We start from the raw sequence: 56,274 nt of genomic DNA, 5'->3' as shown, positions 1-56,274 counted from the left end.
TGGATTAACAGTGGTCCGCAATCGTTTTGGGAGCAACAAGGTATGGTATCTTGCCGACGCTTCGCTTAGTCGCGCCAATGGAGTAGGCCATTGGGATCTTGGGAGAGTTGTTGGGTAAGCCGTACATATCCTTGCCGGCTCTCACCGCGAATGAAAAGTGCTGCCAAGAAACCGTGTCATGCTCATTCAGAAAATCGAGCGTCATCCCAGCTGAAATCAGCGCGTTCACCACGTCGCTGATCGGATGAATCCACTCATAATAGCGAGAATGCTTCAAAATGCGGTCGTCGCCAGTATAGGTCCGTTCCTCGTTCCATGTGAGCGGCAGAGCTGTAGGCGTTCGCCAATCGTGCTTAAACTCCAGCGCCGCGGCCTTGCGATCACATTGAAACATCAACGGATGGCCCTCGGCCATATAGAGCCTGCCGCCGGGTCGCAGGAGATCAGCAACAACCCGCGCCCAGCGGAACACGTCGTCCAGCCAGTTTACCGAGCCCCAGGTAACATAAACGACGTCGAAGGTCCGGCCGAGTGCTTCAACTGCCTCGAACAGTGGCGCCTCGACGAAGCGCACCTCAGTGCCTGCCTTCGCAGCGAAATCCCGCGCAGCGGCGATCGCCGTCGGTGAAAAGTCGAGACCGGTCACGCTGCCCGCGCCGAGATTCTTCAAGCTGATCGTGTCGAGCCCAATATGACATTGCAAATGGACGATGTCTTTGCCGACAATATCACCGACCTCCTCCGTCTCCAGTTCATAAAGATTGGATCCGCCTGCCAGCACATTTTCGATGTGATAGCTGCCTGTTGTGTCGGTCGAATGCAGTTCGGCCCGATCATCCCAATTGAGGCGGTTCGTACCCAGAAACGGTTCCAAATTCCCCCCAAGTTCCCAGCGGTGACTGGCGCCTGGTAAACAAATCGTTAATATATCCTTGCAGCGAAAGGGTCGCGCGTCAATGCGCCGGTTGGTAATGGGTCGGTTTGAAATTCAGCCATTTAATTGAGCCAGGCAGGAAACGGGCGGCGGCTTTACCCGCCAACGGTCAACTCCACCGATATGGCCCGCCGCCCGGGGTCGAGCAGGCCTGTCTCGGAGCACCGGACACTCTGATTGCGGCGTGTTGGGAGGGAAAGCAGGAAGCCGCACACTCGAACCGGCATTCCCTGGTCGATCTTCCAAAAGAAAACCCGTCGACCGAAATCGACGGGCTACCTTCCTCATATCTGCCCCTAGTTCCCAGACGGTCCACCGTGCCCAGGAAACCCCTACGCAAAGATCTTGTAGACTAAAACCAGGTATTGCGCTGTAACCCCGGGGCAACACTGGCCTTAGATGTGTCTCGTTTTGGGACCGAAGGGCCGGCATCCGGCTTGCACGGAAGATGCTGTCGGTATCGAAACCAGGCGATCTCGGCTTGCGGTGCGCAATCCAGAAGGACTGCGCTCGCTCGCGTGCGAGTGCAACAAGGCCGTCAGCCGCCATTTCAATGATGTTTTGGAGGGTGTCTATCCGGCGGGGAAAACGGGTTAGCGGTGCGGCGGGCGTCTCGCCGAGGAAACGACAATAAAGCCCCAGCGGTCTTCGCCACCCGGTCTTGACCTCCACTTTTGCGCCGAAGCCGGGCATGATCACCAATGGCATGGACCGGCGGAACAAACTCGGGAGGCGCCGGTTAGGGCGTCCGGCGGAGGGCGGCACCCGGCCGTGCCTTGAAGTTGCATCACGGGAAGAGGTCAGATGGAAAGCGCGAAGAACGCGCGCCCCAAGGACGCGTCCTCTCCAGGATTGCTGGGCGAGCCAGTGTTGTTGCCATCCAGCCCCAAGCCGGGGCGGCAACTGCTCTGGGTCCCGGCAATCGCATTCTTCCCCGGCTGCGCGGGAGGTGTGCTCGACCCGCAAGGACCCATTGGCTCGGGCAACCGCACGATCCTCTTGAACTCACTGGCGGTGATGCTGGTGATCGTTGTCCCGACGCTTGTTGCGCTCCTGGCCTTCGCATGGAAATTCCGCGCCTCGAACAGCAACGCGCGCTATGACCCGGAGTTCACCTATTCGGGGCGCATCGAGTTGATCGTCTGGTCGATCCCGACGCTCACCATCTTTTTCCTTGGCGGGCTGATCTATTACGGATCGTACCAGCTCGATCCGCGCAAGCCGATCCCTTCCGCGCAGCCGCCGCTTGACATCCAGGTGGTGGCGCTCGACTGGAAATGGCTATTCCTCTATCCCGAGCAGGGCGTGGGCGCGGTCAATCAATTGGTCATCCCCGCCGGCGTTCCAGTGCATTTCAAGCTGACCTCGGCCAGCGTGATGAACACGTTCTTCGTGCCCCAGCTTGGCAGCATGGTTTACGTCATGAACGGCATGCAGACCGAGTTGCATCTGCAGGCCGACCGCGAGGGCAGCTTTTACGGCCAGTCGGCGCACTTCAGCGGCGACGGCTTCTCGGACATGAATTTCAGCGTGAGCGCAGTGTCAGCCGATGCCTTCGCCCGCTGGGCGTCGTCGCTGCGCGGCGGCGGCGGCGTGCTCAACGCCAATGCCTATCGCGAGCTCGCCCGGCAAAGCACCAACGTGGCGCCGTCCACGTTCGGCCATGTTCAGCCCGGGCTGTTCGATGCCGTCGCTCAGCAGACATTGCCCCCGGGTCCGGGGCCCGCTGAAAGTGCAGCCGGCGGCGAGCCACAGGTGAGCCCAAAGGCATTGCCCGCGGCGGCGGCGGCGACCGGGCATCATCCACAGGCAGAAGGGGCGCAATGACGATGCTGGGCAAGCTCGACTGGTTGGCCATTCCCTTCGATCAACCCATCCCGCTCGTCGCGGCTCTCGGCGTCTTTCTGGCAGCGGCCGCCGTGCTTGGCTGGATAACGGTGAAGGGCTACTGGCCCTATCTGTGGAACGAGTGGATAAGCTCGGTCGACCACAAGCGCATCGGCGTGATGTACATTGTGCTGGCGATGCTCATGCTTCTGCGTGGCTTCATCGATGCCATCATGATGCGCACGCAACAGGTGCTGGCGATCCACGGGCCGGGCTACCTGCCGCCGGAGCATTACGACCAGATCTTCTCCGCGCACGGCACGATCATGATCTTCTTCGCGGCGATGCCTTTCATGATCGGCCTGATGAATTTCGCCGTACCGCTGCAGCTTGGCATACGCGATGTAGCCTTTCCGACGCTCAACTCCGTCAGCTTCTGGCTGACGGCTTCCGGAGCCCTGCTGGTCAACATCTCGCTTGTCATCGGTGAGTTCGCGCGCACCGGCTGGCTGCCCTATGCCCCCTTGTCGGAGACAACCTACTCGCCGGGCGTCGGTGTCGATTACTATCTTTGGTCGATCCAGATCTCCGGCGTCGGCACGCTGCTTACCGGCGTCAACCTGGTGACGACCATCCTCAAGATGCGTGCGCCTGGTATGGGCTACCTGCGAATGCCGATGTTCTGCTGGACCTCGCTCGCGTCCAACCTGCTCATCGTCGCCGCCTTCCCGATCCTCACCGCCACGCTGGCGATGCTGACGCTGGACCGCTATCTCGGCTTCCATTTCTTCACCAACGAAGCCGGCGGAAATCAGATGATGTTCGTCAACCTGATCTGGGCCTGGGGCCATCCCGAGGTCTACATTCTGGTGCTTCCCGCCTTCGGCATCTTCTCCGAGGTCTTCTCGACATTCTCGTCAAAGCCGCTGTTCGGATACCGTTCGATGGTCGCGGCCACGATGTTCATCTGCATCGTCTCGTTCATGGTCTGGCTGCATCACTTCTTCACCATGGGCGCCGGAGCAGACGTCAACGCCGCCTTCGGCATTGCCACGTCGGTCATCGCCGTCGGCACCGGGGTGAAGATCTACAACTGGCTCTTCACCATGTATGGCGGGCGTATCCGCTTCGACACGCCGATGCTTTGGGCGCTGGCCTTCGTGACCACCTTCACCGTCGGCGGCATGACTGGCGTTCTGCTTGCCGTCCCACCGGCCGATTTCGTGCTGCACAATTCCCTTTTCCTCGTGGCGCATTTCCACAATGTCATCATTTCGGGCGTGCTGTTCGGCGCGTTCGCCGGCTTCACCTACTGGTTTCCCAAGGCGTTCGGCTTCCGCTTGCACGAAGGCTGGGGCAAGGCCGCATTCTGGGTCACCTTGGCCGGCTACATGCTGGTCTTCGTGCCGCTCTATATCGTCGGTCTGCTCGGCATGACGCGGCGCCTGCAACATATCGATATGGATCTGTGGGCGCCATGGCTGGTGGTGGCCGCGTTCGGCGTGCTGGTGATGATCGCCGGCGCCGCACTGCAGATCATGCAACTGGCCGTTTCGATCCGACATCGCGATAAACTTCGCGACGAGACAGGCGATCCATGGGACGGGCGTTCACTGGAATGGTCGACATCCTCCCCTCCCCCCATCTTCAACTACGCGCGGCTGCCTTACGTCGAGGATGAAGAGCCCTACTGGGGCATCAAGCAACAAGCAAGGGAGGAGAAGAGGCCCGATGCGGAGGAAGCATACGAGCCTATCGAGATGCCGCGCAACAGCCCGACAGGCTTCGTCACCGCCTTCTTCAGCACGCTGATCGGCTTCGCGCTGATCTGGCACATATGGTGGCTGGCAATCGTCGGCTTCATCGGCGCCTACGCAACCTTCGTCGTCTTCGCCTGGCGCGATCATGGGGATTATGAGATTCCCGCCGAAGAGGTCGCGCGCATCGACGAGGGCCGCAAGGCCGCGCAGTTTGCCTGGTTGCGCAGAAGGGAGCGCCCGACATGAGCGATCACGCTTTACCCGGCGACTTCGGCGCGGGCACCCAGACACGAGACCCCTATCGGCTTGGTCACGGCGGCCGGTACGGCGTGCGCTCCGCGACCGGCCACGGAGAAGGCGGCCCGGCGTCGAAATTCGTCACCGTAGCATATGGCTTCTGGATCTTTCTGCTGTCTGACATCATCATATTCTCGGCCTTCTTCGCGGCGTATGCCGTGCTTGCCAAGGCGACCGCCGGCGGACCGACCGGCAAGGAATTGTTCGAGCCCACCCGCGTTGCGGTGCAGACGGGCCTTCTGCTCACGTCGAGCTTCACCGGTGGCCTGGCAACGCTCGCGACCGATCGCAGATCGATGGCTGCCACGCAGGCTTGGCTGCTCGTCACCGGATTGCTCGGGGCAGCCTTCCTGTTTCTAGAGGTGCAGGAATTCGCGGCGATGATCGGCGAGCAGGCGGGGCCTTCGCGCAGCGCATTTCTATCAGCCTTCTTTGCCCTAGTTGGCTGCCACGGCACCCATGTCGGGCTCGGCCTGCTCTGGCTGGGCACGATGATGGCGCAGCTGTGGGTCAAGGGTTTTCGGTCGGATATTTTGCGGCGGCTCCACTGCTTCGGGCTTTTCTGGCACGCACTCGACATCATCTGGGTCGCCATCTTCACCCTGGTCTATCTGTTGGGAGCATCGCCATGACCGACATCGAGAGCGGGCCCGGCGAGATGCAGGATCGCCGCGATTCCGCACCGGGCGAGGAACGCATAACCGAGCACGAAGTGGCTGGAGGGCTGTTGGGCTATCTGATCGGCTACGGCCTGGCCATCCTGCTCACGATCGCGTCATTCCTGGCGGCTCAAACCGACCTGATTTACCAGCCGGCGGTGATCTCGGCCCTGGTGGTGCTCGCGGTCGCTCAAATGGGTGTGCATCTCGTCTTCTTTCTGCACCTGACCACCGGGCCGGACAACACCAACAACATTCTCGCCCTGGCCTTCGGCGTGCTGATCGTTGCGCTGGTGGTCCTGGGATCGGTTTGGATCATGGCCCACCTGAACGAGAACATGGCCGCCATGACGGCCCATCAAGCCGGAACGATGCCTTGAACGACCTGCACCCTCCCAAGGCACGGTCACCGAAGCCCATTTTCCTGAATCCGACAGGCCGGAGCGCCCTCCTCCAGCTCATTTGGCCGGCACTAGGGCGTCTTTCTTGCGTGCCGGCGGCCTGCGACGAGCACGCCGCTTGGCAACGGCCTTCAGCGCCACCGCAGGATCCCTCGATAGCGCTCCGGTCACCGCGGCGACCATGTCGAGCGCGATGAAATCGGCATTGATGTCATTGCCCGTTTTACCGGCTGTCTCGCCGTGATCTTCGCCGTTTCCTCCCCAGAACACCACGCCCACCCGTATCGCTGGATTGATACGTTTTATGCGGCGCACCATAAAACGTGCATGTTTGACGGAGTTGCGGTTCAGGAACCCGATCACGACAGCGTTGAGCCCTCCCAGCTCCAGCCGGCGAATGCCCGCCGGATGCAGATCTACGAAACTGGCCTTCGACGTCGCCGCGCCTTGGATCAGCAGGATCTGCGCCAGCATCGCGGCGGCCGCGTCGTCGAGTTCGCCGCGCCCGCCGGCGCAAAGCACGGTCAGGCCTGTGCCGTCTGGGAGCTCTACGTCCTGTCCGGCTTCCGCGTCGATTGCCTTCTCCTTTTCCGAGCCGGACGCCTCGCCCGGGGCGAGATCGTCCTCCTCCGCTTCCTCGTGAGCGCTGTCGTCAAGATTGGCTACCAAGGTCTGGGCGCTGGCAGCCAGCTGCCGCAGCTGGTGATCATCCATCACGCCCCTGACCCGATCCTGTTCGCCCAGCAGAAGGGCGGGAACCGCGACCTTGCCGTAGAACTCGACCAGATATTGTTCCTCGAGAATTTCCTCGGCGTGGTCCGTGGCTTCTTCTGGATCGCCGGCCAGCAGGCGCTGATACAGCCGGGCATGCGGCTCGAGCACCGGTTCGTTACCGAACAGGACGTCGAGGAACTCGAACTGCGTCACATGCCTGCCCAGCACGACAAGGCAGACCGTGAGCGGAGTAGACAAGACCAGACCGAGAGGTCCCCAGAGCCAGGTCCAGAAAATCGCTGCCACGATGACGGCCAAGGGAGAAAGCCCTGTGCGCGATCCGTAGAGCCAAGGTTCGATGACATTGCCGGTGATGACTTCCATGATCACGAACAGCGCGGCTGTCCACAGTAGGAGCGACCACCCGGGCGCCACGGCCAGGGCAAGGAACAAGGGCAGCAGTGCACCGATGACAGGACCGATATAGGGAACGAATCGCAGCGCCAATGCGAGCAAACCCCATAACAGCGCATTGGGGATCCCAAGGATCCACAGCCCGATCGAGATGGGGACGGCATACAAGATGTTCACGACCAGTTGCATGAGCAGATAGCGGCCGAGCCGTTTGCCGGCGTCCTGAAGCGCTTCGGTGGTTCTGTGAAGATCGCCGTAGCCGACCAACCGTATGAAGCGATCGCGAAGATCCTCGCGCTCAAGCAGCATGAAAATGACGACGACGATGATGAGCCCCGCCGACGCCAGCGGACTGACAAGCGGGGCGATCAAATTTTGCAGGATCTCGAGCGGCCTTTCATGTGACACGATCTCAACGGGAACCGGCTCGCGTTGAGGCTGGCTGGCTGCTGGCTGGGCCGGCTCCTGCTTGTTGATCTCCTGGCCGACGCGCTCGATCACCCCGGTCAATCTGGCGATGATGCCGCCGCCGACGCCGGTTTCCTTGAGCGACCTGACCTTGGCCAGGATATTTGTTTGGTAAAGCGAAACATTCTGCGCCAGTTCCCCGACTTGCGTAACGACAATGAAGGAGAAGAAGGCGAGCGCTGCGAAGGTACCAAGCACGCTGGAGATGACGGCGGCAAGGCGGGGAATGCCAATCCGTTTGAGCGCCGAAACCACCGGCGCAAGCGCGAAAGTCAGCAGCAGCGCGATCGCGATCGGCAGGAATACCTCGCGGCCGAAATACAACGCGGCGACCACTGTCACGACGGTCGCTACGGTGGGCAAAGCGGTGCGCGGGTGAGCCGTGGCCGCGGTGTCGATGTCCCTCAATCTAGGAACAGAGGGCTGCGCGCCGTTTAGCCGACTTATCGCCATCCAATTCTCCTGCCCAACTTCACATGATCAGACATATTCGCGCAGAGCGCAACTTGCGCTGCCCCAAGTGGCTTTCGGCACGTTGGGCGTGGAGCGGGAACATTGGTCCCAGCACCAAGTTTGGTCATAAAAGAGGATTCGCGCCTCGTTTCGTGAAGACATCATGATCGAGGTTGCCGAGATATTTCCGGCAGTCACTCACGAGAGCGGAGCCGACCGCTGAATGCCTGTCGAGGTGCCGAACTTCCCACACGATCTGGAGCCGGTAGTCCGCGCGAATCCGCCATATGCGGTGTGGCCGCAAGGCGCAGTTGACTGCAGCCGGATTCCAAGCATGCCGGAACGGGCGCGGGTTAATGTCGCGCGTGCCCGTGACCATGAGATCGCCGATGCTCACGGGTTCGGGCAAATCACGTCACCCGACTGGGCGGCGCGCACGGCGCCAAGTGCCAGGCGGACTGCATCGGCGTCCGAGGCCTGGACTGATCGCCTGAAAATCAAGCGGCCGTTTCGGTATCCAGGCCCAGCGCCTTCCTGTTGCGCCATAGGGACGCCATCGGCTTCTTACGCAAGGTGATCGCAACGGCTTCGGGGCCCACGTCGACTTTGCCGACGCCCAGTTCCGATGCTGCTATTCGCAACCTGGCTGAGCCTCTCGCTTCAGGTCAAATTGATGAAATAGCTTTTCTGATGCAGCCAAGGTGATCAGCCCACCACCCCCACGGCGCACGGTCTTTGCCACGTGTCCGCACCCGCTGGGCATCCTCGATAGGTCGGCCATCGGGCCGCAGTAAGCCGTGTCGCCTGCAGACTGTTGTTCAACTCGCCTCGGTTCTGCACCCGACCGGGGAACCATCGAAGACCCGCCGAGTTCGAGCCGCGGACAAAGTTCGGGTGCATAACATGGAAGAAATCGGCAAGGCACAACAGAAGGTCATAGCCCGTCTCATTCGTCAGTGGATTTCATCAGATGCCAGTCGTCGCCAGTTGCGCCAATTGCTGGATTTGCCAACTGATGCGGACATGCCCAGCGAGCATCGGTCACTGCTGGACGAACTCGACCGAAAGCTCAGCCAATGAGACCGGGGTCGGGACAATCAGACGCGCCGTCAAGGCGGCCATCATCTCGATCAGTCGAGTGGTTTCATGTTCGTTGAGAAGGCTGATCTGTAGATCCAGCTCCGCTCGGCGCTCACTGTGTTCGGCCATTCTGTTCTGATTGATCAGCACGAAGGTCGACAGGAAGATTGCCTCGACAGAGGCGACCATGGCCAGGATCACAAACGTTGGGTCCCAGGCTGGAAGGGTTGGTATCACGCCAAGGTTCGCAACAACCCAGGCGGCAAGAATTGCGAGATGCAGATAGACGAAAGTCATGCTTCCCGCGAAGCGCGAAATGGCACAATGCGCACCTGTGCTCCTCCTGTTGTCGCCTCTGCTCGACCAGAGCCTGTATGTTCTGGTGCAGTACCGACTGCATGTCGGCTTGATCACTCATGTTGAGAACCCCGTTTGAACGGTTCGTGCAAACGGCATCACTTGTCGCCCGCCTGGAATCTCTGCGAGGCCGGACCTGCCTCGAACTCCTCGGCACACGGCTCGAGCCGCCGCCGACGGGGCCTTTCGGACATGGCGTGCCGTCCTGCAATCGCGTGCAACATGCCGACCACGGCCTGCGGGGCGCTCTGATGAACCATATGGCCAGTGTCCGGAATGACCTCAAGGAGAGAGCCACAGATCTCCGCATGCAGGCGTCGCGCATCCCGTTCCGCGTCGAACAAGCGGTCGCCGGCTCCCGCCAGGATGCCGGTAGGCACGGCAATGTCCCTATAGCTGGCCTTCCTCGACAGAGCCGCGCCCAGCATCGACGCCGACTCGAAACAAACCGCCCGCAGTTGCGATGGCCGGCTGGCGACATCTTTTGCGAGTGCGGCGAAATCGCCCGCTATTGCCGCTGGTTGAAAGATCTTCCCCATTGCCCAAGGCCAGGCATGCCTCACCAGCAGCGGCAGCAAGGCGTGACGAAACACGGTGCCGATCACAGGCAATGCCGGCAGCGCGGCCAGTGCAAGATCCAGCCGCGGTGGCGGATAGTAGTAGCCTGAGACCAGCACGATGCCGGCGACGGATGGCGAATGCCTGCGCGCCAGATCGAGGGCGATCCAAGCTCCCCAGGAATGTCCAAGCACGAGATATTTCTCTATACCGAGCCTGTTGACGGCGGCATGTATGAGGTCGGCTTGGTCGCCAGCGGACCAGCGCCGGCGCGACCGTGAGCTTCTCCCAAAGCCGGGACGGTCGAATGCGAGTACCCGGTAGGTTTTTGCCGCCTCATCGAAGATGCCGCTCCATTTGAAATCCTCCGCCATCGATCCGTTGCCATGCAGCAGAAGCAGCGGCATGCCGGATCCGGCTTCGATAAAATGCAGGCGCAGACCACCGATCTCCATCACGCATCCGTATGCCCGGGCGGCGATCGCCCGTCTGGCGCGGACGGCGTTGTATCCCGCCAGTGCCGCCAATGCCGCGACAAGCAGTCCGGCCGCGAGTTTCGCATCCTCTCTGTCGAACGCCATGCCCGTGCCTGTTGGAACCTGTCTGCGTGCCCCCAACCTTCGGGGCCACAGCTTGTTCCGCCAGACACCGACAACGCTGCACAGCCGGTTCAACAGCTTGGAAATAAGCTCTCCATGAGCATGGGCGCGGCGGATCTGTCTGTGTTCGCATCGAAACCTTCTTGGCGATTGGTGGTTGATGCTGATTGTCAAGATGAACTCACCGAATGGAGAGCACCATGAGTGGATCGCCTCGAAGATGATCAGGGTCGCGACTTTCAATGTGAACGGCGTCAACGGGCGGTTGCCGGTTCTGCTCAAATGGCTGGGCGAGACGCAGTACGACATTGTTTGTCTTCAGGAATTAAAGACATCGGACGAGAAGTTTCCGGCCGAGGCCATCAGGAACGCCGGCTACGGAGCGATATGGCATGGGCAGAAGTCCTATAATGGCGTAGCCATTCTCGCGCGAGGCAAGCAGCCGCAGGAACGTCGCCGCGGTTTGCCGGGTGACGTCGACGATACGCACAGCCGTTACATCGAGGCGGACATCGACGGGCTTGTCGTCGGCTGTCTCTACTTGCCCAACGGCAACCCAGCACCCGGTCCGAAGTTCGATTACAAGCTCCGCTGGTTCGAGCGGCTGATCGACTACGGACGGCTCCTGATCAGGGACTCGCCTGCCAGCGTGCTCTGCGGCGACTATAATGTTGTGCCCGCGCCGATCGACGCCGCGGTGCCGGCTCGATGGCTGAGTGACGCCGTCTACTTTCCGGAGAGCCGGCAAGCTTACGCCGAGATGCTTGCCGAGGGCTGGATCGACGCAGTCAGGCTGATCCAGCCCGAAAGGGGTGTCTATACCTATTGGAACTTCTCCTACCGGGGCGGCTACGACCGCAGCTCCGGCCTTCGCATGGACCATCTTCTCGTGAGCCCCTCGCTCAGGGAGCGGCTGGGTGGCGCGGGCGTGGATGTTGCGGTGCGAGGATGGGAAAAGCCGAGCGATCACGCACCAGCCTGGATCGAGTTGGATTGGCCTCGTTGAGTTGAGACATGCGCCTCAGCTCGGGCGCTGCTGTCGGTGGCGCCATGGATCGGCACGCCTGGCCATCAAACGTCAGGCAGCGCTGCTGTGTTCCATTTTCCAATCGCCTTGCCACCGCGCACGCACGGCAACCATCAGCATGGCCGCTTCCGTCATTCCGGTCTGGAAAAGCCTGACAAGTTCCCTGGCGATGGAATGGGCCGCCGTGCTGTCCGGCAGAACGGCAAATTCCTGGCACATTGCGTCGAAAACCGCGCGAAGAGTGTCCAGGTCATTCGGGTAGAGAGCTTCCGTGTTCGTGCGAGTGGCTCGGTTAAGCATCAGCGTCTCCAAACGCGCGAGAGTGCGATCGTCGCTCCCAGGCAGCGGAGCTCGTCACATGTCCGCTGGTCCGACGTTTATGCGACGCGGCGCACCACGTGTCATTAAACTATGATGTACCCAAATAAGGATTCATGAGGGAAGACCGTCATCGGCAGAGCCGATGTGGCCAGTGTCGGGCTCGCAGCCGTCACGTCGGTCAGAACGTGCCGTCCTTTAAGGGAACTCTTGGCCGTCGACCGCATTATTCAGTCCGGGCAAAAACGGGGGCGAGATGGGGGACACTTCACGCGGTCGTCAGTCTGAACTGCAGCGCTTCGAGCTTTTGGCAGCGCTGGGCGACCGGATTCGCGAGATTACGGATCCTGCAGAACTGGCCTACGCAGCCGCGGAACTGCTGGGGCACCATTTTGGCATCAGCCGAGCCGGATACGGCACGATCGATCTTGAGAATGAAACCATCACCATCGACAGGGATTGGAACGCACCCGGCATCAAAAGCCTGGCCGGGACGCTGAATTTCAGGAACTACGGTTCGTACATCGACGATTTGAAGCGCGGCGAAACCGTCGTCTTTGAGAACGCCGAGACAGACCCGCGAACCAGCGGCCATGCGGATGCCCTCAAAGCCATCAGCGCTCAATCCGTCATCAACATGCCCGTTACCGAGCATGGCGGGTTGGTGGCGCTGCTATACCTGAACCACTCCGCGCCCAGACGTTGGGCGACCGAGGAGATCGCCCTCATCTCGGAGGTGGCGGACCGGACGCGTACCGCGATAGAGAGGCTTCGCGCCGAGAACGCCCTGCGCGAGAACGCCGAGCGTCTCGCCTTTCTGGACCGCCTCGGCAGGGAGATTGCCCTCGCGGCCGATGCCGACGCCGTCATGCGGATCACCACTCGTCTCCTCGGTGAACACCTGGGCGTCTCGATTTGCGCCTACGCCGACATGGAGCAGGACCAGGACCATTTCACTATTCGCGGCGACTGGAGCGCACCCGGCTCGCCAAGCATCAGGGGGTATTACAGTCTTGCCGATTTCGGTCGCCTGGCAGTCACCAATCTCCGCGCCAATCGGCCGCTTATCATCAACAACAACCTTGCGGAAATTGCTCCCGAGGAGGCCAAGACCTTTCAGGATATCGGCATAACGGCAACCATCTGCATGCCTCTGGTCAAACAGGGCCGGCTGACCGCCCTGATGGCCATCCATGACAAGCAGCCTCGCGTCTGGTCGCAACGCGAACTGTCCTTGCTGACCGAGGTGACGGAGAGGTCCTGGGCTCACATCGAACGCGTTCGCTCGGAACAGGCGGCCCGGGCGAGCGAGGAGCGGCTGAGGCTTGCCACCGACGCGGCCGCTATCGGCACCTGGGACTACGATCCCGTAACCAGGGTGCTGCGCTGGGACGATCGCTGCAAAGCCCTTTTTGGGCTGCCGCCGGACGCGGAGGTGACATATGAAAGCGCATTCTTGGCGGGCCTCCATCCAGAGGATCGAGCACGGGCCGACGAGGCCGTACGCCAGGCGCTCGCGCCAGGCACCTCTTCGCGCTACGACATCGAATACCGGACCATTGGCCTGCGGGACGGCAAGGAGCGCTGGATTGCCGCAACGGGGGAATCGATTTTCCAGTCCGGCCGCGCGGTTCGCTTCATCGGCACCGTCGTGGATGTCACCGAGCGAAAACGGGTGGAGCATCAGCTCCAGTTGATGAACGCCACCGCTGCCGCCGTGGCGGCCGAGCTTGACGTGGAGCGGATCGTCCAGACAGTCACCGATGCCGGCGTAGAACTGTCGGGCGCACAATTCGGAGCCTTCTTCTACAATGTGATCGACGACAAGGGCGACAGCTATATGCTCTACGCCCTGTCCGGGGCACCTCGTTCCGCATTCGAAAATTTCCCCATGCCGCGCAACACCGCGGTTTTCGAGCCCACATTCCGCGGGACAAGCGTCGTGCGCTCCGACGATATACTCGCCGATCCGCGTTACGGAAAGAACTGGCCCCGCAAGGGAATGCCGGAGGGCCATCTGCCGGTGCGTTCCTATCTTGCCGTACCGGTCGTCTCGCGTTCGGGCGAGGTGCTGGGCGGCCTCTTCTTTGGTCATTCAGAGACCGGCGTCTTCGCCGAACAGCAAGAGACGGCGTTGCTGGGGCTTGCGGGCCATGCCGCGACGGCAATCGACAACTCCCGACTGTTCAAGGCGCTGCAGACACTCAACGGCACGCTCGAACAGCGTGTCATAGACGAAGTTGCCGAACGCACCAGAGCAGAAGAGCACCTGCGCCAGGCCCAGAAGATGGAAGCTGTCGGACAGCTCACCGGTGGTATCGCGCACGACTTCAACAACATGCTGGCTGTCATCATCGGCGGCCTCAATCTTGTGCAGCGCAAGCTCAGAAACGGCGACACCAACGTCCACCAATTCGTGACCGGCGCGATAGATGGAGCACAGCGCGCGGCGGAACTTACCAAGCGGCTGCTTGCCTTTTCCCGCCAGCAGCCGCTGGCGCCGAAGCGGCTGAATCCAAATCGCCTTGTCTCCGGCATGAGCGAATTGCTGAACCGGACGCTTGGCGAGACCATCCAGATCGAGACCGTGCTCGCCGCGGGACTATGGCATGTGGAGGCCGACGCAGGGCAATTGGAAAGCGCGCTGCTCAACCTTTGCGTCAACGCACGGGATGCCATGCCTAGCGGTGGAAAGCTGACGATCGAGACATCCAACACCCACATCGACGATCGCTATGGCAGGGAGAACGCTATTCCCTCCGGCCAGTACGTAATGATAGCCGTTACGGATACCGGAACCGGCATGACTGCTGACGTTTTGGCCAGAGCCTTCGATCCGTTCTTCACCACCAAAGGGGTCGGCAAAGGCACCGGGCTGGGGCTGAGCCAAGTCTATGGGTTTGTTCGTCAGTCGGGCGGCAGCGTGAAGATCTATTCCGAGCAGGGTATCGGAACCACTTTGAAAATTTACTTGCCGCGTTCGCACGGCGGAGTGCTCGACAGCCAAACCGAGGCCGTGGCGGGCGAGCACCCCGGCAGTGCGGACGAGATCATCATGGTCGTCGAGGATGAAGATCGCGTCCGGCTGATGGCCGCGGAAGCGCTGCGGGAACTGGGCTATTCCGTGTTGGAAATGCAAGGGCCAAGGGAGGCGCTGGCGGCTGTTCAAAACGGGCAAGTGCCTTCGCTTCTGTTCACTGACGTGGTCATGCCAGAGATGTCGGGCCGCGAACTGGTCGACCAGGTCAAACAAGCGCACCCCTCGCTAAAAGTGCTCTACACCACCGGCTACACGCGCAACGCAATTGTCCACAACGGTACGCTCGATTTTGGAACGGAGCTTTTGACCAAGCCCTACACGATCGACGAATTGGCCGAGAAGATCCGCAAGGTGCTGGATCGAAAGTGAACGGGCAACGGCCAGCCTCGCTCACCGATCTCTCTTCATTTCAGCCGCGAGACCGAGCCGCGCTTGCCGCGCAAGATGGGCAATGGAACGGGCCGGAAGTCCCAGCTGTCGACACCGACATCATATTGGCGTGTCAGCGGCTTCAATTTGCCGTGCGAATGTCCGTGCAGGTTTATCGACTTCTTGCCCATCCGGTTCCACGTCCGGAACGGATAGTGGCACAACACGATGAGCTGGTCCTCGTGCATGAACTCCCTATAGTGCTGGACGCTGTTCCACCCGCCCGCAGCCGTTGTTTCGGAAGCATCATTGTTGCCGACGATGAGGTTCTTGCGGCCGTTTAGGCGGGCCAGCAGTGCTTCGACGCTCGACTTGCCGAGGCGCGCGAAATCGCCAAGGTGCCAGATTTCATCCTCGGGGCCGACAGTCTCGTTCCACCGCGCAATCAGCGCCTCGTCGTGCTCGGCCAGCGACCCGAACGGCCGGCGATCGATCCGGAGGATGCGTGGATCGTTGAAATGCGTATCGCTCGTAAAAAAGACCATTGCCTTCACGCGCTTATGGGGAGGGCCGACGACACCATCGGCTGGGATCGGTCATCGAAACAGAAAACGGGCCAGGAGTCAGCCGCTGAGGGAACAATCGTCTTGCGGGGATGTTCGGACGTTCTAACCGGAGAAATGTCCATGTTCATGCATAACAAGCGCCTGCAATACACCGTTCGCGTCTCGGAGCCCAATCCCCGCCTGGCCTGCATGATCATGGAGCAGTTCGGGGGCGCCGATGGCGAGCTTGCCGCGGCGATGCGTTATTTCACGCAGGGGCTTGGCGAAGACGATCTTGGCCGTCGCGACATGTTGCTGGATATCGCGACCGAAGAACTCAGCCACCTCGAAGTGGTGGGATCGATCGTCACCATGCTGAACAAGGGGCTCAAGGCACAACTTGCCGAGGGCCAAATGAAAGAAGCGGACCTTTACCTGATGATCGGCGCCAGCGGTACAACGGCCAAGGAATCGATTCTGTTCGGCGGCGCTCCCGCGCTTTGCGACTCAGCCGGCGTTCCCTGGACCGCCGCCTATGTCGACTCGCGCGGCGAGCCTACGGTGGACCTGCGATCCAATATCGCCGCCGAAGCGCGCGCCAAAATCGTTTACGAACGCCTCATCAACATCACCGACGACCCGGGCATCAAGGACGCGCTCGGCTTCCTGATGACGCGCGAGATTGCTCACCAGAAGTCGTTTGAGAAAGCACTCTATGCGATCGAAAACAATTTCCCGTCAGGCAAGCTCCCGGGCGTCGAAAAGTTCGCCAGCATGTACGTCAACACCTCTCAGGGCGACGGCGACGTCAATGGCCCATGGAATTCGGGCGAAGAGTGGGATCGGATCGATGATCTCGAACAGGTGATGCCCGTCGATGGCGGAGACGGCCTAGCGACCGTCAAGTTGGGCGCCAAAGACATGAAGGTGGTGGCCAAGATGGCCGAGCGTACTCTTTCCGATCCCGCTTCCGATCCGACTACAGGCGCTGACCTGGGTGCCGGTCCGGGAGCCGGTCGTACCAAGAACGTGGATTTCGGAGGCGCGGCCGACATCGAGGAAGCTCCGGCCGCGGCAGAGCGCGCCGCCAAACGCTCACGTAAGGGTTAGTTGAGAGCCGAACGTCGTTGCGGGAGCAGCGACGTTCGGCGACAAGCCTGGAACAGGTCGGTGGTGAACGCCCTCGCAAGGCAACAGCCTTGTCGCGGAGAGGCGAGTGCCTCCGCGGTCCCCGTTTTCGCGTTTCAGGTGCTCGCCGCAGGCGCCGTGAACGGCTAGCGTTCCAATCCAGCTGCACGAATTTTTCCAACGCAGGAACATAGAAGCATTCTGCGAGTTACGCACCGACCGCGTTGAACTCACCCTCCTGTTTCGGGTTTGCAGGGTGCTCTTTTGGTGTCGAACGAATGCGCAGGACGATGTGTGGCCGTCAGCTTTTGGTGCCTGTCTTTGGTCTGCTGTTGCTGATGGCTGACCTGTTCCACGCCGACAAGGCCATGGCGCAGCAGCCCTGCCCGGCCGATCACGACAAGCTGCTTACAACCCTCAAGGCCAATGTGAAGGCAAGCGGCGGACCGGCCAATGGCGGCTTTGACACCAATGAATGGGCGGCGATCATTGCCCGCGACGGCACTGTCTGCGCGGTTGCGTTCAGTGGACCTGCCGTCGATTCGCAATGGCCGGGCAGCCGGCTGATCGCAGCGGAGAAAGCCAACACGGCCAACGGCCTCAGCCTGGCTCAGATGGCGCTGTCGACGGCCAATCTCTACGCGGGAGTGCAGCCGGGCGGGCCGCTGTTTGGCTTGCAGGCGACCAATCCCGTCAACCAGGCCGCGGCTTATGCGGGCGATCCCAAAACCTTCGGAAGCGCGAGCGATCCGCTGGTCGGCAAGCCGATCGGAGGCGTCGTGGTGTTTGGCGGCGGGCTTGCCCTTTACGACGGCAAGGGCATCGTGGGCGGCCTCGGCGTTTCCGGGGACTCCTCATGCGCCGATCACAATGTCGCCTGGCGCATCCGGGCCGCGCTCGGCCTCGACAAGGTTCCCGCAGGCGTCAACCCCAATCGCAAGGACGCCATTGTCTACGATCTCGACCCCGGCGGCAAAAGCGCTTCCGGCTGGGGCCATCCGCTTTGTGCCGGCACCGAGGCCGACATTGCAGCGGAACTCGGTGCCGGCGTGGGAGGCTCGATCCATAAATGAAAGGCATGCCGCAGCTGGGACCAACGCGCGTTGACGCAGGACGACACACCCGCACGTTGGCCACCCGGAATTCCCTCGGCACGGGCATCTTTCTAGTAACGTTGCTCACCTGGCTCCCGCTCCAGGGCGCTGTCTCGGAGCCCTCTAAGACAGAAGCGATTGCACCGCCCGCCGCAGCCTCGCCACCCGATGACGGTCAATGGGCGATGCCGGCCAAGAACTATGCGTCGACGCGCTTCAGCGAACTCTCCGAGATCAACGAAGGCAACGTGAAGAACCTGCAGGTTGCGTTCACGTTCTCGACCGGCGTGAACAAGGGGCAGGAAGCAGCGCCCCTGGTCGTCGGCAACACCATGTACATCGTCACGCCATTCCCCAACTTCGTCTATGCGCTCGATCTCTCCAAGCCCGGCGCGCCGATGAAGTGGAAGTACGAGCCCAATCCCGAGCCGGCGGCACAGGGGGTGGCCTGCTGCGACGTCGTCAATCGAGGGGCGGCCTTCGCCGACGGGCGCATTTTCTTCAATACGCTGGACGGCCACACCATTGCCCTCGATGCGAACACCGGAAAGCCGATCTGGAACACGCATATCGGCAACATCAACATCGGCGAGACCATCACCATGGCGCCGCTTGTGGTGAAGGGCAAAGTGCTGGTCGGCAATTCCGGCGGCGAGATGGGCGTGCGCGGCTGGGTCAAGGCGCTCGATGTGGGAGACGGGCATGTCGTCTGGACGGCATACGGCACCGGCCCCGACAAGGACGTGCTGATAGGGCCGGACTTCAAGCCGCATTACGACGCGGACAAAGGCAAGGACCTTGGCGTAACCACTTGGCCGCCGGAAGCCTGGAAGATCGGCGGCGGCAACATGTGGGGCTGGATTTCCTATGATCCCGATCTGAACCTGATCTTCCACGGCACTGGCAATCCAGGACCATGGAATCCGGATTTGCGGCCGGGCGACAACAAATGGACGTCCGGCATTTTTGCGCGCGATCCCGACACCGGGGCGGCGAAATGGTTTTATCAGTGGAGCCCGCATGACCTCCACGACTATGACGGCATCAACGAACAGATCCTGCTCGACATGACCTGGCAGGGCAAGCCGCGCAAGGTGCTGGTCCGGCCGGAGCGCAACGGCTATCTCTACATCCTCGACCGGACCACCGGCGAGGTCCTGTCGGCAAAGCCGTTCGGCCCCGTCAACTCCAGCAAAGGTGTCGATCTCAAGACGGGCCGGCTGATCGAAAACCCGGACAAGAAGACCGGCACCGGCAAGGTCGTTCGCGATATCTGTCCGACGGCATCGGGTCTCAAGGACTGGCAGCCGTCCGCGTTCTCGCCGAAGACCGGCCTGCTCTACATCCCGCACAACAATCTGTGCATGGATGAAGAAGGCGTCGAGGTGAATTACATCGCCGGCACGCCCTATGTGGGAATGAACGTCCGCATGATCCCCGGCCCCGGCGGCAATCGCGGCGCCTTCACCGCCTGGGACATAGCCGCGGAGAAACCCGCCTGGAGCTTGAAGGAGAATTTCCCGGTGTGGAGCGGCGCGGTGGTGACCGCGGGCGATGTGGTCTTCTACGGCACGATGGAGGGCTGGTTCAAGGCGGTCAGCGCTAGGACCGGAGAGCTGCTTTGGCAGTTCAAAACATCGTCGGGCATCATCGGCCAGCCGATCACGTATCGCGGACCCGACGGGCATCAATATGTCGCCATCCTCTCCGGCGTCGGCGGCTGGGCCGGCGCCATCGTCTCCGGCGACCTCGACCCACGTGACGCCACTGCCGCGCTTGGCTTCGTCAACGCCATGAAGGATCTGAAGAACGCGACCACGGCGGGAGGCACGCTCTATGTGTTCCGGCTCCCTTGATGTGTTCGAGACAGCCGTGAGGCTGGGACGCTGGGCCCTCGTGCTGCTTGCGATCGGCATCGGCACGCTGGCCCCGATGCTTGCGGCGACAGCGGCCGATGCACGCGAGCTCAGGGTATGCGCCGATCCCAACAACATGCCCTTCTCCAATGCGGATGGTCAGGGCTTCGAGAACAAAATCGCGCAAATCGTGGCGGGCGAGCTCGGGGCAAAGCTGTCCTACACCTGGTGGGCCCAGCGGCGCGGCTTCGTGCGCAACACCCTGAAGGCCGGATTGTGCGATCTTGTTCCCGGCACCCCGGCTAATCTCCAAATGCTGCGCACCACCACGCCATATTATAGGTCGTCCTACGTTTTCGTCACGCGCCAGGACGGTCCGGACATCGGATCCTTCAACGATGCGCGCCTGCGCGAATTGCGGATCGGCGTTCAGCTCATCGGCGACGACGGCGCCAACTCGCCGCCGGTCCAGGCGCTTGGCCGCCGCGGCATCGTCGGACATCTCGTCGGCTATCCTGTCTATGGCGATTATTCCGCGCCCAATCCTCCGGCGCGCATCGTCGAAGCGGTGGCCGCGGGTCAGATCGATCTCGCCGTCGTATGGGGACCGCTTGCCGGCTATTTCGCCGCTAGGCAGAAGGTGCCGCTCCGCGTCACGCCGGTCGTGCCTCTCATAGACGGGCCACTGTTGCCGATGGTCTACGACATCTCCATGGGGGTACGCCGCGAGGACGATGCGTTGCGCGGCGAAGTGAATGCCGCGCTCGCCAAGCACAGGGCCGAGATCAACGCCGTGCTGGCCCAGTACGGCGTTCCCCGTCTCGACGCTTCCGGGAGTACGGTACGATGATGCGCGCGGTTGCCGTGCTGGTTTCGGCAACGATGATCCTGGCCGCCTGCCAACGCGAGGAGCGTGACACGCGCCCGCAATCGGCGCTCGGATCCGGCGAACAGCCGACGCCTGTGACCACGCTGGAGCCGGGCGGCCAGCGACCCTCCCCCACCGACAACAAGGCGGCGAGCTTCGCAGCCAACGCCTTCCACATGAGCGAGGGCAAGCGTCTGTTCAGCTGGTTCAACTGTTCGGGGTGCCACGCCAATGGCGGCGGCGGCATGGGGCCGGCGCTGATGGACCAGAAGTGGATCTATGGCAGCTCGATGGAAAGCATCCATGCCACGATCCGCGACGGCCGGCCGAACGGCATGCCGAGCTTTCGCGACAAGATCCCCGACGACCAGATCTGGGAGCTTGCGGCTTATGTACACTCGCTGAGCGGCAACGCGCCGTCTTCCGCCGCGCCGCAACGCAATGACGACATGATGGTGCATCCTTCCGAAAACCGCATGCCGGACGCGGCCACGCTGGGGAAGTCGCCGTGAACCGCCTCATCTCGATGGCGTTCGCCACCGCCGGCACTCTGTTGCTCCAGGGATGCGCGGGCTGGCAATCGGCCCTCGACCCGAAAGGTCCCGCCGCGAGCGAGTTGGCGTGGCTGATCTGGTTCTTCACCGGCCTCTGCGCGGTGGTGTGGGTGCTGGTGATGATCGCCCTCGCCGCGCCGCTGATGATGCGGTCGCGCGCGCAGGCGGAACCGCTCGCGATCGACGCCGGCGCCGACAGCCGGAAGTTGCGCGTGGTCCTGACCGCCGTGGGATTGACCGCCATGATCCTGATCGGGCTGACGCTGCTGAGCTTCTTCGCCAACAGGACGCTCGCCGCGATCGGCTCGGACGCCGCGCTGACCATTCGGGTCACGGGCCATCAATGGTGGTGGGAGGTACGCTATGAGGATGCCACGCCGAGCCGCATCCTGACCACGGCGAACGAGATCCATATCCCTGCAGGCGAGCCGGTGCGGCTTCTTCTGACCTCGACCGACGTCATCCATTCCTTCTGGATTCCGAGCCTTTCCGGCAAGCTCGACCTCATTCCCGGCCACGTCAACGTGCTCGACATCAAAGCCGACAAGCCCGGCGTCTACCGGGGCCAATGCGCCGAGTTCTGCGGCGCGCAGCACGCAAACATGGGCACCTTCATCATCGCCGAGCCGCGTGCAAAGTTCGACGCCTGGTGGAACGACCAGTTGCAGCCGGCCGCTGCTCCGACCGGGGACGAGGCCAAAGCCGGCGAAGATCTGTTTCTGCGGCGCCCCTGCGTGATGTGTCACAGGATAGGCGGCACGGCCGCGGGAGGAACCGTCGCCCCCGATCTCACTCATATAGCCAGTCGGCAGACGCTCGCCGCCGGAACATTGACGATGAGCCGCGGCAATCTCGCCGCCTGGATAGCCGACCCGCAAGGCATCAAGCCCGGGTCGCACATGCCGGTGGTCGATCTTAGCGGCGACGAGCTCAACGCCATCGTCGCCTATCTCGAGGGTCTGAAATGAGCAGCGCTGACCTCACAAGCCAGCGCGACCTGCCGCCGGAGCGCGAAACATCCGCCAAGGGCGATGTCGCACCCGAGCATGACGGACCGCGCGACACCGGCATGGACGATGCCAGCCTGCATCGCTGGCTGGCGCGGACATGGCGCACGCCGCCCGGCATCATCGGCGCGCTGTCGAGCGTCGATCACAAAGTCATCGCCCGGCGCTATCTGATCACCGCCTTCGTATTTCTGTGCCTGGGCGGGCTCAATGCGGTGGCCATGCGCATCCAGCTCTCAGGTCCACAGCGCGGTCTGATCGGACCGGACCTGTATAACCAGCTGTTCACCATGCACGGCGTTACCATGATGTTTCTGTTCGCGGTGCCCATCGTGCAGGCGACTGGAATTTATCTCGTGCCGCTGATGGTCGGCACCCGCAACATCGCGTTCCCTCGCCTGAACGCCTTCAGCTATTGGATCTACGTTTCGGGTGGCGTTTTCGCCTGGGTGTCTTTCGCGCTCAACATGGCGCCCGATGTCGGCTGGTTTGCTTACGTGCCGCTGTCCGGCCCCGAATTCGCACCGGGCAAGCGGGCTGACGTCTGGGCGCAGATGATCACCTATACGGAAGTGTCGTCCCTGGCCGTCGCGGTGGCGACCATCGTTACGGTGTTCAAGCAGCGGGCGCCCGGTATGTCGCTGGACAAGATCCCGCTCTATGTCTGGGCGATGCTGGTCACTTCCTTCGTCGTCGTTTTCGCGATGCCGGCGGTGATGATCACCTCCACCTTCCTGATCCTGGACCGGCTGGTCGGCACCCATATCTTCAACCCCGCGGAAGGTGGGGACGCTCTGCTGTTCCAACATCTCTTCTGGTTCTTTGGCCACCCGGAAGTCTACATCATCTTCCTGCCGGCTACCGGCATGGTGTCTTCGATCATCCCCGCCTTCGCCAGGCGGCCGACCTTCGGCCACCTCGGGCTTGTCCTGTCGCTGATCGCGGTCGGCTTCCTCTCGTTCGGGCTTTGGGTCCATCACATGTTCGCCACCGGCTTGCCGAAGCTTGGCGCCAGCTTCTTCACCGCATCCAGCATGATGATCGCCATTCCGAACGGTGTGCAGATCTTCTGCTGGCTCGCGACTTTATGGGACGGCAGACCCGTGGTTCGGACCCCATTGCTGTTCGTCTTCGGCTTCTTCTTTATCTTCGTCATCGGCGGCCTGACCGGAGTCATGCTCGCCTCGGTGCCGTTGGATCTCCAGGTCCACGATACCTACTTCGTCGTCGCGCATTTCCACTACGTGCTGATCGGCGGCTCGGTGTTCCCGCTGATTGGCGCGGCTTATTTCTGGTTCCCGAAGATCAGCGGCCGCATGATGAGCGAGCGCCTCGGACGCTGGCATTTCTGGCTGGCCTTCATCGGCTTTAACGCGACGTTTTTCCCGATGCATCTCGTCGGGCTGTGGGGCATGCCACGAAGGGTCTACACCTATCCGGCCGAGCTTGGCTGGGGAAACATCAATCTTTTCATCTCGGCCGGGGCGGTGCTCTTCTTCTTGAGCTTCGTCCTGTTCACTTTCAACCTCGCGTATAGCGCGCTGAAAGGCGCCCCGGCCGGAAACAATCCCTGGGGTGCCGGAACGTTGGAATGGGCAACGTCTTCGCCACCGCCGAGCTACAATTTTGCGCGCATTCCGATTGTCACGCATGTCGAGCCGCTCTGGGCCGAGCGCGAAGCGCTGCCCGTGGCGACCGGGTTGCGGGTCGATGCGCGCGAACTCCTCATCTCGACCGTTGCGGAGGCCCATCCAGACATTCGCGAGAAATCGGCGACACCGTCGATCTGGCCGCTGCTGGCGGCGCTCTCCGTCGGCGGCACGTTTGTCTACTCGATCTTCACGCCATGGGCGGTTGTCTGGGGCGCCGCTCCGATCGCCATCACCTTGATCGGATGGTTTTGGCCCAAGGGCGATCCGGAGGACGAGGAATGAGCCAGCGTCCTGAGCTAGATCTTTCCGGCCTGCCGACTTTTGGACATGGCCCGCGCAGCCCGACTTGGTGGGGTACGCTTGGTTTCATGGCGCTGGAGGGCACGGGCTTTGCGCTGGCCGCAGGCGCCTACCTCTATCTGACGACGGTGTGGCCCAACTGGCGTCTAAGCGCTCCGCAGCCTAACCATTGGCCGGGGACGATCGTGACCCTGCTTCTCATCGTCAGCCTAGTGCCGAACCACATCCTCAACCGGTACGCCAAGCAATGCGCGATCGGGCCGGTGCGGATCGGCATGGTGGTGATGTCGCTGCTCGGCTTGGCTCCGCTTGTCGTGCGCTGGTTCGAGTTTCCGGCGCTGAACATCTATTGGGACACCAATGCTTATGGATCCATGCTCTGGGTGCTGCTCGGGCTGCACACCACGCATCTCATAACCGATATCGGCGACACGATCGTTTTGACGGTGCTGATGTTCACACGCCACGGCTATAGCGGCCGGCGCTTCGGCGATGTCGGCGACAATGTCTTCTATTGGGATTTCGTGGTCCTGACCTGGATCCCGATCTATCTGCTCATCTACTGGATGCCGAGGCTGGGCTGATGCGCGCGTTGCGAATGGGAACGTCCTGGGGCGGTCTTCTGTCAGGGCCGATGGCTTGGGCAATCTCCACGCAGCTGAACTACGCAATCGTGCCGTGGCAGTGCAACCGTCAGGTCGAGGTGGTACTTCCCTCGGCACTGGTGCTCGTCGTGCTTTCGCTGCTCGGCGGCGCCTTGTCATGGCGGGCGGAGCGGCAGGGCGGCGCCGCCTTCAAGCCGGAGCGCACGCGCAGCACCGAGCAATTCGTCGCCAATCTCGGCATGTTGTCGGCTCTGCTGTTTGCACTTGTCATCGTCATGCAAGGCAGCGCCGCGCTTATCCTGGACGAGTGCCTGCGATGAACCTCGACGCGCTGTTCTCAACCTCGATCTGCTATGGTGCCGGCGCCCCGGAAGCCGGATGGACGCTCGCGCTGCCCATTACGCTGCCGCTTGCCATACTCGGTCTCGTCTATGTCGTGGGTGCGAGCCGGCTCTGGCGGCGCAGCGGCCGCGGTAGGACATTGCGGTTGCGCCAGGCGCTGCTGTTCACGGCCGGATGGGGCGTGTTGACAGCCGCATTGGTCAGCCCCATTCACGCTCTCGGCGAGCAGGTGTTTGCCGCGCATATGATTGAGCATGAACTGCTGATGGCCGTGGCGGCGCCGCTGTTGGTCGCGGCCTGCCCGGCCGCGGCCTTGATGTGGGGCCTCCCCACCCGCTTCCGCCACGTTCTGGGAATTGCCGGGCACGCCGGATGGTTGCAGGCGGTCTGGGCTTTCGCAACCCGGCCGCTCAGCGCGACCATCATTCACGGCATCGCCATATGGATCTGGCATATTCCGGCGCTGTTCGTGGCCGCGCTGGAGCGCGGCGTGCTGCACTATGCCCAGCATGCGAGCTTCCTTGGAACCGGCCTGCTGTTCTGGTGGGTGATCTTGCCGCGCTCCGGCCGCCAACAGAGCCATGGCGGCGCGGTCATGCATCTTTTCGTCACCTCGCTGCACACCGGCCTGCTCGGCGTCCTCCTGCTGCTCTCGCCACGGCTCTGGTACCCGGAGAATGCCGTGGGGGCGGCGCTGTGGAATTTGAGCCCCCTCGAGGACCAGCAGCTTGCCGGGCTGGTGATGTGGGTGCCGGCCGGATTGATCTATGGCGGGGCGGCATTGCTGCTGGCCGGGCTGTGGATCAGGGCGAGCGGAAGGAGGGAGGCGGCGCATGCGCTCGGGCCTGTCTAAACTGCTTGCCGCCGCCAGCGCCACGCTGCTGCTGCTCATCGCCGTTGTGGTCGGGCTGACCTGGTGGTCCGATCGGGCCGCGCGCATCCGGCACGAGGCGCAGGCCGCCACGGGCGGTGACGTTGCGCGCGCTCTGCCGATCATGACCGCGAATGGCTGCTCCGGCTGTCACACGATTACGGGCGTGCCGGGCGCGCAAGGGCAAGTCGGCCCTCGCCTCGACGCAAGCCTTGCCGACCGTGTCATTATCGGCGGCGTCATGGCCAACAATCCGGAGAACCTGGTGCGCTGGATACGATCGGCCAGGGAGATCAATCCGCACACGGCCATGCCATCGACAGGGATCACGGAGCAGCAGGCGCGCGATATCGCAGCCTACCTCTATGCCTTGAAGTGATTGGAGCAGTTTATCGTTCAGCTTCCGGGGCGCCGCGACCACAGGCCGCGACCGGGGTCATAACCGACCACGGCAGCGAGGAAGAACGCGAGCAGACAGATGAATACGACGAAGGCTGAAGCGGCATCGAACCGCAGATACAGCGCAAAGCGGATCAACTCGACCGCCGAGCTGAACGGGTTCCACGCGGCGATCGTTGCCAGGACCGGCCCCGCCTCGGCGAGACGCCACAGCGGATAGAGCGCCGTCGAAGCAAAGAACATCGGGAAGATGACGAAATTCATCACGCCGGCGAAGTTCTCCATTTGCGTCGAGACCGACGATACGAGCAATCCGAAGGCGCCAAGCATCAGGCCCGACAGCAAGAGCGCCGGAAACGCCGCGACATAGCCGAGAGCCGGCGGCCGGACGTCCCAATAGCGCGCGATAACTAGGAATAGATAGACCAGAGGCATGACGACAATGACGCTGGCCAGCAGCCGCGCGGCAAGCAGGTACCAGCGTGGCAACGGCGCCGTCAGCAACAGGCGCATGCTGCCCATCTCGCGGTCGTAGACCATGGCCAGCGAGCTCGCCATGGCGTGGAAGAGCAGCATCATGGCCGCCAGCCCGGGCACCACATACACTTCGTAGAGCACATAGGTCTGGTAGGGCGGCGTGATCGACAGGCCGAGAACGGAGCGGAAGCCGGCGGCAAAGATCGCCAGCCAGACAAGCGGCCTTACCATCGCTGAGAGCAATCGGCCGCGTTGCCGCAGCGTGCGTAGCATCTCCCTGCGCAGGATACCGTTCAGCGCCCGCACGGCGTGAGACGTTTTCATTCGGCCCCCGTCAGCAACGCGAAGGCTTCCGCCGTGCTGGCGACACCGAGATCGGCAGCGAGGCGATCGGCGCGGCCGGCCCAGCGTACTGTTCCTCGATGCAGCACCACCACATCGTCATCGGCCGTTAGTTCCTCCAGAAAATGCGTTGCCCACAGAACAGCAATGCCGCGCTCACGGCAAAGCTCCCTTACGTGCCGCTCGAGCGCGCGGCGGCCCGGCACGTCGAGCCCGGTGGTCGGCTCGTCCAGCAGCAAAAGGCGTGGGTCATGCATCAGAGCGCGTGCGATCTCGACACGGCGACGCTGCCCCCCGGAAAGCGCGCGGACAGGATCGTCGATCCTGTCGGCCACTTCGAGCCGGCTGAGCTCCTCAATGGACCGCTCTTTGCTCAACGCCTTGGAGAGCCCATGCAGGGCAGCATGGTAGCGCAGGTTCTCGCCGGCCGTCAGGTCGAGGTCAAGCGTCAGCTGTTGGAAGACAACACCCATTTGAGCAAGAGCGGTTGACGGGCTCGCCTTCATCGCATGGCCAAGGACAAGGACTGACCCGGCGCGGGCGTGATAGAGCCCGGTGACAAGCGAGAACAATGTCGTCTTGCCGGCGCCGTTGCGTCCAAGCAGAATGCACATCCCGCCCTCCGGCACCGAAAACGACACCTCGTCCAGAACCCGCCGGCTTCCGAAACTGTGGCTGAGATGCTCGACCGACAAGACGTTCATGGGCCGATCACCACGCCCCATGGACCGCGGCCTACCGGCAGCGATTTCACCACCTCCTGGTTCTCGATATCGATAAAGGAGATGTCGCCGGAATTGCCGTTGGCGCTGACCAGACGCTTCTGGTCGGCGGAGAGCGCAACGTGCCAGGGCCGTAGGCCAACAAGGTAGAGCCGACGGACCGTCAGCGTTTTCACATCGACTTCAGCCACCCTGTTGGCTGGTCCAAGCGCCACGTAGGCGGTCGCGCCGTCGCGCGAAATGGCCAAGCCGACCGCCTGCACGCCCTCGGGTCGGATACCCGGCACCGCGAACTCGATCTTGCCGGTTTGCGCGCGCGTTGCCGTGTCGAAGACGGTGACGGTGCCCCGTATCTCCGACGAGACCCACAATTGCTTACCATCCGGCGAGAATGAAGCCGCTCGCGGTCGGGTGTCGACGAGCAGATTGTCGACCAGTTCGAGCGTGCCTGCGTCGATCAGATGGACCATGCTGGTGGTCTCCGACGTGCAGGCGACATAGCGGCCATCGGCGCTGGCCGCCATGCCTTCCGGTTCGACGCCCACATCGACCGTGCCGATGACCTTGGCGGCGGCAATGTCCACTACCGACACCAGATTGTCGTTCTCGTTGGCCACGAACAGCCGCTTGCCGTCCGGATGGACCACGAAGAATTCCGGATCGGCTCCCGAGGGCAACTGCCCGACCATCCGGCGCGTCGCGACGTCGACCACGTCGATGCGGTTGTCGTCACCTTCCGCGACGAACAGCGCCTTGTTGTCGACCGAAAGCGCCAGTCCACGCGGACGTCGGCCGACGTCGATCGTCGCCAGCATGGTCATTGTCGCACCATCGACGACCGCGACAGTATTGTCCTGCTCGTTGGACACGTAGATGGTCTCGGCGGCGGCGGGAGCAGGAAGTGCGAACGACGCCAGCAACAGCGCCATCAGAACTTGCATAGGCTCTCCTCCAGGTCGATGCCTAGGGTATCGAGCGGCGTGCGCTGATGCAGGAAGCCCGGTTGCGGCGAGCTGGAAATCAGCAGGCGCGGCCCGGCGATCAAGATGGGCTGGCGCATCTGTCCATCCCAGGCACGGAAACTGAGCCCCTGCCCCTTGAAGCCGGCGAGAAGAAACGTGTCGCCGCGCATGTATCTCCCGATTGCCGCGGGATCGAGACTGTGCAGACGCGTCGCTGCCTCGCCGAGGCTGCGTACCGCGAGCCAGGCGGCGTAGTCGCTGGGCAGCATCCACCGCCCCGCCTGCCTGCGGAACCGATCCTGCAGTTGAGTTGCGCCCCACTCCTCGCTCACGGGGCTCCAGCCGGTCGCGACCAGCCCTTGCGTGCCGGCGATGATCCTCGGCAGGGCGGTGCGGCCCTCGAGGTAGGCGCCGAATTCATCCGCCTCGTCGGCGGCCACGAGCACATCATAGTCGCTGACCTGCGTGACCGCGGGTATTTCGGTTTGCAACGTGACGTGCCCGGTATCGGCGCGTCCGTTGGCGGGCCTGAACGTCCACGGCTGGTCGATCGTGATCTCGGCTCCGAAGCGAGCCGCCGCCCTTCGAAAAGCCGCCGCCATGGCCTGATCCTGCGGGTGCGGCCCCACAAGCAGGAACCAATGCTGCCACCGCTTCCAGACGAGATATTGCGCCAACCCGTCGGCGAGCATGGCGCGGCTCGGAATCGTGTGCAGCACGTTCCTGCGGCAATCCTGCTGGCGCAGCACGTCGTCCGGCGCTCGGCTGTTGAGCAACGTCATCCGCTCGGCTCCGGGCGCGGCACTGGCCTGCAGAAGCTGACCGGCATCGAGATCGGCAATGACAAAGACGATGCCGGCATTGGCGAATTGCCTTACCGCGTCGGCCGGAGGTTCAGTGGGCGCCAGGATCCTTTCCTCCAACCGAAATTTCTGCCCAAGAAACCGGCCGGTGCTGTCGTCGTCGGCAATACCGAGCCTTGCGCCTTGCAGGCCATCATCGGCGACGGTTTCGTCAAGGGGTCCCAAGGGCAGAGCCGGTTTGCGCTGCTGGCCGATATAGCCGATTAGCATCGTCTGTTCCTCGGCGGCGCCAGGGCCGGCGATCAACAGAAGACAGAGAAGGGCCAGCACCAGTCTCATTGTACCGGACTTCCCAGCCTAAAGCGCGACGATCCGGCTTCATCGCGACGTGAGATTGCCACATCGCGCACGATGCGCGCCGGCGATCCTTCCAGAACGATGACCCGGTCGCCCAGCGACGAGGCGTATGCAAGATCGTGGGTGACCAGCAGCGTGGTGGGGCGCCGCTTGGCGAAACTATCCTGCAGCAGGCGGCGCATGGCTTGCGCCGTCGCCTCGTCGAGTGATGCGAACGGCTCGTCGAGGAGCAGGAGCGCGGGCTCGACGGCGAGCGCCCGGGCGAGCGCTACGCGCCGCGCCATGCCGCCCGAGAGACGTTGCGGAAAATCCTGCTCATGACCTTTCAAGCCGACAGCGGCGAGCCACCGGGCGGCATCGGGCGCGTGGCCCGGGACGGCGAGTTCGACATTGCGCAAGGCGGTGAGCCACGGCAGCAGCCTCGGCGTCTGGAAAAGCATGCCTACTGGAAGCGCGCGGCCGCTCACGCTGCCGGAGAATTCGCCGTCGACCCCCGAAACGATCGACAGCAGCGTCGACTTGCCGACACCGGACGGGCCGGTCAGGACGCAGACCTGCCCGTCGGCTATATCGAGCGACAGCGGACAAAAGATCGTCCGGCGTTGGCCGTCGTCACCCGGGAAAGTCTTCTCCTCGATTCTGATCCTGAGCATCAGCGTCGCCATGCGAGCAGACGGCGTTCCAACGGCACAAGCAGCCCATACTCTATGGCAAGCATCACGACGCCGAAACTGATGGCATAGGCAAGGATGTGGGTGACGTCGAAGTTCTGGAAATAGACCTGCAGCTGGAACCCGACGCCGTTGGAGCGGCCGAGCAGTTCGGCGAGCAGCACGATCTTCCACGTCAGTGCCAGCCCGTTGCGCAGGGTGACCAGGAAGAAAGGCGCCAGTTGCGGCAGCACGACATACCGCAGCATCGCAGCGCGGCCGAAACGATAGAGCTCGGCCATTTCGGCAAAGTCCTTGTCTAGCCGGCCGGCGCCTTCACGGATAGTCACCACAACATTGGGGATCTTGTTGAGCGCGACGGCCAGGACAAGCGCCGTGTCGGCAAGGCCCAGCCAGATATATATCAGGATGACGGTGATCAGCGCCGGCATGTTGAGGAGTAACACGATCCAAGGCCTCATCCAGACGTCGGCCCTGCGCGAGCGGCCTGCCGCATAGCCAAGGACCGCTCCGATCAGGATTGCCGCCCCAAGGCTTGCGGCGACGCGGGCGAGCGAGATGCCGAGATGGTACAGCAGCTCGCCCCGAACCGCTTCGTGCAAGAGAACCGACACAACCTGGACCGGACCGGGAAACAGCCTATTGGCGGCAATCGATGCCGCGATCTGCCATGTAAGCACCATGGCAAGCAATGCCGCAGCGGACTGCCAACGCTGAATGTTGGTGGTAATGGCTGAGACCTCGGTCATGATCGCCAGCTCAAGCCAGTATGGGCCAGAAAACACCGGGATCCAAGCTCGTTGCCTTGCCGACCAGATCCTCGCCGCCCAATTCAGCCAGAATTGCAAACAACCGCGCCGCGCCATCACGTTCGTCTTTGCCGAAGCGACGAGGGATTCCGGCCCGATAAGCGTCGCGTAGCGCCGCCTGGAGGTGAAGATCGTCAGTGCCCAATTGCGGCGCAAGCATCCGCCATTCGTCGTCCGAGGACGCGAGCAGCGACTTCGCCGCCACAGTGGCGTTCGTGAATCGCGCGAGGGCGATCGGGTTGGCTCGGGCCCAGCTTTCATGGAAGACGTAGCCGAGCATCGGCAGTTCCCTGGATACGCCAAGCCCCTGCAGCACTTGCGCGACGCTGAGCAGAGGCCTTGCTCCCCCCGATTCGAGACGGGCGGCGAAATTCCAGAATGTCAGCAGGCCATCCAGTCGCCGCGCCAGGAATTCCTGCTCCAACAAAGGCGGCGCGCCGAACACCGGATACACCTCTTCAGCAAGATCGCGCTTCACCTGACGGAGGCCGAGCGCGCGCAACAGAATCCAGCTTTTGTCCAGCGGCCCACCCGCGATCCCCAGCCTTTTGCCCTTGAGGTCCGCAAGAGTTCGGATGGGCGAACCTTGTGGCAGTTCCAATGCGCCGACGGCACGAGAATAGGGATAGAAGACCAGATCGGCGCCTTCGCTCCGCTGGCGCATAACCCACACCCAATCCGAAACGATAACGTCGACACTGCCCGCCAACAATGCGGTCTTGCCCGCTTCGGCTCCAGCAAGCCGCTGCGCCTCGATTGATACTCCGAATGCAGTGTCCAACGCGTGCCGCCGCATGACGTCGACTTCCCAAGCAGCGGTGCCATATCCCAGCACGCCAAACCGCACGCGCGGCTGTGGCCGTGCCTCGGCTTCCGAGGAAACAGCCAGCAGCCAGCAACCGATACCTGCAAGAGCCGTCCGCCGCGAGATGTGGCCCTGTTCGTGCCGGGTGAGCCATTCGCCTGGGAGGTTCGCAGTTAACACGGAGCAGCACCGGTGTGAAGGAACTCAGCTAACGTCTTGGCGGCAGGAATGTTCCTCTACGGTGCATGGAACTAACTCGGAATTGACCTGGCGCCCATTACGAGACGGGCCTCGCTATGCCACCTCCCGCGGGATTGGTCAGGCGAACGGAAGGCGGTTGTTAGGGCCTACGGCCCCCTCTTGGGATCATCGACCTCCAGCGCGTCCATCACAGGCGCCAGATCGTCCCCTTCGGATCTCAGGCTCTGCACCGCGGCGTTCTTTATCGTTTGCTCGAAAGCATCCTCGATGTTTCCGAGTTCGTCCTCCCTTACGTCGTGCCCGTAACCAGCCACCTCGGCATCCTGTTCGAATTGCTGGGCGAGCACCGTGACGCTGACTTCCTCTCTGCCAGGAAGGGTGCCGACGTTCTCCTGTAACCAATTTTCAAAAGATTCTCTGGTCGCGCCCATCTCAGACCCTTTCGCCAGATTAAGCACGGCGGTGATCCGAAGTTCCATGACGGCTTCACTTTCCTGGTGGCGCTGTATTCACGGGATGGCAGCTACGACGTTTATGCCTCGGTTCAAGGCTCGCTCTTGTTGGGTGTCCATTCGACACCACGTGGAACAAGGTTGTTTCGCGTGGGTTGGGCGCTATGCCATGTTCTTCCGGCTCACAAATTTTTGACGTTGCTATCGTCGGCGGCGGCCCAGCAGGGCTCGCCGCAGCCACGTATTTGGCCAGGTTTCTGCGTTCGGTGATCTCATTCGACGCGGGGGATGCGCGTGCCAAGCTCATTCCAAAATGCCATAACTGTCCCGGCTTCCCCGACGGCATCAACGGGGAAGAACTGCTCGGCCGCCTACGAGCCCAAGCACGTCTATACGGGGCGAGTGTCGCCGACGGTTACGTAGCTCACGCCGAAAAACGCGAGGGATATTTTCTTCTGACGACGGCCTGCGGGATGGTCCAAGCAAGGCGCGTAATTCTGGCAACGGGCATTGTGGACAAGGCACCTTCGATTAAAGGACTGCAGCAGGCGATCGCGGATGGCATTGTCAGACTATGCCCGGTTTGCGATGCGTATGAGGCCAGGGGCAGCCGCATCGGCGTCGTTGGCCCGGAGCATCTCGCCGTCAGGGAGGCTCTGTTCCTGAAGGAATATGGCAGTCGAGTTGCCTTGCTCGCCAACCACCCGGATGATGTTTCCGAGGCTGCCCGCGACGTCGCATTGGCAGGCGGAGTAGAAATCTGGGACGCTGTCGATGACCTGATCCCTCGACGAACCGGGTTCGATGTCGTCATGGCCGAGGGCGCCCCGCTGCGCAACATTGATGTGGTGTACCCCTCCATGGGCTGCGACGTACGCTCCGAACTCGCGGTTGCGCTCGGGGCTATCCGTGACGAAGAGGGCTATGTCCTGGTCAATCGGCACCTTGAGACTTCAACGCCAGGGCTCTATGCCATCGGTGACGTGGCGGAGGGGCTCAATCAAATTGCCGTTTCGTTCGGACATGCCGCCACGGCTGCAACTCACATTCACAACGACCTGCGCGATTGCGCCAAGCCGGCGCCGAAATGTCGATGAAGTAGACCTGCAGATGCGAACGCACTCTACCGCCGGCCACTCTTCGCTGCATTGTCGCCTGGAGCTTGTTCCACCGGTGTGACACTGCTGGCTTCGGCCTTGATCAGGTTCTCTCCGGCGCGGTGGCCGGGTCTATGAAGGCGCACGCGCCGGCGAACGGCGGGAGGAAGGAATGAAAGTTCTCGTCACCGGCGCGTCGGGTCTGATTGGGGACGCGCTTTGCGCGCGCCTGACAGGTGAGGAACATGAGGTAGTTCGCGTGCTTCACCGCCCAGGTACTGGCGTCCACCCGGATATCCCAACAATTTCTCTGGATATGGCGCGGGCCTTGCGACCTGAGGATTGGACGCCCTATCTGGCCGGTGTGGACGCCGTCGTAAACTGTGCCGGCGTTCTGCAGGATAGTGCCCGGGAAAACACCCGGCATGTCCATTCGACCGGCGCCTCGGCTCTCTTCATCGCGTGTGAGCAGGCAGATGTGAACAAGGTTATCCACTTTTCCGCCATCGGGGTCGATCGCCAGCAGCCGTCCGCCTTTTCCATCAGCAAGCTCGCCGGCGATGAAGCATTGATGGCGCGCAGTCTTGACTGGGTGATCCTGCGCCCATCGGTAGTTCTGGGAAGGCCGGCTTTCGGCGCCAGTGCGCTTTTTCGCGGCCTCGCGGCTTTGCCGCTCTTGCCTGTGATGCCCGACACGGGCCGGCTCCAGGTCGTTCAGCTCGATGACGTGATCTCCACCGTTCTCTTTTTCCTCGAACCCGGCAGTCCATCGCGCCTCACACTTGATCTGGCTGGGCCCGAGGCGCTTTCGATGAGAGAGGTCGTGGGTTGCTATCGCCGCTGGTTCGGATGGAGCAGTGCTCAAGAGTTCATCTTGCCCAATTGGACCGCAGCTACCTTGTACAGGTTGGGGGATGCCGCGGCTCAGCTAGGCTGGCGCCCGCCGATGCGCACCAATGCTGCAAAAGAGATCACGCGTGGCGCTGTCGGCGATCCCCAGCCGTGGATGAGGGTGACCGCCATTCAGCCATCTAGTCTTACAGCCGCGCTACGTCTAAATCCTGCGACGGTGCAGGAGCGATGGTTCGCCGGTCTTTACTTTGTGAAGCCGGCGCTGTTTGTCGTTTTGCCGCTCTTCTGGATTTTGACCGGTATCATTTCCCTCACCGTCGGCTGGCGCAGCGGAGTTGACTTGCTGATTGGCACTGCTGCCGGCGCCTTGGCCGAACCGGCGGTCGTCGCCGGCGCGCTGGCTGACATGGTCGTGGGGGCGTTTATCGCTTGGCGTCCAACCAGCCGGCTTGGTCTTTTCGGCGCTATCGCGGTAACGCTTTTCTATGCGATCGCTGGGAGCATTCTGCGGCCGGATCTTTGGTACGAGCCACTCGGGCCGCTGTTGAAAATCTTCCCGATCCTCGTTTTGCATTTTGCAGCGCTGGCCATTCTGGAGGAACGCTGATGATGTACTTTGTGCTCAAATACCTGCACGTCATCGGTGCGGCTGTGCTGCTCGGGACTGGCGCCGGCATCGCGTTTTTCATGCTTATGGCACACCGGACCGGAAACGCCGCGACGATCGCCGCGGTCGCCCGTATTGTCGTCCTGGCTGATTTCCTGTTCACGGCTACGGCGGTTGTCGCACAACCTCTGACCGGACTAGGCCTTGCTTGGCTTGCGGGGTATTCACTGTCCGAAGGCTGGATCGTCCTCTCGATCCTGCTTTACATCGCAACCGGCGTGTTCTGGCTGCCTGTCGTGTGGATGCAGATCGAGATGCGAAATCTGGCGACACAGGCCGCCCTATCCAACCAGGCCCCGCCCGAGCGCTACAATCAACTGTTCAGACGCTGGTTTGTCTTCGGCTTCCCGGCTTTCGGCGCGGTCCTCGCCATTTTCTGGCTGATGATTGCGCACCCGGCAATCGCATGGCCAGCGTTGTAGCTAGGCACGATCGGCAACCATCATACTGTCAACTAGCCTGTCGCGCCTGGCAGGCTCATGGCGGCGCAATGTACTGCGCTCGGGAACAAGGCTCGCCGCCGCAAGTTCTTTGGGATGACCAACCATCCCGTCACCCGCGTGCTTACCTCAATCGGCACATTGACCTCTCGTCCCGCGGCATTCCTGATCTTGTTGGTCTATGCGGTGCTTTGGATGATCTTCGAGCGACAGAGCCTGGACTGGCATGGAGCGGCCACCTTGTTCACCTGGGCCATGACGCTGTTCATTCAGCGAGCAGAGCACCGCGATACCCAGGCCATCCATGCCAAACTGGACGAGATCCTGCGATCAGATCACAATGCTTCCAACATCACGCGCATCGACGATGAAGAGCCCGAGGAAATCGAAAAACACCGCCATCGCAAACAGGAGGGCGATTGATGAGCGGCGCTCCGGTTTGCGGCAGGGCTTCAATCGAGGATTTCCGAGATAAGGCCGAACTCAATGGCCTCTGCCGCCGTCAGGTAGCAGTTCGTCTTCGCCCCTTCGCGAGCAACTCTGTTTCCTGACGCGGCACGAGAACGCCCGGAGCCAGTTCGAGCATCACGCTTATGAAACGATGCAGACGGGGCGTAGAACGGCCGGCTAAGGGCTGCTGCTCTGTGCGGCACTGCGGTTCGTAACGTCATCCCGACAATGGGGGGGGGTAGCTGGGCCTTCACTATGGTTGGATTTATGCCTGTCGCCCCCATGCTTCGTGAAGGATGTTTCTTCCGGTGAGAAGCTATTCGTGGTTGCGATGCTTAGCGATTTGGGGCTCGTGCATCTATTTCTTCCGACATGTCATTGGCTGGCTGTTCTTCGCGGCCGCTGGAATGAGGAAGGCGATCCGCTAAGCCGGCAACCTCTCGCTTGTGTAGATGCTTCTGGCCGGATAGCAGATCGAATTCACAAGCTCCACGCGCTGCTTGACCACGCCGAGTGACATGATCCCATAGCGGCCCGTCGTGACGCTTGGCTGTGTGTTCAAGCGCGCCACCCCTGAACGTTCGAAAAGCTTTCATTGAGCCGGTCAAGCTGCACAGCTGGACACCTGGAGCGGGACAATGAGGTTCGACGGAAATCCGGCGAACAGCCGCATTGGGGAGGCGAATGCCGTCGGCACAAGAGCATCCCAAAAGGGCTATCGGCGGCTCCATCGTGGGAACGAAAAAAGAAGAGAAGCAGAACTTTCGTGTGCGATTTTTGCACACAGAAGCTCGTAACTAGCTGATTTTATTTATGTATCTGCCCGATCCATCATAGGGGCTATGGCAAGTTTGGGAGATAACATACCAATTTTACGATCTTTGTTATGTCTCGGTCCGTCCAATACCCCGCTGGAACGACAGACGAATTTGGCGATAGACGCCGCTGAAAGTAGCCTAATTTGTGGTTACGCCGCCGCAGCGGAAACCACTTGCCTATATCGAGGTTCTCACCGCACACATAGTGCACACGACAGCGGTTGGTCTAGTGCCCTCCAGACGTTACTGGCTTTATGCCAGACTGCGCCCGATCCGCCACTGATATGGCGGCGACGCGTCTTTGACGCCGTAACCACCAACGACGCGATCCCTGTAGATGCGCGGGGGTGTGCAGTTGGCATTCATGCGGCTATTTTCAGGAATATTTTTTTTGGCTGCGGCCATGAGCGCGACAGGTGCCTTTGCAGCAGACGTTGTCGAGCCGGTGGCATCCATGGAGCGTTTTCCTGGACAGGCTTCCGGCGGTGGCGTCGAATATGCATTGCAGTGACAAGTAGCGTATTTGCCGCCCCCCTTTCAATCTGCCTGATAACCTAGCGCCGCGCGCCAACGCACCCCCGCGCGCTATCACGACGCGAGGGCTACGCCTGTGAAGCCATGGCTCCTAACGCCGCAGCGCGTATATGTCCGCCATGTTTTCGCCGGCTACGGGCAACGCCATGTCGTCGTCCAGAAGCCGCGTGATCCGGGCAAAGCCGGTGAACGCCTTTCTTGCTTCTTCGGCTGACATCTGGCCCGACAACGCGGCCGCGCAGCAATTCAGCGCGCACTGATATACAGGCCCGCGGCGGCCTGTCGGCCATTTGCGCAAGAAAACCATCGCCTCGGCGACATTATCCACTTCTTCTACAGGATGCCCCTGCCCGCGCGAAATCCGCACGGGCGAAAAGAAATGCAGGTAGTCCATTGGTTCCTCCCGGTCGATCGCAATGCGTGCGATCGAACCGATTGAAACGCGCGGCTTGGCGGTTGGTTCCACGCGGACGGTGGAATTTTTCAAAAAACTGTCGGCCATGGTCCAGGCGCCGATGGGCGGCCGGCTATGCCGTTGGAAAGTGGCAGGCTACCTTTCGGCCCGGTCGATATTCCCTCAACTCCGGCCGCTCGGTGCGGCAACGATCCGCCGCGATCGGGCATCGCGGATGGAAACGGCACCCGGATGGCGGCTTGAGCGGGCTCGGCACGTCGCCGGTCAGGATGATGCGCTTGCGCGTCCCGCTAGGCGTCGTCTCCACGACGGGAACCGCCGAGATCAGCGCCTGGCTGTAGGGATGGGCAGGTGTTGCGAACACCTTTTCCGCCGGACCTTCCTCGACGATCGAGCCGAGATACATGACCGCGATGCGGGTCGACACCTGGCGCACCACCGACAGGTCATGGGCGATGAAGATGTAGGTGAGGTTGAGCTTCTCCTGCAGGTCGGCAAGCAGGTTGACGATCTGCGCCTGCACCGACACGTCGAGCGCCGAGACGGGCTCATCCAGCACGACCAGATCGGGGTTGAGGGCAATGGCCCGTGCAATGCCGACACGCTGGCGCTGCCCGCCGGAAAATTCGTGCGGGAACCGCATGACATGATCCGGCAACAGCCCGACGAGGTCGAACAGTTCGGCAACGCGCGCGGTGATCTCGCGAGACGAAAGCTTGCCGTGGATGCGCAGCGGCTCGGCCACCAGGTCGCCGACACGACGGCGCGGATTGAGCGAGGCGGACGGGTCCTGGAAGACCATTTGCAGGCGCCGCCGCAGCGGTCTGAGTTCGGAGAGCGACTTCGAGGTGATGTCGTCACCTTCGAACAGAAGCGTGCCGTCCGTGATGTCGTAGAGCCTTACCAGGCAGCGCGCCAGCGTGGACTTGCCGCATCCGGATTCGCCGACCAGCCCGACAGTCTCGCCGCGCCGAACCGTCAGCGAAACATTGTCGACCGCATGGACGGTTCGCCTGCCTTCCGCCGAAAACCGGGTGCCGATCGAGAAGCGCTTTCCCAGCGAACGCGTCTCGAGGATTGGCTGATCCCTGTCGGTCATCGGTTCCTTGTCGGTCGTCGATTCTTTGTCGATCATTGCTCCGCTCATGCCTGCACCGCCCGGAAGCATGCGGCGGCGTGGGCTCCAGCCCCGAGGTCGGGCTTGCCGGTCGCGCAGGGTTCGTAGTGGACCGGGCAACGCGGACCGAAAGCGCAGCCCTGCGGCAAGCGCAGCAGCGACGGCGGCGAGCCGGGAATGGCCGGCAGGCGGCGCGGTTTTTCACCGGTCAGCGGCGGGATCGAACCGAGCAACGCGCGCGTATAGGGATGGCGCGGATCGGAAAACAGTTCCATGCGGCTGCCGCGTTCCACCACGCGGCCGGCATACATGACCATGACGCGGTCGGCGAGTTCGGAGACCACGCCCATGTCATGCGTGATGAAGACCACGGCCGACTTGTGCGTCGCGCGCAGTTTGCGCACGAGATCGAGAATGCCGGCCTGCACCGTGACGTCGAGCGCGGTGGTCGGCTCGTCCGCCACCAGCAGGGCCGGATTGCACGACAGCGCCATTGCGATCACCGCCCGCTGGCGCATGCCGCCGGAAAGCTGGTGCGGGTAGCGCGACATCGCCTCGTGCGGGTTGGGAAAGTTCACCTCGGCCAGCAGTTCCTCGACGCGCTCCATCGCTTTGGATTTGCTGATATTTCGATGTGCGCGGATCTGCTCGGCGATTTGCCAGCCGATCGTGTAGACCGGCGTCAGCGCCGTCATCGGATCCTGGAAGATCATCGCGATCTCGTTGCCGCGCAGGCGCCGAAGTTCACGCGCCGGCAGTCCCACCAACTCGCGGCCCTTGTAACGGATCGAGCCCTCGATGACGGCATTGGGGTCGGTGATGAGGCCCATCACGGCCAGCAGCGATACGGTCTTGCCGGAACCGGATTCGCCGACGACGCCGAGAATCTCGCTTTCCCCAAGATCGAAGGAAACGCCGTCGATGGCCCGTACCAGGCCGTCATCGGTCCGGAAGGATACTCTGAGGTCACGCACCGACAGTATCATGACGTCCTCAGGCGGGGATCGAGAAGGATGTAGACGAAATCGACAACCGCGTTGGCGATGACCACGAACATGGAAGCATACATCACCGTTGCCATGATCATCGGCAGATCGAGATTCTGCAGCGCGTCATAGGTGAGCTTGCCGATGCCGTGCAGCCCGAACACCACCTCCGTCAGCAAGGCGGAGCCACCCACCAGCGCGCCGAAATCGAGACCGAACAGCGTGACGAATGCGATGAGCGACGTGCGCAGCGCGTGGCGCAGCAGGATGCGGGTTTCCGACAGGCCCTTGGCGCGGGCCGTGCGGATATAGTCTTCCTGCAGGGATTCGATGATCGCCGCGCGCAGCACGCGCCCATAGATGCCGATGTAGAGAATGGCCAGCGTGATCCACGGAATGACCAGCGTCAGGAACCAGCCCTTGGGATCGTCCGAGAAATTCTTGTAGCCGAGCGGCGGTACCCAGGAGAACAGCCAACTGTCGTGGTAACGGCTCTGGGTGATCAGGTTCATCACCTCGCCCAGCCAATAGACCGGCATGGAAATGCCGAGCAGTCCCAGCGCCATCAGAACCTTGTCCAGCCAGCTGTCGCGCGTGGCCGCGGCGATGATGCCGATGATGATGGACACCACCACCCACAGAATCGCCGCTCCGAACACCAGCGACAGCGTGACGGGGATGGAATCCATGACCGCCGGCACCACCTTCCAGCCGCGGTTGACGAAGGAGGTCAGATCGCCGGTGACGAAGATCTTCTCCATCATCGTCACGTACTGGACGTAGAGCGGCCGGTCGAAGCCGAAGCTGTGGCGCACCGCCTCCAGCACTTCGGGCGACGCGTTGCGGCCGGCGATGCGCGCCGCCGGATCGGCGCCCGGCGTCGCGAAGAAGATCAGGAAGACGATGACCGAGATGCCGAACATCACGAACAGCATCTGACCGAAGCGGCGCAGGATCGCGTAGATCATCAGTCGCGCCCCAGCCGAACCTTGGAGCGTGGGTCGAGCGCATCGCGCAGGCCGTCACCGAAGACGTTGAGCGCCATGACGGACACGGCGATCGCCAGGCCAGGCGCCAGCGCCACCAGCGGCCGCGTATAGAGCAATGCCTGTCCGTCCTGGATGATGGTGCCCCAGCTCGCCGCCGGCGGCTGCACGCCGATCGACAGGAAGGAGAGCGCCGATTCGGTCAGCATGTTCAGCGCCATCATCAGCGGCATGAAGACGATGAGCGTGGTGGTGATGTTGGGCAGGATGTCGCGCCACAGGATGCGCCATCCCGGCACGCCCAGATTGACCGCGGCGTGCACGAATTCGCTGCGGCGCAGCGACAGGACCTGCCCGCGTATCGGGCGTGCCACATAAGGCACGTAGACGATGCCGATGATGATGACCGGCAGCCACAGGCTGCCGGATTCGATCTCGATCGGGCCGATCGAAATGCCTTGCGCGATGGTGACGATGGAAAGCGAAATCGCCAGAAGATAGATCGGGAACGCCCACAGCACATCCAGGAAGCGCGACAGGACCGTATCGGTGATGCCGCCGAAATAGCCGGCGATCAGTCCGGCTGACGTGCCTAGGATCAGGGTGAAGATTGTGGCGGCGCCGGAGATCAACAGCGAACTCAGCCCGCCATAGAGCATCCTGGCCATGACGTCGCGCCCCTGGCTGTCGGCGCCGAGAAAGTAATTGCCGAGCCGCCAGGTCGGGCCGAGCGGCGTATAGCCAAGGCCCAGCCCCTCCGTCGACGGCTCCATCACCGCGACGTCGGCGCCATCGATCTGGATGACGGCGTCGAGCGTCGAGGCGAAAGGGTCGACTTGCGCCCAGTGCGCATAGAGAGGCGCACTGACGCAAGCCAGGACAATAAGGAGGAAGACGGCCAGGGACGCCATGGCGGCCCTGTTCCTTGCCAGCTTCGCAAACGCGACGGCCCAGGGCCCTCGCGTCTTGCGCGGCATGGCAGCGACTTGGTTCGACACGGACGCGCCCCTCTCCGCAGTTCGTTACTGCACCCAGGCCATCACTGCACCCAGGCCATCACTGCACCCAAGATTGGGTGATCATCCAGTTGAACTGCCGGTTGAACTTGAAATTGCCCACGCGCTTGCTGACGAAGTCAAGCCGCTTCGGTGTAAACAGGCCGACAGCCGGCGCCTTGTCCGTGACCTGCTTGTCGATCTCGGCCCACATCTTGTCTGCAGCCTTCTGGTCGGTCACCCCGAGATCGAGCGCCTTCTGCATCTTTGCGTCGATATCCTTGTCGCAGAAGCCGGCGATGTTGATCGAAGCGTCCGACCCTTCACGGAAGGAAGCGCAGGAGAACAGGATGTTGAGGAAGTCGGAAGCCGCCGGATAGTCCTTGTACCACTGGGTGATGGACATCTGCACTTTGTTGTTGGTGTTCTGGATGTAGGTGAACTGGATGTTGGACGAGATCGGCTTGACGTCGGCGACATAGCCGATGGTGGTCAGCACGCTCTGCAGATAGACGCCGATGGAGCGTGAGATGGCGGTGTCTTCGGCGATGATGGTCACCTTCTGGCCCTTGGTGCCGGATTCCTCGACGAGTTGCTTTGCCTTGTCGAGATCGGGCGCCGACCATTTGGCGCCAGGGTTCTTGGTGAAGGGGCAATAATCTTCGTGGCCAGGGAAGTCCGGCGGCAGGACCTGGCAGACCGGCGAGGCCAACACCTTGCCGCCGAACAGCTTGACCAGCGTGTTGCGGTCGATCGCATAGGCGACGGCCTGGCGCGCCTTTTCGTTGTCGAACGGAGCGAGACGGTTGTTCAGCGGCGCATACCACCACGCTGAAAGCGGCGAGATGTGCAGCTGGTCCATGGACTTGCTGCCAAGTTCGCCCAGGCGATCGCTCGGCAGCGCATCGAACATCCAGTCTGCTTCGCCGTTCTGGATCGCCGAGACGGCCGCTTCCTCGGACAGGCCGAAATCATATTGGACGACATCCGGATAGCCGTCCGGCTGCGCGTCCTCGCTCCACTGCTTGAAATTGGGGTTGCGCGACACCGTCATGCCCTTGTTGGGGTCGAAGGCGGAGATCATGTACGCGCCGGTGCTGGGAATGGGCTTGGAGCCCATGTCTTCGGCGGGCGTGTCCGCCGGCAGCACCACGGCGTGGGGCAAGGCGAGCTTGTAGAGGATCTCGGCGTCAGGCTTGGTGAGATTGAGGGTGACGGTGCCGGCGGCTTCGTCCCCGACAACGCCGCCTTCCAGCGTGCAGCTCTTGGTGTCGGCCAGACATTTGTCGGCGCCGACGATGCCGGCATAGAAAGTGCCGGAGGTCGGCCCGGAAACCTTGAAGATGCGCTGGAAGGACGCAACGACGTCCTTCACACTGAGATCATGGCCGTCGGAGAACTTGATGCCCTTGCGCAGCTTGAAGGTGAAGGTCTTGCCGTCATTGCTGACCTGCGGCAGCGCCTCCGCGAGGTCGGGTACGATGGTGAAGCCGTCCATGCCCTCGGCTTTGCGGAAGGCGACCAGGCCGTCATAGATCGGCTGGTACATCTGCCAGCCCTGGTCGGTGTAGTTGATGTGCGGATCGAGCGTTCCCGCCGCGGAGCGGGCCAGAAGACGGATGGTGCCGCCTCGGTGCTCTTTGAGATATTCGGCCTGCGCCGGAGCCAGCCATGCGCTGGCCAGCAATGCCGCGGCTGACGCCGCCAGAAGCAGTTTCTTCATGCTTAGTTCCCCTTTTCTCTGTTGTCGTTGTCGTCCAGGAAGTCTCCCACCACCCGCATGCATCGATCCTGCTCTTCGACATGCGGCATATGGCTGGAATGCTCGAATATCTCCCAGCGCGATCCCTTGATGCCGTCCTTGTAGGGCTGCACGGTCGCGGGCGTGGCCTCGTCATGGCGTCCGGAGATGATCAGCGTCGGAACATCGACAGCCGGCAGGCGATCGATGATGCTCCAGTTCTTCAGCGTTCCGATGACATGGAACTCGTTGGGCCCGTTCATCACATGATAGACCGTCGGATTGCGCACGACCTGGGCGAAGGTCTCGGCTACCTCGGGCGGGAAAGGCACCACCCGGCAGACATGCCGTTCGTAGAACACCATCGTCGCCGCCTGGTAGGCCGGATCGTCCGTCGTGCCGGCCTGCTCGTGGCGGGTCAGTGTTTCCTGGACATCCCCGGGCAGGTCGGCGCGCAACCGGTTGGCCTCTTCGACCCACAGCTTCATAGAAGCCGGCGAGTTGGCGATGGTCAGCGACTTCAGACCCTTCGGCCGCGTCACCGCATATTCGGCGCCCAGCATGCCGCCCCAGCTCTGGCCAAGGACATGGAAGCCGGCGCGAATGCCGAGATGGTCGACCAGGTTTTCAAGCTCGTCGATGAAGAGCCTGGGCGTCCAGAAGTCGGCGCCCTTCTCGGGCAGCAAAGTCGAATTGCCGCAACCCAACTGGTCGTAATGGATGATGGCGCGATCCCTTCGGGCAAGAAGCTTGTAGGCATCGACATAATTGTGGGCGACACCCGGACCGCCGTGCAGGATCACGATTGGAGCCTTGTCGGTATCCAGTTCGCCGGAGATTCGATACCAGGTTTCGTAGCTGCCGAAGGCGGCCCGCCCTTCCCTACTGCTGATCTCAGACGACATCCCGGCTCCTTGCATGTTTGAAAGGCATCTTGTCGTTGTCCGTGGGCGCCTAGTTCATCTTGCGGTTGGCCTGGACCCATTCTTCCAGCATCTGCACGCCGAACGCCGTGGCGCCCTCCCGGCCGAGCGGCTGATCCTTGTCGGCCATTTCCTTGCCGGCTATGTCGAGATGCACCCAGGGCCGATCCTCGGTGAAGTGGCGCAGGAACGCCGCCGCATAGGGCGCGTCGCCATCTTCCATGTCCTTGGCGTGGTGCCGGATATCGGCGAATGGCGACTGAAGCCCCTCATTGTAGGCTCGGTCGAGCGGCAACTGCCAGAAGCGCTCGCCGACCGTTTCTCCGGCCGCGATCATCTGCGTCGCGATGGCATTGTCGGTGCTGAACAGACCGGCGAATATCGATCCGAGGCCGCGCATCACCGAATAGGTCAGCGTCGCCAGATCGACGATCACCGAGGGGTTGAAGCGCGAAGCCGCATAGTAAAGGCAGTCGGCCAGGATCAGGCGCCCTTCCGCATCCGTGTCGAACACTTCCACGGTCTGTCCTGAAGCCGTCGTGATGATGTCGCGCGGCTTCAGCGCGGTGCCAGACGGCATGTTCTCGGCAATGCCCAGAATGCCGACAGCATGCACAGGGCTGCCTTGCCGGGCCAGCGCTATCAGCAGGCCGACAACGGCGGCCGCGCCACCCATGTCGGCCTTCATGTCGAACATCTGCTCGCCGCGCTTGATGCAGAGCCCGCCGGAGTCAAAGCATACGCCCTTGCCGACGAAAGCCATGGGCTGCGCAGGAGCACCCTTGCCGCGATAGCGCAGGACAGCAACGCGCGGCAGCCTTACCGACCCTGACCCGACAGCCAGGATCGCATTCATGCCGAGTTCCCCGAGCTTCGCCGTATCGAGGATCTCGACGTCGATGCCGGCTTCGCGCAGCGGCTCCAGGTGATCGTGGAAATTGTCGGGATGGAGATGGTTCGGCGGCAGGTTGACCAGCGTGCGCGCATATTCGACGCCGTCGGCAATGGCGTTGATCCGTGCCAGCGCCGGGGTTAGCTCGGCGCGACTTGCGCCGACCAGTTGCACACGCAGGGTTCGATCCGCGCCGGCGCCCTGGCGTTGGTTGCGCATGTCGAAGCGATAGCGCCGCAGCCGCATGCCGAGCGCCACGCGCGCCAGGATGTCCGCGCCCGGCAGGTCGACACCGGCGATCGGATCCAGGAGCAAGGTAGCCGCGCACTCGCTCTTGCCTTCGAGATGCGCGGCCAGCAAACCGCCGGCACGCGCCAGTGACAGCGCGGTTAGAGCCTCAGCCTTGCCCAAAGCGAGAACGATGATGCGCCGGGCCGATACGGTCTGGGGAGCGATCACATCGATGCAGGTGCCAGACTCGGCCAAAGCGTCCGGGTCGGAGCAGGCACGGGACAAAATCCCGCTTAACTCGACATCCAGCGCCGCTGCCCGTGGACCAAAGCCTGTCTGGGCAGTTTGCAGGATCACGACGACAGAGGCTTCAGCCGAAATCTCGTCGGCCGCTTCAAAGACCGGCACTGGCGATTGAGGCATAAGCAGTCATTCTCCCATTTTGCCCCGGCCTCAGCGCCGCTTTGCGCAAAGCTTCGCCCGCCAGCGGTGGAAAACCGATCAGGCCGGTCTCTGCCACTGGTGGAATGGTGCCGGGGGCCCCAAATAGTCGTTTTCTGATGGCGACTTGGTCGCTCTTGCCTTCTGGGTATCCCCGAAGGACCCTGGTGATCAAACGCCAATTTTGTCCATGTCGATTGACAAAAACTCAACTGACAATTCATGATCGGGCAATGGCCTTACCTTCACTCAATGGCATGCGCGCCTTCGAGGCCGCCGCACGTCTTGGCAGCGTCAAGGACGCGGCCGAAGAACTGCACCTGACACCCTCTGCCGTCAGCCGCCACATCCGTGCACTTGAACGGAATCTTGGCCAGGATCTGTTCGAACGCGGCTTTCGCCAGATCACGCCGACCATCAGGGGCTCCTACTATGCGCGCAGCCTCTCGGAAGCCTTCGAGGCCATCTGGCGCGCCACCGACGATGTCAGCTTCTCCGATGGCCCGAGCCACGGCCGGACCCAGCGTGTCCGGGTCTTGTGCGTGCCGGCTGTTCTCAATCTTTGGCTGGCGGACCGGCTGCCGAATTTTCGCCGGCTGCATCCGTCCGTCGATCTGGAGATCTCGAGTTCGGGCAAGCGCGCCAACTTCGATTTGGCCATCGTCGACGAATTCGTCTACAAGGCCGGCCCGGCCTTGACGCTGCTGATCCCGCTGCTGCTGACGCCGGTCTGCGCGCCCTCGTTGCTCGAAGGGCCGGTGCCGCTGCGATCGCCTGCCGATCTGGTCAATCACCACTTGATCCATGAATGCGAGACGATGAGGTGGAAGCGTTGGCTGGAGCAGGAAGGCGTTTTGGAGACATCGCCGAAATCCAGCACGACCCTGGACGATTGCACGCTGATCATGCGCGAGGCGGTCAACGGCGCTGGCATCGCGCTTGCCGACACGATGATGGCACAGGATTTTCTGCAGCAAGGCAAGCTTGTCGCCCCGTTTCGCGCCCGCCACACCTATCCGGCCGGCATCTACCTGCATCAGCGTCGCAGCATCGGCAACAAGCCGGGCACCAGCCTGTTTCAGGATTGGCTGCTTTCCGAAGTCGAGGACCATAAGCGCGCGATGGCCATCACCTAAGCGCGTCGCGTATGCATGTCGTTCTCCAAAACCGGCGACATGCATTGGACAGTCGAATCACCGATCGTTAGGGTTCAACAGCGACCCACCTTTACGATCCCTCGATAATCGCGGTTCGCATTGAATATCTTTAAGGCCAAAGCCGGCAAATTGGTTGCTTGTCGGTTCCCCTGCGTCAGGCGTAACCTCTGCGGTCAACGCGTGAGGGCGCGTTTTTGCAAAAGGGGAACATTGCAATGACGATACAGGGCGCATCGCCTGACCTATACAATGAGGACCTCGCTCCGGCCACGGTTCGAAACTGGGGACCATTCTCGATCTTCAACGTCTGGACGTCGGACGTTCACAGCCTGTGGGGTTATTATCTGGCCGCCAGCCTGTTTCTGTTCTGCGGCGGCTTCGTCAACTTCATCATCGCCATCGGCATCGGGTCGTTGATTATCTACGTGCTGATGAACATGGTCGGCTATGCCGGCGTCAAGACTGGCGTGCCCTACCCCGTGCTGGCCCGCGCCTCCTTCGGCATCTGGGGCGCCAACATACCGGCACTTGTGCGCGCCATCGTCGCCTGCTTCTGGTACGGCGCGCAAACGGCCGCCGCCTCCGGCGCGATCGTGGCGCTGCTGATCCGCTCGCAATGGTTCGCCGATTTCAATGCCAACACGCATTTCCTCGGCCATTCCGGCCTGGAAGTGATCTGCTTCGTCGTCATCTGGGCGCTGCAGCTGCTGATCATCCAGCGCGGCATGGAGACGGTGCGCCGCTTCCAGGATTGGGCGGGGCCTGCGGTCTGGGTGATGATGCTGATCCTTGCGATCTATCTCTGCGTCAAATCCGGAACCTTCGCCTTTACCAGCGACATCCCGATGGATGTGCTGAAGGAGAAGACCAAGGACGCCGGCGTGCCCGGTGAGCCGGGCTCGTGGACCTCGCTGTTCGCGGTCGCCGCGATCTGGGTGACCTACTTCTCGGCGCTCTATCTCAACTTCTGCGATTTCGCACGCTACGCGCCGGACAAGGCTGCACTGCGCAAGGGCAACATCTGGGGCCTGCCGGTCAACCTCATCCTGTTCTCGCTGGTCGCCGGCGTCACCACCATTGCCGCCTACGACGTCTATCACGAAGTGCTGCTGCACCCCGACCAGATCTCGGCAAAGTTCGACAGCTGGTTCCTGGCTGCCCTCGCCGCCTTGACCTTCGCGGTGGCGACGCTCGGCATCAATGTCGTGGCCAACTTCGTCTCGCCGGCCTTCGACTTCTCCAACGTCTTTCCCAGGCAGATCGACTTCAAGAAGGGCGGCTATATCGCAGCGCTGATCGCGCTTGTGCTCTACCCCTTCGCGCCGTGGGAAGGCAGTGCCGCCTCCTTCGTCAACGTCATCGGCGCGACGATGGGACCGATCTTCGGCGTCATGATGGTCGACTATTACCTGATCCGCAAAGGCGAGGTCGATGTCGAGGCGCTCTATCGGGAGGATGGCGAATTCCGCTTCCAGGGCGGCTGGCACGTCAATGCCTTCATCGCCGCCGGCATCGGTGCCGTCTTCTCGTCGATCCTGCCCAACTTCACCAACTGGCTGCCGTCCTGGTGGGGTGTCTATGGCTGGTTCTTCGGCGTGGGCATTGCCGGCGTCATCTACTACGTGCTGCGCACCGCAGCCGTGAGTGCCGGCGCCAAGATGGCGAAGGCTTGAAATTAGGCAGTAGGCAGTAGGGGCTAGGGAAGACAGACCGCTTGCCTACTGCCTACTGCCTACTGCCTACTGCCAACCATCTCGGCCAGCTTGCGCACCGTGTTCCAGTTGCGCGACGTGCCGATGCCCATGCGCTTGTGACTGGCGGCGGCAAGCAGCCGCGAGCTTGGCCGCACCCGCGAGAACACCAGCCATATGTCGCCGCCGACCAGGAGCACCTTCTCGTCCTCCCCGGCATGGGCCTGAAGCCCCGATAAGGCATCTTCGGCCACGGGTTTGCGCATCACGCGCACCGCGACCTGATCGCCGGCTTCCACCGATTCTCTCGGGAATGGATTGCGGCTTGCCAGTTTCAGCCAATCTCGAGCGCGGCGGACAATGATGTCGACGTGGCGGCCGAAGGCCTGTTCGAACGCCGCCTCCAGCCGCTTTTCAAGTGCGGAGATCGAGGTCTTTTCGCTTTCGAAGACAAGGTTGCCGGTTGCCACCAAAGTGCGAACGTTCTTCAGGCCAAGGTTTTCCGCCATTGCCTTGAGGTCCGACATGACGACCCGGCGCCCCTCGCCCAGGATGATGCTGTAGAGGAGCGCGACATAGGTCTGCATGAGGCGCGTCTCGCTCGACGGCGTCTAGACGAGGCGCGACTGCTCGACCGCCGCCTCGATGAAGCTGGCGAACAGCGGATGCGGATCGAGCGGCCGGCTCTTCAGCTCGGGGTGATACTGGACGCCGATGAACCAGGGATGGTCGGGATACTCGACCGTTTCCGGCAGCACGCCGTCAGGCGACATGCCGGCAAACACCAGGCCGCAATCCTCGAGCCGCTCCTTGTAGTCGACGTTGACCTCGTAGCGATGGCGGTGGCGCTCGGAAATCTGCGTATCGCCATAGATGTCGGCGATCTTCGAGCCCTTGGCGAGTTCGGCCTGATAGGCGCCGAGCCGCATCGTGCCGCCGAGATCGCCGGTTTCGCGGCGCTTCTCCAGCATGTTGCCTTTCAGCCATTCGGTCATCAGGCCGACGACCGGTTCCTCGGTCGGGCCAAACTCGGTCGAGGATGCATTGTCCACGCCGGCTAGCGAACGCGCCGCCTCGATGCAGGCCATCTGCATGCCGAAGCAGATGCCGAAATACGGCACCTTGCGTTCGCGCGCGAACTTCGCCGCCAGGATCTTGCCTTCCGAACCGCGCTCGCCGAAACCGCCGGGAACCAGGATCCCATGCACCTTTTCCAGCCATGGCGTCGGATCTTCCTTTTCGAAGATCTCGCTCTCGATCCAGTCGAGCTTGACCTTGACATGGTTGGCCAGGCCGCCATGCGAGAGCGCCTCGATCAGCGATTTGTAGGCGTCCTTGAGGCCGGTGTATTTGCCGACGATGGCGATGGTCACCTCGCCTTCCGGATTGTGGATGCGGTCGGACACCTTCTGCCAGGGTTCCATGCGCGGCTTCGGCGCCGGATCGATGCCGAAGGCGGCCAGCACTTCCGAATCGAGCCCTTCCTTGTGATAGGCCATCGGCACGTCGTAGATATGCGGCACATCGAGTGCCTGGATGACGGCGCTTTCCCTGACATTGCAGAACAGCGACAGCTTGCGGCGCTCTTCCTTGGGAATGGCGCGGTCGGCGCGCACCAGCAGGATGTCGGGCGCGATGCCGATGCCGCGCAGTTCCTTGACCGAATGCTGGGTCGGCTTCGTCTTCAGCTCGCCCGCCGTCGGAATGTAGGGCATCAAGGTCAGGTGCACGTAGACGGCGTTGTTGCGCGGCAGGTCGTTGCCGAGCTGGCGGATCGCCTCGAGGAACGGCATCGCCTCGATGTCGCCGACCGTGCCGCCGATCTCGCACAGCACGAAATCATAATCGTCATTGCCGTTGAGGACGAAATTCTTGATCTCATCGGTCACATGCGGAATGACCTGCACGGTTGCGCCGAGATAATCGCCGCGCCGCTCGCGCTCGATGATGTTCTTGTAGATGCGGCCGGTGGTGATGTTGTCCTGCTGATTGGCCGAGCGGCCGGTGAAGCGCTCGTAGTGGCCAAGATCGAGATCGGTCTCGGCACCGTCATCGGTGACGAACACCTCGCCGTGCTGGTACGGCGACATCGTGCCGGGATCGACATTGAGGTAAGGGTCGAGTTTTTTGATGCGTGCGCGATAGCCTCGCGCCTGCAGGAGAGCCCCAAGGGCCGCTGCGGCTATGCCTTTTCCAAGTGAGGAAACCACGCCGCCTGTGATGAATACATATCGCGCCATGGGAGTCATCGCTTAACGCGGCCGGATTGATTCCGCCAGAGAAAAAACCGCCGCGAAGGCTTTTTCCCAAAAAGGCGCTCGGACCATGATCCCGAAAAGTGGAATCCGGTTTTCTCGGACAAACGGTTTCGGTTTGTCCAGACAAACGGTTTCGGTTTGTCCAGGGATCACGACCGAACAGGCTTGGTCGTGAGCAAGGCAAAACAAAAGGGCCGGCTGAGCCGGCCCTTTCGGCATGATGGTGGAAACGTCAGATGATGACGACTCTGGTACCGACCCTGACGCGGCTGTAAAGGTCCATGACGTGCTCGTTCATCATGCGGAAGCAGCCATTGGAGGCGCTGGTTCCGATCGACTGCGGCGCGATGGTGCCGTGGATACGCAGATGCGTGTCCTTCTTGCCGTCATAGAGATAGATGGCGCGTGCGCCGAGCGGGTTCTGCCCGCCGCCGGGCATGCCGTCCTTGTACTGGGCGTAGTGCTTCGGCTCGCGCTTCTGCATGTCCAGCGTCGGGATCCAGCGCGGCCATTCCTGCTTGTCGCCGACGGCGACCGTGCCCTTGAACTGCAGGCCTTCACGGCCGACCGCGATGGCGTAGCGGCGCGCTGTGGTCGATGATTCGACGAGATAGAGCCGGCGCGCACTGGTGTCGATGACGATGGTGCCGGCATCGTAGCCCGTAAATTCCACATCCTGAGGCACGAATTCCGGCTTCACCTTGAACGGCTTCTTGGCGTTCTTCTGGGCAAGCGCCGAGTCGAGCGCGCGCGTCTCGGGCAGATAGCTGATCGAGGAGCCGGATGACGAGGTTCCCCCGAACAGGCCGGCGAACAGACCACCGCTCGGCTGCTTCTGGCCGCCGATGACCTCGCTGCGCAACTCGCCATTGTTGCCGGTCAAGGCGACGTTCATGGCCTCGGCCGGGAGCGGCTCGGCCGACTGGATCGGCGCGATCGGTTCAATCGGCTCAATGACCTTGACGGTCTTCTTGGCCGGCTTGGCTTCGGCCACTTCAGTGGCAGAGGCACTTTGGCCCCTTTTTGCCAGGAAGTCTTGGCGTGCGGCCTCGGCCCGGGCCTTGGCCGCTTCGCGCATCGCCAGTTTCCTGGCTTCAAGCGCCTTGGCCTTGGCGTCTTCCTTGTCGGCAACGATCTTGGCTTCGATCTTCTTGATCTGGGCGAGATCGTCCGGCGTCGGGTTTTTCTTCTTCTTGAGAAGCCTCAACTGCGCCGCATCGCTCTTGACTGCGATGTTGATGGCGTCGGTCCTGTCGACCGACTGATTGGCGGCCATATTGGCCGGCATGCCGGCGAAAGCCGGGGAACTGAGGCCGAGTGCGGCGCAAAGTCCCAGGAAAATGAAGCTGCGAAGCTGCATGGCGAAGATCCGATCGTTCAATGCTTGTTGCCCACGGCGTCGCCCGGCGTCCCCCAAGGACACCGAAAATGCCGCGTGCAATCTATAGTCGAATAAATGCGGATGCCTCAAGCGCGAGGCAGCACCACTACCCGTCGAATCTTCGTGATCGCGCAGCATTTGCCGCGACTGTGTTCAAACGATCACAGATCGCGGTTTGGAGCGAGCGGAAGCTACTGGTTCGGGACCTGGGGGGCGGCCGGCGCGGTGTTGGTGGTGCCGTTGCTTGCAGGCGGCGTCGAGCCGGCGGCCGGCGCGGTGGCCGGAGGCGTCGTCGCGGCACCGTTGCCGGATGGCGGCGTCGGCGTGGCGCTGCCGGCGGGCGCAGGGGTGGTCGTGCCGGGCAATTGGTTGAGCACGCCCTTGCCGGCTTCACCCGATGTCGCGGGAACGCGGTCGAGGATGTCGATCGGCTTCTCGCCGTAGCGGGCAATGATCGACAAGGTCAGCGATGTGACGAAGAACGCGGCCGCCAGGATCGCAGTCGCGCGGGTCAGCGCGTTGGCAGCGCCACGCGCGGTCATGAAGCCCGATCCGCCACCAATGCCAAGGCCGCCGCCTTCGGAGCGCTGCAGCAGCACCACGCCGACAAGGGCGAGCACGACCATGAGATGGATGACGATCAGTACGGTTTGCATAGTTTATCCTGGCAAGGCCTTGCCCGGCCGCGAACACGACCGGTGAATTGGAGGCGGCTCAATACAATGCTTTCACGGCATTTCCAAGCCCGTGGCCGGAATATGGGAAGCAACGCCACCTTTGCAACGAATTTGGACGCGCCGCGACGCGTCCATCGTCGCAAATCTCATCCTGAAATGCTGCGATAGGCTTCCGCGATAGCAAGGAAATCCGCCGCTTTCAGGCTGGCGCCACCGACCAGCGCGCCATCGACATTCCTGACACCCAGCAGTTCAACCGCGTTGGATGGCTTGACCGAGCCGCCATAGAGAATGCGCATTTTGGCGGCTACGGCGCCGAGCTTTTCCGCCAGCTTTTCGCGGATATGCGCATGCGCTTCGGCAACGTCGGCCGCGGTTGGCGTCAGGCCGGTGCCGATCGCCCATACCGGCTCATAGGCAATGACGGTGTTGGACGGAGTGGCGCTTGGCGGCACCGAGCCAGCGACCTGGCGCGACAGCACCTCCAGCGTGGCTCCAGCCTCGCGTTCCTGCTGTGTCTCGCCGATGCAAACGATGGCCACGAGCCCGGCGCGCCATGCGGCGGTGGCCTTGGCCTGGACCGTCGCATCGTCCTCGCCGCGTTGTTCGCGGCATTCGGAATGGCCGACAATGACGTGGCTCGCGCCGGCATCCTTCAGCATCTCCGCCGAGATGCAGCCGGTGTAGGCGCCGCTTTCCTTGGCGTGGCAGTCCTCGCCGCCGGCATGGACCGGCGTGCGCGAAAGAATCTCCGCGGCATGGGAAAGCAGCGTCGCGGGAACGCAGACCAGGGCTTCGGTTTCCGCATCGAGCCCGCTCATGAACCCGTTGCCGATCATCCTGAGTTCGTTCAGCGAGGCACTGGTGCCGTTCATTTTCCAGTTGCCGGCGACGAGCGGGCGAATTCCTGGCGTCATGGTCTGCTTCTCCGGGCAATATCTGGCTCTGGCCCTCACTACCAAAATCAGGCCACAAAGCAATCGACAGTGGACCGGAAGGGCGCTATTGCGCTTGTTTCAGACTCGGCGCATGCGAAAATGCGCATAAATCGGAAGTAACCATGCTTGGTACATTGAGAAGCGCGGCGGGTACCTGGGTCGCGAAGACACTGCTTTCGCTGCTGGTGGTCAGTTTCGCCGCCTGGGGCATTTCCGGGCGCCTGATGGGCGGCTTTGCCGGCCACGATTCGGTGATAACCGCCGGCGGCACCAAGGTGTCGATCAACGAATACCGCCTCGCCTACGATCGCCAGCTGGCCGTCATGTCGCAGCAGTTCGGCCAGCGCCTGACCCACGAACAGGCCAAGGGGCTCGGCATCGACAACCAGATCCTGGCTCAGCTCGTTTCCGGCGCCGTTCTCGACGAACAAGCAAGGAAACTGGGGCTCGGCCTGTCCAAGGACAGGCTGGCGGAACTGACACGCGAGGATCCGGCCTTCAAAGGCCCAAGCGGCCAGTTCGACAGAAGGACGTTCGAATACATGCTGCACGAGGTCGGCATGCGGCCCGAGGATTATCTGAAGAACCGCGCCCAGGTGGCGGTGCGCCAGCAGATCGTCGAGGCGGTTTCGGACGGCCTCAAGGCGCCGGACACTTTCTTCAAGGCGGTCGCGCTCTATCGCGGCGAGGACCGCACGGTCGACTATCTGACATTGCCAAAGGCGCTCGTCGAGCCGATCGAGGCGCCGAGTGACAGCGTGCTTCAGGCCTATTTCGAGGCCAACAAGAAAACCTACGCCGCGCCTGAATACCGGAAATTCTCCTATGTCCGCCTCGAACCGGTGGACATCATGGATACGACCGCCGTCACCGACCAACAGGTCAGCGACGACTACAACAAGAACAAGGCGCGCTACACGACGCCCGAAATGCGCACCATCGAGCAGCTTGTGTTCAAGACGCCGGACGCGGCCAAGGCCGCGCTTGATTCGCTCAAGGCGGGCGCCACCTTCGACAAGCTCGTCGCGGCCGAAGGCAAGACGCCGGCCGACACCTTGCTCGGCACGCTCGCCAAGGACAAGATCGCCGACAAGGCGGTCGCCGACGCGGCCTTTGCGCTCAACGCGAACGAGGTCAGCCCGGTCGTCCAGGGCGCCTTCGGTCCGGTGCTGCTGCGCGTTACCGAGATCAAGCCCGAAGTGGTGAAGCCGCTGGCCGAAGTGTCGGACCAGATCCGCAAGGACCTGGCGCTGGGTGAGGCAAGCCGCATCCTTTTGGATGTGCACGACAATTACGAGGACACCCGCGCCTCCGGCAGCTCGCTGGCCGACGCGGCGGCCAAGCTGAAGCTCAAGGACATCACAATCGACGCCATCGATCGATCAGGCCTCCGGCCGGACGGTTCGATCGTCAAGGACCTGCCGGAATCGCCGGAGCTGATCAAGGCAGTCTTCGATGCCGAACCCAACACTGAAAACGACGGGCTGACC

53 protein-coding genes and 1 pseudogene (1 of these 54 only partly in view) are annotated in these 56,274 nt (G+C 62.3%); 25 read left to right on the top strand and 29 right to left on the bottom strand.

All coding sequences use genetic code 11. The features are described from left to right. Positions 1-4: 4 nt before the first annotated feature. A complete protein-coding gene (locus tag FJ978_RS01365; RefSeq protein WP_013895484.1) occupies positions 5-874 on the bottom strand; it encodes a class I SAM-dependent methyltransferase in 870 nt (289 codons plus the stop codon). 864 nt (positions 875-1,738) lie between these two features. Between FJ978_RS01365 and cyoA the strand changes: the two genes are divergently transcribed. From cyoA to cyoD, 4 genes are read left to right on the top strand one after another with little or no spacing between them, the layout of a single operon-like run. Beyond that, on the top strand, positions 1,739-2,761 hold the full coding sequence (cyoA, locus tag FJ978_RS01355) for a ubiquinol oxidase subunit II (RefSeq protein ID WP_140569555.1): 1,023 nt from the start codon (positions 1,739-1,741) through the stop codon (positions 2,759-2,761). 2 nt (positions 2,762-2,763) lie between these two features. Further along, positions 2,764-4,767, top strand: a complete 2,004-nt coding sequence (cyoB, locus tag FJ978_RS01350; protein WP_181176679.1) for a cytochrome o ubiquinol oxidase subunit I — start codon at positions 2,764-2,766, stop codon at positions 4,765-4,767. Continuing rightward, entirely contained in the window at positions 4,764-5,450 is a 687-nt protein-coding gene (locus FJ978_RS01345; protein ID WP_140569552.1) for a cytochrome (ubi)quinol oxidase subunit III, read from the top strand. Before cyoB ends, FJ978_RS01345 begins: the two co-directional genes overlap by 4 nt. Beyond that, positions 5,447-5,857, top strand: coding sequence for a cytochrome o ubiquinol oxidase subunit IV (cyoD, locus tag FJ978_RS01340; protein WP_140569551.1), 411 nt, complete (start codon positions 5,447-5,449; stop codon positions 5,855-5,857). The genes FJ978_RS01345 and cyoD overlap by 4 nt, the downstream gene beginning before the upstream one ends. Positions 5,858-5,935: 78 nt before the next feature. Here cyoD and FJ978_RS01335 read toward each other — a convergent pair whose 3' ends face one another. After that, complete coding sequence (locus FJ978_RS01335; protein WP_013895479.1) at positions 5,936-7,927, bottom strand: AI-2E family transporter; 1,992 nt, start codon at positions 7,925-7,927, stop codon at positions 5,936-5,938. Between the two features lie 903 nt (positions 7,928-8,830). On the opposite strand from FJ978_RS01335, the gene FJ978_RS32665 reads away from it, so the two are divergent. Further along, on the top strand, positions 8,831-9,007 hold the full coding sequence (locus FJ978_RS32665; RefSeq protein ID WP_167313568.1) for a hypothetical protein: 177 nt from the start codon (positions 8,831-8,833) through the stop codon (positions 9,005-9,007). On the opposite strand, the gene FJ978_RS01330 is transcribed toward FJ978_RS32665, so the two are convergent. After that, entirely contained in the window at positions 8,969-9,304 is a 336-nt protein-coding gene (locus FJ978_RS01330) for a DUF1003 domain-containing protein (protein ID WP_224729887.1), read from the bottom strand. The two genes, FJ978_RS32665 and FJ978_RS01330, sit on opposite strands and share 39 nt — an antisense overlap. A gap of 158 nt (positions 9,305-9,462) precedes the next feature. After that, a complete protein-coding gene (locus FJ978_RS01325; protein ID WP_246678017.1) occupies positions 9,463-10,695 on the bottom strand; it encodes an alpha/beta hydrolase in 1,233 nt (410 codons plus the stop codon). 46 nt (positions 10,696-10,741) lie between these two features. Between FJ978_RS01325 and xth the strand changes: the two genes are divergently transcribed. Continuing rightward, positions 10,742-11,527 carry an exodeoxyribonuclease III gene (gene xth / locus FJ978_RS01320; protein ID WP_041164910.1) on the top strand — a complete coding sequence of 262 codons (786 nt, stop codon included), beginning with the start codon at positions 10,742-10,744 and terminating at the stop codon, positions 11,525-11,527. A 72-nt stretch (positions 11,528-11,599) separates the two neighbouring features. Here the strand turns inward: xth and FJ978_RS01315 are convergent, their stop codons facing one another. After that, a complete protein-coding gene (locus tag FJ978_RS01315) occupies positions 11,600-11,848 on the bottom strand; it encodes a hypothetical protein (protein WP_140569549.1) in 249 nt (82 codons plus the stop codon). A 274-nt stretch (positions 11,849-12,122) separates the two neighbouring features. Between FJ978_RS01315 and FJ978_RS01310 the strand changes: the two genes are divergently transcribed. Continuing rightward, on the top strand, positions 12,123-15,275 hold the full coding sequence (locus FJ978_RS01310) for a GAF domain-containing protein (protein WP_013895475.1): 3,153 nt from the start codon (positions 12,123-12,125) through the stop codon (positions 15,273-15,275). Between the two features lie 35 nt (positions 15,276-15,310). Here FJ978_RS01310 and FJ978_RS01305 read toward each other — a convergent pair whose 3' ends face one another. Next, a complete protein-coding gene (locus FJ978_RS01305) occupies positions 15,311-15,820 on the bottom strand; it encodes a metallophosphoesterase (RefSeq protein ID WP_013895474.1) in 510 nt (169 codons plus the stop codon). Positions 15,821-15,961: 141 nt separating this feature from the next. Between FJ978_RS01305 and FJ978_RS01300 the strand changes: the two genes are divergently transcribed. From FJ978_RS01300 to FJ978_RS01250, 11 genes are all read left to right on the top strand, one after another. Then, positions 15,962-16,930, top strand: a complete 969-nt coding sequence (locus FJ978_RS01300; protein WP_013895473.1) for a manganese catalase family protein — start codon at positions 15,962-15,964, stop codon at positions 16,928-16,930. A gap of 386 nt (positions 16,931-17,316) precedes the next feature. Continuing rightward, positions 17,317-18,021 carry a heme-binding protein gene (locus tag FJ978_RS01295; protein WP_083833386.1) on the top strand — a complete coding sequence of 235 codons (705 nt, stop codon included), beginning with the start codon at positions 17,317-17,319 and terminating at the stop codon, positions 18,019-18,021. Continuing rightward, on the top strand, positions 18,018-19,898 hold the full coding sequence (locus tag FJ978_RS01290) for a methanol/ethanol family PQQ-dependent dehydrogenase (RefSeq protein WP_140569547.1): 1,881 nt from the start codon (positions 18,018-18,020) through the stop codon (positions 19,896-19,898). Before FJ978_RS01295 ends, FJ978_RS01290 begins: the two co-directional genes overlap by 4 nt. Then, entirely contained in the window at positions 19,879-20,748 is an 870-nt protein-coding gene (locus FJ978_RS01285) for a substrate-binding domain-containing protein (RefSeq protein WP_013895470.1), read from the top strand. Before FJ978_RS01290 ends, FJ978_RS01285 begins: the two co-directional genes overlap by 20 nt. After that, complete coding sequence (locus FJ978_RS01280) at positions 20,745-21,278, top strand: c-type cytochrome (RefSeq protein WP_013895469.1); 534 nt, start codon at positions 20,745-20,747, stop codon at positions 21,276-21,278. The genes FJ978_RS01285 and FJ978_RS01280 overlap by 4 nt, the downstream gene beginning before the upstream one ends. Then, on the top strand, positions 21,275-22,288 hold the full coding sequence (coxB, locus tag FJ978_RS01275; RefSeq protein WP_013895468.1) for a cytochrome c oxidase subunit II: 1,014 nt from the start codon (positions 21,275-21,277) through the stop codon (positions 22,286-22,288). The genes FJ978_RS01280 and coxB overlap by 4 nt, the downstream gene beginning before the upstream one ends. Next, positions 22,285-24,261, top strand: a complete 1,977-nt coding sequence (gene ctaD, locus FJ978_RS01270; RefSeq protein WP_140569546.1) for a cytochrome c oxidase subunit I — start codon at positions 22,285-22,287, stop codon at positions 24,259-24,261. The genes coxB and ctaD overlap by 4 nt, the downstream gene beginning before the upstream one ends. Continuing rightward, positions 24,258-24,863 carry a cytochrome c oxidase subunit 3 gene (locus FJ978_RS01265; protein ID WP_013895466.1) on the top strand — a complete coding sequence of 202 codons (606 nt, stop codon included), beginning with the start codon at positions 24,258-24,260 and terminating at the stop codon, positions 24,861-24,863. Before ctaD ends, FJ978_RS01265 begins: the two co-directional genes overlap by 4 nt. Beyond that, a complete protein-coding gene (locus FJ978_RS01260) occupies positions 24,863-25,204 on the top strand; it encodes a hypothetical protein (RefSeq protein ID WP_140569544.1) in 342 nt (113 codons plus the stop codon). The genes FJ978_RS01265 and FJ978_RS01260 overlap by 1 nt, the downstream gene beginning before the upstream one ends. Further along, the gene (locus tag FJ978_RS01255; RefSeq protein ID WP_140569542.1) at positions 25,201-26,079 is read left to right on the top strand and encodes a cytochrome c oxidase assembly protein; all 879 of its coding nucleotides are present in this window, start codon (positions 25,201-25,203) and stop codon (positions 26,077-26,079) included. The genes FJ978_RS01260 and FJ978_RS01255 overlap by 4 nt, the downstream gene beginning before the upstream one ends. Next, the gene (locus FJ978_RS01250) at positions 26,060-26,476 is read left to right on the top strand and encodes a c-type cytochrome (protein WP_140569541.1); all 417 of its coding nucleotides are present in this window, start codon (positions 26,060-26,062) and stop codon (positions 26,474-26,476) included. The genes FJ978_RS01255 and FJ978_RS01250 overlap by 20 nt, the downstream gene beginning before the upstream one ends. Positions 26,477-26,493: 17 nt before the next feature. Here the strand turns inward: FJ978_RS01250 and FJ978_RS01245 are convergent, their stop codons facing one another. The 8 genes from FJ978_RS01245 to FJ978_RS01210 all read right to left on the bottom strand — a co-directional run bounded on the left by FJ978_RS01245 (position 26,494) and on the right by FJ978_RS01210 (position 33,124). After that, positions 26,494-27,297: an ABC transporter permease gene (locus FJ978_RS01245; RefSeq protein WP_013895462.1), complete on the bottom strand. Its 804-nt coding sequence runs from the start codon at positions 27,295-27,297 to the stop codon at positions 26,494-26,496. Then, positions 27,294-28,019: an ABC transporter ATP-binding protein gene (locus FJ978_RS01240; protein ID WP_013895461.1), complete on the bottom strand. Its 726-nt coding sequence runs from the start codon at positions 28,017-28,019 to the stop codon at positions 27,294-27,296. The genes FJ978_RS01245 and FJ978_RS01240 overlap by 4 nt, the downstream gene beginning before the upstream one ends. Continuing rightward, a complete protein-coding gene (locus FJ978_RS01235) occupies positions 28,016-28,978 on the bottom strand; it encodes a PQQ-dependent catabolism-associated beta-propeller protein (protein WP_140569539.1) in 963 nt (320 codons plus the stop codon). The genes FJ978_RS01240 and FJ978_RS01235 overlap by 4 nt, the downstream gene beginning before the upstream one ends. Beyond that, positions 28,966-30,141, bottom strand: a complete 1,176-nt coding sequence (locus tag FJ978_RS01230; protein ID WP_013895459.1) for a branched-chain amino acid ABC transporter substrate-binding protein — start codon at positions 30,139-30,141, stop codon at positions 28,966-28,968. The genes FJ978_RS01235 and FJ978_RS01230 overlap by 13 nt, the downstream gene beginning before the upstream one ends. Continuing rightward, on the bottom strand, positions 30,138-30,812 hold the full coding sequence (locus FJ978_RS01225; RefSeq protein ID WP_049802469.1) for an ATP-binding cassette domain-containing protein: 675 nt from the start codon (positions 30,810-30,812) through the stop codon (positions 30,138-30,140). Before FJ978_RS01225 ends, FJ978_RS01230 begins: the two co-directional genes overlap by 4 nt. Then, the gene (locus tag FJ978_RS01220) at positions 30,812-31,579 is read right to left on the bottom strand and encodes an ABC transporter permease subunit (protein WP_013895457.1); all 768 of its coding nucleotides are present in this window, start codon (positions 31,577-31,579) and stop codon (positions 30,812-30,814) included. Before FJ978_RS01220 ends, FJ978_RS01225 begins: the two co-directional genes overlap by 1 nt. 10 nt (positions 31,580-31,589) lie before the next feature. Further along, on the bottom strand, positions 31,590-32,624 hold the full coding sequence (locus FJ978_RS01215) for an ABC transporter substrate-binding protein (RefSeq protein WP_013895456.1): 1,035 nt from the start codon (positions 32,622-32,624) through the stop codon (positions 31,590-31,592). A 167-nt stretch (positions 32,625-32,791) separates the two neighbouring features. Then, positions 32,792-33,124 (bottom strand): hypothetical protein, encoded by a 333-nt coding sequence (locus tag FJ978_RS01210; RefSeq protein WP_140569537.1) that lies wholly within the window; start codon positions 33,122-33,124, stop codon positions 32,792-32,794. 137 nt (positions 33,125-33,261) lie between these two features. Between FJ978_RS01210 and FJ978_RS01205 the strand changes: the two genes are divergently transcribed. From FJ978_RS01205 to FJ978_RS01190, 4 genes are all read left to right on the top strand, one after another. After that, complete coding sequence (locus tag FJ978_RS01205) at positions 33,262-34,194, top strand: NAD(P)/FAD-dependent oxidoreductase (RefSeq protein WP_013895454.1); 933 nt, start codon at positions 33,262-33,264, stop codon at positions 34,192-34,194. A 172-nt stretch (positions 34,195-34,366) separates the two neighbouring features. Next, entirely contained in the window at positions 34,367-35,653 is a 1,287-nt protein-coding gene (locus FJ978_RS01200; RefSeq protein WP_140569535.1) for an SDR family oxidoreductase, read from the top strand. Continuing rightward, positions 35,653-36,135 (top strand): DUF2269 domain-containing protein, encoded by a 483-nt coding sequence (locus FJ978_RS01195; RefSeq protein WP_140569534.1) that lies wholly within the window; start codon positions 35,653-35,655, stop codon positions 36,133-36,135. Before FJ978_RS01200 ends, FJ978_RS01195 begins: the two co-directional genes overlap by 1 nt. A 114-nt stretch (positions 36,136-36,249) precedes the next feature. Further along, positions 36,250-36,576, top strand: coding sequence for a low affinity iron permease family protein (locus FJ978_RS01190; protein WP_140569884.1), 327 nt, complete (start codon positions 36,250-36,252; stop codon positions 36,574-36,576). 103 nt (positions 36,577-36,679) lie between these two features. Here FJ978_RS01190 and FJ978_RS33475 read toward each other — a convergent pair. The 10 genes and pseudogenes from FJ978_RS33475 to FJ978_RS01140 all read right to left on the bottom strand — a co-directional run. Beyond that, positions 36,680-36,760, bottom strand: a pseudogene (locus FJ978_RS33475) (methyltransferase); the annotation flags it as partial. Positions 36,761-37,673: 913 nt separating this feature from the next. Continuing rightward, entirely contained in the window at positions 37,674-37,877 is a 204-nt protein-coding gene (locus FJ978_RS01180; RefSeq protein WP_140569532.1) for a hypothetical protein, read from the bottom strand. Positions 37,878-38,046: 169 nt separating this feature from the next. After that, the gene (locus FJ978_RS01175) at positions 38,047-38,457 is read right to left on the bottom strand and encodes a DUF982 domain-containing protein (protein ID WP_246678015.1); all 411 of its coding nucleotides are present in this window, start codon (positions 38,455-38,457) and stop codon (positions 38,047-38,049) included. 25 nt (positions 38,458-38,482) lie between these two features. Beyond that, positions 38,483-39,469, bottom strand: coding sequence for a dipeptide ABC transporter ATP-binding protein (locus FJ978_RS01170; RefSeq protein ID WP_140569881.1), 987 nt, complete (start codon positions 39,467-39,469; stop codon positions 38,483-38,485). 44 nt (positions 39,470-39,513) lie between these two features. After that, positions 39,514-40,473 carry an ABC transporter ATP-binding protein gene (locus tag FJ978_RS01165; RefSeq protein ID WP_013895406.1) on the bottom strand — a complete coding sequence of 320 codons (960 nt, stop codon included), beginning with the start codon at positions 40,471-40,473 and terminating at the stop codon, positions 39,514-39,516. Then, positions 40,470-41,441, bottom strand: coding sequence for an ABC transporter permease (locus tag FJ978_RS01160; protein ID WP_140569531.1), 972 nt, complete (start codon positions 41,439-41,441; stop codon positions 40,470-40,472). Before FJ978_RS01160 ends, FJ978_RS01165 begins: the two co-directional genes overlap by 4 nt. Next, positions 41,441-42,457 (bottom strand): ABC transporter permease, encoded by a 1,017-nt coding sequence (locus FJ978_RS01155; protein WP_140569529.1) that lies wholly within the window; start codon positions 42,455-42,457, stop codon positions 41,441-41,443. Before FJ978_RS01155 ends, FJ978_RS01160 begins: the two co-directional genes overlap by 1 nt. A 58-nt stretch (positions 42,458-42,515) precedes the next feature. Further along, positions 42,516-44,177: an ABC transporter substrate-binding protein gene (locus FJ978_RS01150; RefSeq protein WP_140569528.1), complete on the bottom strand. Its 1,662-nt coding sequence runs from the start codon at positions 44,175-44,177 to the stop codon at positions 42,516-42,518. 2 nt (positions 44,178-44,179) lie between these two features. Then, positions 44,180-45,100 (bottom strand): proline iminopeptidase-family hydrolase, encoded by a 921-nt coding sequence (locus FJ978_RS01145; protein WP_140569526.1) that lies wholly within the window; start codon positions 45,098-45,100, stop codon positions 44,180-44,182. 49 nt (positions 45,101-45,149) lie between these two features. Further along, the gene (locus FJ978_RS01140; RefSeq protein WP_140569524.1) at positions 45,150-46,664 is read right to left on the bottom strand and encodes a leucyl aminopeptidase; all 1,515 of its coding nucleotides are present in this window, start codon (positions 46,662-46,664) and stop codon (positions 45,150-45,152) included. Between the two features lie 251 nt (positions 46,665-46,915). On the opposite strand from FJ978_RS01140, the gene FJ978_RS01135 reads away from it, so the two are divergent. Both FJ978_RS01135 and FJ978_RS01130 read left to right on the top strand, forming a co-directional pair. Next, positions 46,916-47,818: a LysR substrate-binding domain-containing protein gene (locus FJ978_RS01135; RefSeq protein WP_140569523.1), complete on the top strand. Its 903-nt coding sequence runs from the start codon at positions 46,916-46,918 to the stop codon at positions 47,816-47,818. A 236-nt stretch (positions 47,819-48,054) separates the two neighbouring features. Beyond that, the gene (locus FJ978_RS01130; protein ID WP_140569521.1) at positions 48,055-49,512 is read left to right on the top strand and encodes an NCS1 family nucleobase:cation symporter-1; all 1,458 of its coding nucleotides are present in this window, start codon (positions 48,055-48,057) and stop codon (positions 49,510-49,512) included. Between the two features lie 59 nt (positions 49,513-49,571). Here FJ978_RS01130 and FJ978_RS01125 read toward each other — a convergent pair whose 3' ends face one another. The 5 genes from FJ978_RS01125 to tpiA form a co-directional block, all read right to left on the bottom strand. Next, the gene (locus tag FJ978_RS01125; RefSeq protein ID WP_140569519.1) at positions 49,572-50,117 is read right to left on the bottom strand and encodes a DUF1697 domain-containing protein; all 546 of its coding nucleotides are present in this window, start codon (positions 50,115-50,117) and stop codon (positions 49,572-49,574) included. 24 nt (positions 50,118-50,141) lie between these two features. Continuing rightward, positions 50,142-51,779 carry a CTP synthase gene (locus FJ978_RS01120; protein ID WP_140569518.1) on the bottom strand — a complete coding sequence of 546 codons (1,638 nt, stop codon included), beginning with the start codon at positions 51,777-51,779 and terminating at the stop codon, positions 50,142-50,144. 241 nt (positions 51,780-52,020) lie between these two features. Continuing rightward, positions 52,021-53,148, bottom strand: coding sequence for a L,D-transpeptidase (locus FJ978_RS01115; protein ID WP_140569516.1), 1,128 nt, complete (start codon positions 53,146-53,148; stop codon positions 52,021-52,023). Between the two features lie 212 nt (positions 53,149-53,360). Further along, on the bottom strand, positions 53,361-53,825 hold the full coding sequence (gene secG / locus FJ978_RS01110; RefSeq protein ID WP_140569515.1) for a preprotein translocase subunit SecG: 465 nt from the start codon (positions 53,823-53,825) through the stop codon (positions 53,361-53,363). A gap of 167 nt (positions 53,826-53,992) precedes the next feature. Beyond that, the gene (tpiA, locus tag FJ978_RS01105; RefSeq protein ID WP_013895394.1) at positions 53,993-54,763 is read right to left on the bottom strand and encodes a triose-phosphate isomerase; all 771 of its coding nucleotides are present in this window, start codon (positions 54,761-54,763) and stop codon (positions 53,993-53,995) included. A gap of 143 nt (positions 54,764-54,906) precedes the next feature. On the opposite strand from tpiA, the gene FJ978_RS01100 reads away from it, so the two are divergent. Continuing rightward, positions 54,907-56,274, top strand: the 5' portion of a protein-coding gene (locus FJ978_RS01100) for a peptidyl-prolyl cis-trans isomerase (RefSeq protein ID WP_140569513.1). 525 nt of this gene lie beyond the right edge of the window; the window shows 1,368 of its 1,893 coding nt (coding positions 1-1,368); the start codon lies at positions 54,907-54,909; its stop codon lies off the right edge, out of view.

It is taken from the genome of Mesorhizobium sp. B1-1-7 (assembly GCF_006442705.1).
Classification (GTDB): Bacteria; Pseudomonadota; Alphaproteobacteria; order Rhizobiales; family Rhizobiaceae; genus Mesorhizobium; species Mesorhizobium opportunistum.
The sequence above is the reverse complement of the archived record's forward strand: the minus strand, read 5'-3'. Positions and strand labels throughout refer to the sequence as shown.

Bases quoted from the DNA above. Each gene is read 5' to 3' on its own strand.
- FJ978_RS01115 (WP_140569516.1), bottom strand. From the start codon at position 53,148: ATGCAGCTTCGCAGCTTCATTTTCCTGGGACTTTGCGCCGCACTCGGC.
- FJ978_RS01165 (WP_013895406.1), bottom strand. From the start codon at position 40,473: ATGATACTGTCGGTGCGTGACCTCAGAGTATCCTTCCGGACCGATGAC.
- cyoA (WP_140569555.1), top strand. From the start codon at position 1,739: ATGGAAAGCGCGAAGAACGCGCGCCCCAAGGACGCGTCCTCTCCAGGA.
- FJ978_RS01125 (WP_140569519.1), bottom strand. From the start codon at position 50,117: ATGCAGACCTATGTCGCGCTCCTCTACAGCATCATCCTGGGCGAGGGG.
- FJ978_RS01285 (WP_013895470.1), top strand. From the start codon at position 19,879: ATGTGTTCCGGCTCCCTTGATGTGTTCGAGACAGCCGTGAGGCTGGGA.
- FJ978_RS01240 (WP_013895461.1), bottom strand. From the start codon at position 28,019: ATGAACGTCTTGTCGGTCGAGCATCTCAGCCACAGTTTCGGAAGCCGG.
- FJ978_RS01130 (WP_140569521.1), top strand. From the start codon at position 48,055: ATGACGATACAGGGCGCATCGCCTGACCTATACAATGAGGACCTCGCT.
- FJ978_RS01260 (WP_140569544.1), top strand. From the start codon at position 24,863: ATGCGCGCGTTGCGAATGGGAACGTCCTGGGGCGGTCTTCTGTCAGGG.
- FJ978_RS01160 (WP_140569531.1), bottom strand. From the start codon at position 41,441: ATGATCTACGCGATCCTGCGCCGCTTCGGTCAGATGCTGTTCGTGATG.
- FJ978_RS01255 (WP_140569542.1), top strand. From the start codon at position 25,201: ATGAACCTCGACGCGCTGTTCTCAACCTCGATCTGCTATGGTGCCGGC.
- FJ978_RS01235 (WP_140569539.1), bottom strand. From the start codon at position 28,978: ATGCAAGTTCTGATGGCGCTGTTGCTGGCGTCGTTCGCACTTCCTGCT.
- secG (WP_140569515.1), bottom strand. From the start codon at position 53,825: ATGCAAACCGTACTGATCGTCATCCATCTCATGGTCGTGCTCGCCCTT.
- cyoB (WP_181176679.1), top strand. From the start codon at position 2,764: ATGCTGGGCAAGCTCGACTGGTTGGCCATTCCCTTCGATCAACCCATC.
- FJ978_RS01245 (WP_013895462.1), bottom strand. From the start codon at position 27,297: ATGAAAACGTCTCACGCCGTGCGGGCGCTGAACGGTATCCTGCGCAGG.
- FJ978_RS01140 (WP_140569524.1), bottom strand. From the start codon at position 46,664: ATGCCTCAATCGCCAGTGCCGGTCTTTGAAGCGGCCGACGAGATTTCG.
- FJ978_RS01135 (WP_140569523.1), top strand. From the start codon at position 46,916: ATGGCCTTACCTTCACTCAATGGCATGCGCGCCTTCGAGGCCGCCGCA.
- FJ978_RS01205 (WP_013895454.1), top strand. From the start codon at position 33,262: ATGCCATGTTCTTCCGGCTCACAAATTTTTGACGTTGCTATCGTCGGC.
- FJ978_RS01220 (WP_013895457.1), bottom strand. From the start codon at position 31,579: ATGACCGAGGTCTCAGCCATTACCACCAACATTCAGCGTTGGCAGTCC.
- FJ978_RS32665 (WP_167313568.1), top strand. From the start codon at position 8,831: ATGGAAGAAATCGGCAAGGCACAACAGAAGGTCATAGCCCGTCTCATT.
- FJ978_RS01280 (WP_013895469.1), top strand. From the start codon at position 20,745: ATGATGCGCGCGGTTGCCGTGCTGGTTTCGGCAACGATGATCCTGGCC.
- FJ978_RS01300 (WP_013895473.1), top strand. From the start codon at position 15,962: ATGTTCATGCATAACAAGCGCCTGCAATACACCGTTCGCGTCTCGGAG.
- ctaD (WP_140569546.1), top strand. From the start codon at position 22,285: ATGAGCAGCGCTGACCTCACAAGCCAGCGCGACCTGCCGCCGGAGCGC.
- FJ978_RS01150 (WP_140569528.1), bottom strand. From the start codon at position 44,177: ATGAAGAAACTGCTTCTGGCGGCGTCAGCCGCGGCATTGCTGGCCAGC.
- FJ978_RS01200 (WP_140569535.1), top strand. From the start codon at position 34,367: ATGAAAGTTCTCGTCACCGGCGCGTCGGGTCTGATTGGGGACGCGCTT.
- FJ978_RS01170 (WP_140569881.1), bottom strand. From the start codon at position 39,469: ATGACCGACAGGGATCAGCCAATCCTCGAGACGCGTTCGCTGGGAAAG.
- FJ978_RS01210 (WP_140569537.1), bottom strand. From the start codon at position 33,124: ATGGAACTTCGGATCACCGCCGTGCTTAATCTGGCGAAAGGGTCTGAG.
- FJ978_RS01310 (WP_013895475.1), top strand. From the start codon at position 12,123: ATGGGGGACACTTCACGCGGTCGTCAGTCTGAACTGCAGCGCTTCGAG.
- FJ978_RS01335 (WP_013895479.1), bottom strand. From the start codon at position 7,927: ATGGCGATAAGTCGGCTAAACGGCGCGCAGCCCTCTGTTCCTAGATTG.
- FJ978_RS01305 (WP_013895474.1), bottom strand. From the start codon at position 15,820: ATGGTCTTTTTTACGAGCGATACGCATTTCAACGATCCACGCATCCTC.
- FJ978_RS01225 (WP_049802469.1), bottom strand. From the start codon at position 30,812: ATGCTCAGGATCAGAATCGAGGAGAAGACTTTCCCGGGTGACGACGGC.
- xth (WP_041164910.1), top strand. From the start codon at position 10,742: ATGATCAGGGTCGCGACTTTCAATGTGAACGGCGTCAACGGGCGGTTG.
- FJ978_RS01230 (WP_013895459.1), bottom strand. From the start codon at position 30,141: ATGAGACTGGTGCTGGCCCTTCTCTGTCTTCTGTTGATCGCCGGCCCT.
- FJ978_RS01180 (WP_140569532.1), bottom strand. From the start codon at position 37,877: ATGGATGCCACCGGCTCGACAACGTCTGCTGCAAAGGCACCTGTCGCG.
- FJ978_RS01315 (WP_140569549.1), bottom strand. From the start codon at position 11,848: ATGCTTAACCGAGCCACTCGCACGAACACGGAAGCTCTCTACCCGAAT.
- FJ978_RS01190 (WP_140569884.1), top strand. From the start codon at position 36,250: ATGACCAACCATCCCGTCACCCGCGTGCTTACCTCAATCGGCACATTG.
- FJ978_RS01250 (WP_140569541.1), top strand. From the start codon at position 26,060: ATGCGCTCGGGCCTGTCTAAACTGCTTGCCGCCGCCAGCGCCACGCTG.
- FJ978_RS01265 (WP_013895466.1), top strand. From the start codon at position 24,258: ATGAGCCAGCGTCCTGAGCTAGATCTTTCCGGCCTGCCGACTTTTGGA.
- FJ978_RS01345 (WP_140569552.1), top strand. From the start codon at position 4,764: ATGAGCGATCACGCTTTACCCGGCGACTTCGGCGCGGGCACCCAGACA.
- FJ978_RS01175 (WP_246678015.1), bottom strand. From the start codon at position 38,457: ATGGCCGACAGTTTTTTGAAAAATTCCACCGTCCGCGTGGAACCAACC.
- tpiA (WP_013895394.1), bottom strand. From the start codon at position 54,763: ATGACGCCAGGAATTCGCCCGCTCGTCGCCGGCAACTGGAAAATGAAC.
- FJ978_RS01295 (WP_083833386.1), top strand. From the start codon at position 17,317: ATGGCGCAGCAGCCCTGCCCGGCCGATCACGACAAGCTGCTTACAACC.
- cyoD (WP_140569551.1), top strand. From the start codon at position 5,447: ATGACCGACATCGAGAGCGGGCCCGGCGAGATGCAGGATCGCCGCGAT.
- FJ978_RS01145 (WP_140569526.1), bottom strand. From the start codon at position 45,100: ATGTCGTCTGAGATCAGCAGTAGGGAAGGGCGGGCCGCCTTCGGCAGC.
- FJ978_RS01120 (WP_140569518.1), bottom strand. From the start codon at position 51,779: ATGACTCCCATGGCGCGATATGTATTCATCACAGGCGGCGTGGTTTCC.
- FJ978_RS01195 (WP_140569534.1), top strand. From the start codon at position 35,653: ATGATGTACTTTGTGCTCAAATACCTGCACGTCATCGGTGCGGCTGTG.
- FJ978_RS01330 (WP_224729887.1), bottom strand. From the start codon at position 9,304: ATGACTTTCGTCTATCTGCATCTCGCAATTCTTGCCGCCTGGGTTGTT.
- FJ978_RS01290 (WP_140569547.1), top strand. From the start codon at position 18,018: ATGAAAGGCATGCCGCAGCTGGGACCAACGCGCGTTGACGCAGGACGA.